Origin of the sequence: Bradyrhizobium sp. Ai1a-2, from assembly GCF_000426245.1 — a bacterium.
In the GTDB taxonomy this organism is placed as follows: Bacteria; Pseudomonadota; Alphaproteobacteria; order Rhizobiales; family Xanthobacteraceae; genus Bradyrhizobium.
Genome location: NZ_AUEZ01000005.1, coordinates 1 through 57,671, shown reverse-complemented (window position 1 = coordinate 57,671; position 57,671 = coordinate 1). Strand labels below are relative to the sequence as shown.

General features: G+C 64.0%; 47 protein-coding genes (1 of these 47 running past the window's edge). 26 read left to right on the top strand and 21 right to left on the bottom strand.

The genetic code is table 11. The features are described 5' to 3' along the window. Positions 1–1,662: the 3' portion of an alpha/beta fold hydrolase gene (locus tag K288_RS0105635; protein ID WP_244443063.1), read on the top strand. 156 nt of this gene lie to the left of the window's left edge; 1,662 of the gene's 1,818 nt are visible here — the last part of the coding sequence; its start codon lies off the left edge, out of view; the stop codon is at positions 1,660–1,662. A gap of 142 nt (positions 1,663–1,804) precedes the next feature. On the opposite strand, the gene K288_RS0105630 is transcribed toward K288_RS0105635, so the two are convergent. Both K288_RS0105630 and K288_RS0105625 read right to left on the bottom strand, forming a co-directional pair. Then, positions 1,805–3,346 carry a bifunctional aminoglycoside phosphotransferase/ATP-binding protein gene (locus tag K288_RS0105630; protein ID WP_027578648.1) on the bottom strand — a complete coding sequence of 514 codons (1,542 nt, stop codon included), beginning with the start codon at positions 3,344–3,346 and terminating at the stop codon, positions 1,805–1,807. Continuing rightward, a complete protein-coding gene (locus tag K288_RS0105625) occupies positions 3,343–4,326 on the bottom strand; it encodes a zinc-dependent alcohol dehydrogenase family protein (RefSeq protein ID WP_027578647.1) in 984 nt (327 codons plus the stop codon). Before K288_RS0105625 ends, K288_RS0105630 begins: the two co-directional genes overlap by 4 nt. Positions 4,327–4,488: 162 nt before the next feature. Between K288_RS0105625 and K288_RS0105620 the strand changes: the two genes are divergently transcribed. The 4 genes from K288_RS0105620 (at position 4,489) to K288_RS44760 (ending at position 10,564) form a co-directional block, all read left to right on the top strand. Continuing rightward, complete coding sequence (locus tag K288_RS0105620; protein ID WP_027578646.1) at positions 4,489–4,962, top strand: Hsp20/alpha crystallin family protein; 474 nt, start codon at positions 4,489–4,491, stop codon at positions 4,960–4,962. Between the two features lie 270 nt (positions 4,963–5,232). After that, on the top strand, positions 5,233–6,738 hold the full coding sequence (locus tag K288_RS0105615) for a CYTH and CHAD domain-containing protein (protein ID WP_027578645.1): 1,506 nt from the start codon (positions 5,233–5,235) through the stop codon (positions 6,736–6,738). Between the two features lie 284 nt (positions 6,739–7,022). Continuing rightward, entirely contained in the window at positions 7,023–8,366 is a 1,344-nt protein-coding gene (locus tag K288_RS0105605; protein WP_244443062.1) for a cytochrome-c peroxidase, read from the top strand. A 140-nt stretch (positions 8,367–8,506) separates the two neighbouring features. Then, the gene (locus K288_RS44760) at positions 8,507–10,564 is read left to right on the top strand and encodes an alkaline phosphatase family protein (RefSeq protein WP_152535405.1); all 2,058 of its coding nucleotides are present in this window, start codon (positions 8,507–8,509) and stop codon (positions 10,562–10,564) included. A 191-nt stretch (positions 10,565–10,755) separates the two neighbouring features. Here K288_RS44760 and K288_RS0105595 read toward each other — a convergent pair whose 3' ends face one another. The 3 genes from K288_RS0105595 to K288_RS0105585 all read right to left on the bottom strand — a co-directional run bounded on the left by K288_RS0105595 (position 10,756) and on the right by K288_RS0105585 (position 14,484). Next, positions 10,756–12,027, bottom strand: a complete 1,272-nt coding sequence (locus K288_RS0105595; protein ID WP_027578643.1) for a DUF763 domain-containing protein — start codon at positions 12,025–12,027, stop codon at positions 10,756–10,758. A gap of 161 nt (positions 12,028–12,188) precedes the next feature. Continuing rightward, the gene (locus tag K288_RS0105590; RefSeq protein ID WP_027578642.1) at positions 12,189–12,764 is read right to left on the bottom strand and encodes an alpha-ketoglutarate-dependent dioxygenase AlkB; all 576 of its coding nucleotides are present in this window, start codon (positions 12,762–12,764) and stop codon (positions 12,189–12,191) included. A gap of 97 nt (positions 12,765–12,861) precedes the next feature. Continuing rightward, entirely contained in the window at positions 12,862–14,484 is a 1,623-nt protein-coding gene (locus K288_RS0105585) for an ATP-dependent Clp protease adaptor ClpS (RefSeq protein WP_027578641.1), read from the bottom strand. 297 nt (positions 14,485–14,781) lie between these two features. On the opposite strand from K288_RS0105585, the gene K288_RS0105580 reads away from it, so the two are divergent. The 4 genes from K288_RS0105580 (at position 14,782) to K288_RS0105565 (ending at position 20,244) form a co-directional block, all read left to right on the top strand. Beyond that, positions 14,782–17,103: a Tex family protein gene (locus K288_RS0105580; protein ID WP_027578640.1), complete on the top strand. Its 2,322-nt coding sequence runs from the start codon at positions 14,782–14,784 to the stop codon at positions 17,101–17,103. 280 nt (positions 17,104–17,383) lie between these two features. Beyond that, positions 17,384–17,986: a hypothetical protein gene (locus tag K288_RS0105575; protein ID WP_027578639.1), complete on the top strand. Its 603-nt coding sequence runs from the start codon at positions 17,384–17,386 to the stop codon at positions 17,984–17,986. 202 nt (positions 17,987–18,188) lie between these two features. Continuing rightward, entirely contained in the window at positions 18,189–18,881 is a 693-nt protein-coding gene (locus K288_RS0105570) for a response regulator transcription factor (RefSeq protein WP_027578638.1), read from the top strand. Further along, on the top strand, positions 18,868–20,244 hold the full coding sequence (locus K288_RS0105565; protein ID WP_027578637.1) for an ATP-binding protein: 1,377 nt from the start codon (positions 18,868–18,870) through the stop codon (positions 20,242–20,244). The genes K288_RS0105570 and K288_RS0105565 overlap by 14 nt, the downstream gene beginning before the upstream one ends. Before the next feature lie 255 nt (positions 20,245–20,499). Here K288_RS0105565 and K288_RS0105560 read toward each other — a convergent pair whose 3' ends face one another. From K288_RS0105560 to K288_RS0105495, 13 genes are all read right to left on the bottom strand, one after another. Next, entirely contained in the window at positions 20,500–21,768 is a 1,269-nt protein-coding gene (locus K288_RS0105560; RefSeq protein ID WP_027578636.1) for a TetR/AcrR family transcriptional regulator, read from the bottom strand. A 2-nt stretch (positions 21,769–21,770) separates the two neighbouring features. Beyond that, positions 21,771–22,766, bottom strand: coding sequence for a dipeptide ABC transporter ATP-binding protein (locus tag K288_RS0105555; RefSeq protein ID WP_043159370.1), 996 nt, complete (start codon positions 22,764–22,766; stop codon positions 21,771–21,773). Then, positions 22,759–23,751, bottom strand: a complete 993-nt coding sequence (locus K288_RS0105550; RefSeq protein WP_051334386.1) for an ABC transporter ATP-binding protein — start codon at positions 23,749–23,751, stop codon at positions 22,759–22,761. Before K288_RS0105550 ends, K288_RS0105555 begins: the two co-directional genes overlap by 8 nt. 17 nt (positions 23,752–23,768) lie before the next feature. After that, the gene (locus tag K288_RS0105545; protein WP_027578633.1) at positions 23,769–25,475 is read right to left on the bottom strand and encodes an ABC transporter substrate-binding protein; all 1,707 of its coding nucleotides are present in this window, start codon (positions 25,473–25,475) and stop codon (positions 23,769–23,771) included. A gap of 38 nt (positions 25,476–25,513) precedes the next feature. Continuing rightward, positions 25,514–26,413 (bottom strand): ABC transporter permease, encoded by a 900-nt coding sequence (locus K288_RS0105540; RefSeq protein WP_084799479.1) that lies wholly within the window; start codon positions 26,411–26,413, stop codon positions 25,514–25,516. Then, positions 26,410–27,363 (bottom strand): ABC transporter permease, encoded by a 954-nt coding sequence (locus K288_RS0105535; protein ID WP_027578631.1) that lies wholly within the window; start codon positions 27,361–27,363, stop codon positions 26,410–26,412. Before K288_RS0105535 ends, K288_RS0105540 begins: the two co-directional genes overlap by 4 nt. A gap of 619 nt (positions 27,364–27,982) precedes the next feature. Continuing rightward, the gene (locus K288_RS44755) at positions 27,983–30,235 is read right to left on the bottom strand and encodes a mechanosensitive ion channel domain-containing protein (RefSeq protein ID WP_160168938.1); all 2,253 of its coding nucleotides are present in this window, start codon (positions 30,233–30,235) and stop codon (positions 27,983–27,985) included. 310 nt (positions 30,236–30,545) lie between these two features. Beyond that, positions 30,546–31,415, bottom strand: a complete 870-nt coding sequence (locus K288_RS0105520) for an aromatic ring-hydroxylating dioxygenase subunit alpha (RefSeq protein WP_027578630.1) — start codon at positions 31,413–31,415, stop codon at positions 30,546–30,548. Positions 31,416–31,444: 29 nt separating this feature from the next. Further along, on the bottom strand, positions 31,445–32,845 hold the full coding sequence (locus tag K288_RS0105515; protein ID WP_027578629.1) for an 8-oxoguanine deaminase: 1,401 nt from the start codon (positions 32,843–32,845) through the stop codon (positions 31,445–31,447). Positions 32,846–32,849: 4 nt separating this feature from the next. Continuing rightward, positions 32,850–33,785 carry an ABC transporter permease gene (locus K288_RS0105510; RefSeq protein WP_027578628.1) on the bottom strand — a complete coding sequence of 312 codons (936 nt, stop codon included), beginning with the start codon at positions 33,783–33,785 and terminating at the stop codon, positions 32,850–32,852. A gap of 2 nt (positions 33,786–33,787) precedes the next feature. Then, positions 33,788–34,840 (bottom strand): ABC transporter permease, encoded by a 1,053-nt coding sequence (locus K288_RS0105505; RefSeq protein WP_027578627.1) that lies wholly within the window; start codon positions 34,838–34,840, stop codon positions 33,788–33,790. Positions 34,841–34,842: 2 nt separating this feature from the next. After that, a complete protein-coding gene (locus K288_RS0105500) occupies positions 34,843–36,426 on the bottom strand; it encodes an ABC transporter ATP-binding protein (RefSeq protein ID WP_244443061.1) in 1,584 nt (527 codons plus the stop codon). A 27-nt stretch (positions 36,427–36,453) separates the two neighbouring features. Further along, positions 36,454–37,566 carry a BMP family ABC transporter substrate-binding protein gene (locus K288_RS0105495; protein WP_027578625.1) on the bottom strand — a complete coding sequence of 371 codons (1,113 nt, stop codon included), beginning with the start codon at positions 37,564–37,566 and terminating at the stop codon, positions 36,454–36,456. A 399-nt stretch (positions 37,567–37,965) separates the two neighbouring features. Here K288_RS0105495 and K288_RS0105490 point away from each other — a divergent pair, with 399 nt between their 5' ends. From K288_RS0105490 to K288_RS0105440, 11 genes are all read left to right on the top strand, one after another. Beyond that, entirely contained in the window at positions 37,966–38,208 is a 243-nt protein-coding gene (locus tag K288_RS0105490; RefSeq protein WP_027578624.1) for a hypothetical protein, read from the top strand. 42 nt (positions 38,209–38,250) lie between these two features. Continuing rightward, a complete protein-coding gene (locus tag K288_RS44750; RefSeq protein ID WP_051334371.1) occupies positions 38,251–38,976 on the top strand; it encodes a Rieske 2Fe-2S domain-containing protein in 726 nt (241 codons plus the stop codon). After that, the gene (locus K288_RS0105480) at positions 38,973–39,605 is read left to right on the top strand and encodes a glutathione S-transferase family protein (protein ID WP_027578623.1); all 633 of its coding nucleotides are present in this window, start codon (positions 38,973–38,975) and stop codon (positions 39,603–39,605) included. The genes K288_RS44750 and K288_RS0105480 overlap by 4 nt, the downstream gene beginning before the upstream one ends. A gap of 33 nt (positions 39,606–39,638) precedes the next feature. Then, positions 39,639–41,441, top strand: a complete 1,803-nt coding sequence (locus K288_RS0105475; protein WP_027578622.1) for an adenine deaminase C-terminal domain-containing protein — start codon at positions 39,639–39,641, stop codon at positions 41,439–41,441. A 4-nt stretch (positions 41,442–41,445) separates the two neighbouring features. Then, positions 41,446–42,369 (top strand): LysR family transcriptional regulator, encoded by a 924-nt coding sequence (locus K288_RS0105470; RefSeq protein ID WP_027578621.1) that lies wholly within the window; start codon positions 41,446–41,448, stop codon positions 42,367–42,369. A gap of 89 nt (positions 42,370–42,458) precedes the next feature. Next, positions 42,459–42,959 carry a thiamine pyrophosphate-binding protein gene (locus K288_RS0105465; protein ID WP_027578620.1) on the top strand — a complete coding sequence of 167 codons (501 nt, stop codon included), beginning with the start codon at positions 42,459–42,461 and terminating at the stop codon, positions 42,957–42,959. Continuing rightward, positions 42,956–43,564, top strand: a complete 609-nt coding sequence (locus tag K288_RS0105460; protein ID WP_027578619.1) for a thiamine pyrophosphate-dependent enzyme — start codon at positions 42,956–42,958, stop codon at positions 43,562–43,564. The genes K288_RS0105465 and K288_RS0105460 overlap by 4 nt, the downstream gene beginning before the upstream one ends. Positions 43,565–43,748: 184 nt before the next feature. Further along, positions 43,749–45,308, top strand: a complete 1,560-nt coding sequence (locus K288_RS0105455) for a GMC family oxidoreductase N-terminal domain-containing protein (RefSeq protein ID WP_027578618.1) — start codon at positions 43,749–43,751, stop codon at positions 45,306–45,308. Continuing rightward, positions 45,305–46,687: an amidohydrolase gene (locus K288_RS0105450; RefSeq protein ID WP_027578617.1), complete on the top strand. Its 1,383-nt coding sequence runs from the start codon at positions 45,305–45,307 to the stop codon at positions 46,685–46,687. Before K288_RS0105455 ends, K288_RS0105450 begins: the two co-directional genes overlap by 4 nt. Before the next feature lie 11 nt (positions 46,688–46,698). Further along, the gene (locus K288_RS0105445; RefSeq protein WP_027578616.1) at positions 46,699–47,565 is read left to right on the top strand and encodes an aromatic ring-hydroxylating dioxygenase subunit alpha; all 867 of its coding nucleotides are present in this window, start codon (positions 46,699–46,701) and stop codon (positions 47,563–47,565) included. Between the two features lie 261 nt (positions 47,566–47,826). Beyond that, on the top strand, positions 47,827–48,777 hold the full coding sequence (locus K288_RS0105440) for a fatty acid desaturase (RefSeq protein ID WP_027578615.1): 951 nt from the start codon (positions 47,827–47,829) through the stop codon (positions 48,775–48,777). A 17-nt stretch (positions 48,778–48,794) separates the two neighbouring features. Here the strand turns inward: K288_RS0105440 and K288_RS44745 are convergent, their stop codons facing one another. Beyond that, positions 48,795–49,448, bottom strand: a complete 654-nt coding sequence (locus K288_RS44745; RefSeq protein WP_051334370.1) for a TetR/AcrR family transcriptional regulator — start codon at positions 49,446–49,448, stop codon at positions 48,795–48,797. Between the two features lie 127 nt (positions 49,449–49,575). Here K288_RS44745 and minC point away from each other — a divergent pair, with 127 nt between their 5' ends. The 6 genes from minC (at position 49,576) to K288_RS0105405 (ending at position 54,710) form a co-directional block, all read left to right on the top strand. Beyond that, a complete protein-coding gene (minC, locus tag K288_RS0105430) occupies positions 49,576–50,277 on the top strand; it encodes a septum site-determining protein MinC (RefSeq protein ID WP_027578614.1) in 702 nt (233 codons plus the stop codon). A 21-nt stretch (positions 50,278–50,298) separates the two neighbouring features. After that, positions 50,299–51,114, top strand: a complete 816-nt coding sequence (gene minD, locus K288_RS0105425) for a septum site-determining protein MinD (RefSeq protein WP_027578613.1) — start codon at positions 50,299–50,301, stop codon at positions 51,112–51,114. Next, positions 51,114–51,398: a cell division topological specificity factor MinE gene (minE, locus tag K288_RS0105420; protein ID WP_027578612.1), complete on the top strand. Its 285-nt coding sequence runs from the start codon at positions 51,114–51,116 to the stop codon at positions 51,396–51,398. The genes minD and minE overlap by 1 nt, the downstream gene beginning before the upstream one ends. Next, a complete protein-coding gene (locus K288_RS0105415; protein ID WP_027578611.1) occupies positions 51,395–51,694 on the top strand; it encodes a hypothetical protein in 300 nt (99 codons plus the stop codon). The genes minE and K288_RS0105415 overlap by 4 nt, the downstream gene beginning before the upstream one ends. Positions 51,695–52,008: 314 nt before the next feature. Beyond that, entirely contained in the window at positions 52,009–52,473 is a 465-nt protein-coding gene (locus K288_RS0105410) for a (2Fe-2S)-binding protein (RefSeq protein WP_027578610.1), read from the top strand. Further along, entirely contained in the window at positions 52,470–54,710 is a 2,241-nt protein-coding gene (locus K288_RS0105405; RefSeq protein WP_027578609.1) for a molybdopterin cofactor-binding domain-containing protein, read from the top strand. The genes K288_RS0105410 and K288_RS0105405 overlap by 4 nt, the downstream gene beginning before the upstream one ends. 29 nt (positions 54,711–54,739) lie before the next feature. Here the strand turns inward: K288_RS0105405 and K288_RS0105400 are convergent, their stop codons facing one another. Both K288_RS0105400 and K288_RS0105395 read right to left on the bottom strand, forming a co-directional pair. Continuing rightward, a complete protein-coding gene (locus K288_RS0105400) occupies positions 54,740–57,250 on the bottom strand; it encodes an arylsulfatase (RefSeq protein WP_027578608.1) in 2,511 nt (836 codons plus the stop codon). Positions 57,251–57,382: 132 nt separating this feature from the next. Then, the coding region (locus K288_RS0105395; protein WP_027578607.1) for an IS5/IS1182 family transposase at positions 57,383–57,671 on the bottom strand (289 nt) is incomplete at its 5' end.

The following is a 57,671-nucleotide window of genomic DNA, read 5'->3' as shown; positions in this document are numbered from 1 at the left end:
TGGACCGGCGGCCTGTCTCCCGCCGCGCTTACGCTGGCGCTGCTCGACTGGCAGCTCCATTTGGCGATCTCGCCGGGCAAGCAGCTTACGCTGACACGGGACGCGATCCATGATGCGATGCAGTTTGTCGAGGAGCTCGCGACCCCGCATCCGGTCTACCGCACCTGGAGCCTGATTGCGCCGGCCCCGAACGACCGGCGATTTTCAGAGCCGGATTGGCAATTGCCGGCCTTCAACATGCTGGCGCAGGCATTTTTGCTGACCGAGCGGTGGTGGCGATCGGCCACCACCGGTGTCCACGGCGTGGCGCGGCAGGATGCGGCGATCGCGGATTTCGCGATCCGCCAATACCTGGACGTGCTGGCGCCGACGAATTTCGCACTGACCAATCCCGAAGTGCTGCGCAAGATCATGGAGACCGGCGGCGGCAACGTTGTCGGTGGCCTGCACAACTGGCTCGAGGACTGGAAGGCGCTGGTGACCGGTCACGGGCCGGAGCACGAGTTCGTCGTTGGCAAGAACGTCGCGGTCACCAAGGGCAAGGTGGTCTACCGCAACGAACTGATCGAGCTGATCCAGTATTCGCCGACCACGTCGCAAGTCCGTCCCGAGCCGATCCTGATCGTGCCGGCCTGGATCATGAAATACTACATCCTCGATTTGTCGCCGCATAATTCGCTGGTACGCTTCATGGTCGAGCGCGGCTTTACCGTGTTCATGATATCCTGGCGCAACCCGACGCCCGAGGACCGCGACGTCAGTCTCGAAGACTATCGCCGCCTCGGCGTCGATGCCGCGATCGAGGTCATCAACCGGATCGTTCCCGGAGAGCCGATTCACGCCACTGGCTATTGCCTCGGCGGCACGCTGCTGTCGATCGCGGCGGCGCGGCTGAGCAAGGAAAAGCCGGACTGCCTGCGCACCGTGACGCTGCTTGCCGCGCAGACCGACTTCACCGAGGCCGGAGAACTCACGCTCTTCATCAACGAAAGCCAGGTCTCGTTCCTCGAGGACATGATGTGGCAACGCGGCGTGCTCGAGACCACGCAGATGGCGGGCGCTTTTCAGATGCTGCGTTCCAATGACCTGATCTGGTCGCGGATGATCCGCGACTACCTGATCGGAGAGCGGCAGCCGCTCAGCGATCTGATGGCATGGAATGCGGATGCGACCCGCATGCCCTATCGGATGCATTCGGAATATCTCCGTCAGCTCTTCCTCGACAACGATCTTGCCGAAGGGCGTTATCGCGTCGACGGCGAGCCGATCTCGCTGTCCGATCTGCATGCGCCGATGTTCGTCGTCGGCACGCTTCGCGATCACGTGGCTCCCTGGAAGTCCACCTTCAAGATCCATTTCCTCGCGGATGCGGACACGACCTTTGTGCTCACGAACGGCGGACACAATGCCGGCATCGTCGCGGCTCCCAACGAGCCGTGGCATTCCTACCAGGTCCAGACCAAGCTGAAGGACGGCCCTTATATCGGTCCGGATGAATGGCTGGAGGTCGCGCCGAAGCGCGACGGCTCCTGGTGGCACGAATGGGTCGCGTTCCTGAATGCCCATTCGGGCGAACCGGTTTCCCCGCCGCCCATGGGCGGAGCAGGCAAGGACGCCGACGCGCTGGAGAATGCCCCGGGCCGATACGTGCTGCAGCGTTAGCCGGCTCGTTGCACCTTTCCCGCTTGCGGAGGGGGTCGGCGCGTAGCACTGGCCCGTAGCCCGGGTGGAGCGCCAGCTTAACCCGGGACTTCTGCGTCAGCGTTTGCGAGTGGCCCCGGGTTACGCTGGCGCTTCACCCGGGCTACAGGTCAGCGCGCGGGAGATGTGGAATGCTCCGCTCCAGCGTCTCCTCCGGGGTCCCTGACGCATCCACGATTGCCCAATCGATAGCGCCGGAGTCGATGCTGTCCTGAAACAGCGCTACGTCCTGGGTTGCGTCGGAAGCGTCGTTCCGGCGCCCGCCGATGCGGGCGAGGCGGACGGAGGTTTCGGCAACAAGGAATATGCCGAAGAAAGCGACGCCGCTGGAGGCCGCAAGCGGGCGAAGCTGGTTTCGCTCCTCTTCCTTCAAGAACGCTGCGTCGACCACGGCGGAAAGTCCCTGGGCCAGCACGGCACGCGCGCGAGCCAGCATCGCGTCATACGCGCGTTCAGACGTTCCGGGTCCATAAGCCGACTCGGGTAGCTTGATCAGCGGGCCGACGCCGAAGATCTCCTTGCGGATTACGTCCGAGCGCAACAGCACCGCGCCGGGTGCTGGCTGGACCAGTTCGGCGACGGCGCGCGCCAGCACGCTCTTGCCGGTGCCGGAGCGGCCGCCGATTGCGATCAGCGACGGTTTGCCCGGCGCAATCAGTTCGAGTGCGAGTTCGAAATACGACTGCGCATCCGACAGCGCAGCGGCACCGCCGCCCTGCGCATGCTTGGTCAGGAGCACATTGGCCCTGATCGCCGCGCGGATGGACAGGAACAGCGGCAGCAAGGCAAGCGCGCCGGCGTTCTGCTGCGGTGTGGCCTGCAGATAGGAGTTCAGCAGCCGGTTCGCGGCGGCACGGTTGCCGAAATGCAGCAGGTCCATCAGCGGAAAGGCGAGATCGTAGAGCATATCGGTGGTGGCGATGATTGGATCGAATTCGATCGCATCGAACAGGCGCGGCTTGCCATCGATCATCACGATGTTGCCGAGATGCGCATCGCCATGGCATCGCCGCACCATTCCGTCAGCGGCGCGTTGCTTCAGAAGCGGTTGGTTCTTGGCGAGCAGTTCGCAGCTCAGGACATGCAGGCGCTCGACCTCGGCGCTTGCGAGTGCAGGATGGTCGCGAAACGCGATCGTGTTGCGTTCGATGATGCCGGGGAGCGACGCGAGCCAGCTCTCGCCATCGGAAACCGGCGCGCCGTCATGGGATGCCGCGATCGCCTCGGCCAGCGGCTCGGCGAGCTCCGGCATGATCTCGCCTCGAGCCGCCAGACGGTCGAGCGTCCTGTTCTCGTCGAACCGCGCCATCTCGACCGCCCATTCGATGACGTTTCCATTGCCGTCGATTTCAGGGCCGGCTTCACCTTCCGTGATCGGCACGACGCCACGGTAAATCTCCGGCGCGAAGCGCCGGTTGACAGCGATCTCCTCCTCGCAGGCGTGCTTGCGCTTGTCGAGCGAGGAGTAATCGAGATAGGGCAGCCGCACCGCGCGCTTGATCTTGTAGACGCGGTCGGGCTTCAGGAACACGATCGAGCCGTGCGTGTCGACGCGCTGGGTATCGTGCCCCTTGGACGGCTTGCCGAGAAAATCCCGCACGCGGTCCTGGTTTGTCGTGCCTTGATGCGGGGACGGTGGCGTCATGGCTGCAACACCGCCGCGCCAACCAGATTGCCGCTGCGCAGACGCGCCAGCGCCTCATTGGCCTGATCCAGCGGAAAGGTGGTGGTCGTCGTCTCGATGCCCGCCTCGCGCGCCACTTTCAGAAAATCCCAGCCGTCCTGGCGCGTCAGGTTGGCGACCGAAACGATCTGCCGCTCCTCCCAGAGAATGTCGTAAGGAAAGGATGGAATGTCCGACATGTGGATGCCGGCGCAGACCACGCGGCCGCCTTTGCGTAAAGTTCGCAACGCCTGCGGCACCAACGGGCCGACGGGCGCATAGATGATGGCGGCGTCGAGTTCGGCCGGCGGCTTGTCACCGGAGGCGCCCGCCCAGTCGGCACCAAGCGACAAGGCGAGTTGTTGCGCATCAGTGTCGCCGTCGCGCGTGAAGGCGTAGATCTCGCGGCCCTGCCAGCGCGCAACCTGCGCGATGATATGGCCGGCAGCACCGAAGCCGTAGATGCCGAGGCGCTTGCCGTCGCCTGCCATCACCAGCGAACGCCAGCCGATCAGGCCGGCGCAGAGCAGCGGCGCCAGCGCGACATCGTCGCCGTCCTCGCCGAGCGGAAAGCAATAGCGCGCATCGGCGATCAGGTGGCTCGCAAAGCCGCCATCGCGCGTATAGCCGGTGAAGCGCGGATGGCCGCAGAGATTCTCCTTGCCCTCGCGGCAATAGGGGCAGGTGCCGCACGTGAAGCCGAGCCAGGGCACGCCGACGCGCGTGCCGGGCGCGAGGCCGTCGACAGCGTCGCCGAGCACATCGACGCGGCCGACGACCTCGTGGCCGGGAATGATGGGATAGCGGATGTCGGGCAATTCGCCGTCGACGACATGCAGGTCGGTGCGGCAGACGCCGCAGGCGGAGATCTTGACGCGCACCTCGCCCGGTCCGGGCGACGGATCGGGCCGCTGCTCGCGCACGAGCGGCGTGTTGGGTGCCTGAAGGACCATGGCGTACATCAGAAATCCCTCTCTGCGGCCACAAGGGAAACTTGCCGATCTTCTTTGCGTTGGTTCCAGTCTGCCGGGTATGCGCCGGGACTCGTTTGATTTCGCTCAACCTCCGTCCTTCGGCCGGGCCGTAAAGTTCCGGTGCCAGTTCAGCTTAGATAGGAGGCAAACATGATCAAGCCTATGGTCCCCGTCACTACTGATCGCAATGTCGCCCGTCGCGAGGCCAATCCATTTGCGTTCCTGCAGCAGGAAATCGATCGCGTGTTCGACGGCCTTTCCCGCAACTTCCCGGCCTTCACCGCGGCCGGCAGAACACTGCCGAGCATGGATGTGAGCGAGACCGACAAGACGATCGAGATCACGGCGGAACTGCCCGGTCTCGAGCAGAAGGATGTCGAGCTCAATCTCGCCGATAACCTTCTCACCATTCGCGGCGAAAAGAAGAACGAGCGCGAGGAGAAGGCCAAGGATTACCATCTGGTCGAGCGCAGCTTCGGCTCGTTCGCGCGCTCCGTCGAATTGCCGGCGGGCGTGAAAGCGGAAGATATCTCCGCCGAGATCTCCAAAGGCGTCCTCAAGGTGACCGTGCGCAAGCCCGAGCCGAAGCAAAGCAAGCAGATCGAGATCAAGACGGCATCGTGACGCGGAGGATGGGAGCGACGGAGTTGGGTCGCGCGTCGCCAAACCAGCTCCATCATTCCGGGGCGACGCGATAGCGTCGAGCCCGGAATCCATTTCGCCGCGTGCATTTGTTGCACGGATGGATTCCAGGCTCGCGCGTTCCGCGCCCGGAAATGACAGAGGAATTGCCGTAGGGCGGCTCTGGAACAATGATTGCCGGCACGCGGCACTCTTGGCTGCTGTCGCGCGTTATACGTTTGAGGGCGGACCAAAGAGCAGCACGGAGCAAGCATGGCTGTCGAGACGGAACTGAAATTCCGCGTCGCTACGCGCAACCTCAAATCTCTCGCCAACTGGCGCATTCCCGGTGGGAAAATGGGTGAGCTGTCGAACAGCGATCTGGTCTCGACCTATTTCGATACTGGGAAACACAAGCTGAAGCGCAGCGGCCTGACGCTTCGTGTGCGGCAAAACGGCAAGGCGAACGTCCAGACTATCAAGTCGGCGAACGGCGCGGAGTTTGGCCGAGGTGAATGGGAAGCCGAGACCAGGAGCGACGTGCCCGACCTTCGGGAGGCCGACGACACTCCGCTGGAGCCGCTCGCCTCGAGGAAGCTGCGACGCAAGCTGAAGCCCGTGTTCAAGACGTCGGTTCATCGCACCACGGTTCCAGTCCGGACTAGCAAAAGCGAGATCGAACTCGCCATTGATCGGGGAAGGATCGTCGCGGGGCACCGCGCGAGCCCTATCGAGGAACTCGAACTCGAGCTGAAAAGCGGCCGGCCGGCTGACCTGTTCCGTATTGCCAGAGCGATCGAGCGACGGTCGGGAGCCGAGCTCGACTTGCGGACAAAATCGGACCGCGGCTATGGCCTCGCGCGCGGCAGCGAGGAACAAGTGGTTTTCGCCGCGCCGATCGGGCTGGATGCCGACATGACGGCGAGCGAGGCGTTCCGGGTCATCGCCCGCGCGACGGTTCGTCATTTCTCGGCAAATGCGGATGCGGTCCGCAATCTTGAGCCGGAAGGCGTTCACCAGATGCGGGTGGGCTTGCGGCGGCTGCGCGCGGCTATCTCGCTGTTTTCCAAGGTGCTGCCTCACGCCGGGACGAGAGCCGTGAAGCGTGAACTGAAATGGCTTACGGGCGAGCTCGCGCCCGCGCGCGAAATCGATGTGTTCATCACGGAGCAGGTCGAGCCGATCACGCGCGATCGCGCGCTGAGCCGCGGCGGCAAGGCGATCAAGGACGAGTTCGATGACAAGCGCGCCCGTGCGTTAGCGCGGGCGAAGAGGGCGGTAAGCTCGGAACGGTTCCGCGCGCTGCTGGTCGACACGCTGGAGTGGATCGAGGCGAAGCCTGCGCCGGAAGCCGCGCACGCGGATGTTCCGATCGGAAAATATGCAGCCGACGTCTTGCGCCATCGTACCAGGAAGGCGCGCAAGCAAGGCCAGCATCTTGATCGCCTGTCGCCACGCGCGCGGCACAAGCTCCGGATCAGGATCAAGAAGATCAGGTATGCAGTGGACTTCTTCGAGGAGCTTTTTCCCGCCAAGCGCGAGCGAAGGAGGCTCAAGCGCCTGTCCAGCCATCTCAAGAAGATCCAGGATGCGCTCGGCGCGCTCAACGATTTTGTTGCGCACCGAAAGATGGCCGTGGCGTCTGCGCTGCACGCGCCGCGCAAGAACAGGCGGGCCCGTGCACTTGCGGCCGGCGTGGTGGTCGGCCGGGAGGACAAGGCGGTCAAGCCGCTGATGAAGATAGCTCTCAAGGAGGCGCGACGGCTGCAGGCGACGTAAAGCCGGTAGGGTAGCGAAGCGTAACTCGCCGACTGCGCGTGGCGACGGATGACGCCGTCCACCTTCGCGCGTGGAGCTACCGCGAACGTTGCCGGCAAAGCGTTCGTCGAGAAGGCCGAACTGGCGACACTCGCGAGACTGTGACTGCGAAAGCAGAGGACGCCCGAGTTTGTCACAAAACAGCAAGACCAACGCGGATAGAAGCACCGCTTCGGCTCATGTGTCGAGTTGGGGAGCGGCGAGTGATCGTTCGAGCGTGCTCGGTTGTGGCGTTGGCTATTATCATGGCCTTGGCCATCCAACGAGCCATTGCATTTCCGGTCGACGGCAAGCAAACGACGTTACCTGCCGGAAGCGAGTTGAACGAAGATGCGCTCGATCTTCCACGCGAGGTGTTTCATTCCGAGGCCGTCGGAGGTCGCAGGTCACACTTGGTGAACCTCGGGGACATGGCATTCAACGCGCCGGATATTTTGGGGGGAACGGCACGGCAGGCAGGGATCAGTTGCGCCACGTGCCACGTCAATGGCGCATCAAATCCCAAACTCTTTATCCCGGGGATGTCGACCCGGCCCGGTAATTTTGACACGTCCGGGCCCCTGTTCAATCCGAAAGCAGACAATCTTACCCTCGATGCGGTGCGAATCCCGAGCTTGCGTGGCGCACGCTATCTGGCGCCCTACGGAAGCGATGGGCGTACGGCATCACTGCGCGATTTCATCCGCAACGTTATCGTGGTCGAGTTCGCGGGCCCCGAACCATCTCCTGCAATACTTGATGGCTTGGTGGCCTACATCCAGGACATCGACTTTCTGCCCAACCCGAGCCTCGGCCCAGGCGGAAAGTTGACTGCCGAGGCGAACGATGCCGAGCGTCGCGGAGAGGTGCTTTTCCGCAAGCCTTTCCCGCATGATCCGGGTCTCAGCTGCGCAGGTTGCCATGATCCGTCGGATGCCTTTCTTGATCACAAGCAGCACGATGTCGGGACGGGCGGCCTGTACAAGACGCCCACCTTGTTGAATGCGGATTTCAATGCGCCTTACCTTCACGACGGGCGGTACGATACCTACGACCAGGTGGTGGGACACTTCGACGACAAATTCGAACTCCGCCTCTCGGCTCAGGACAAGGCAGATCTCGTTGCCTATTTGACCGCGGTCGGAGATGGCGTGGGGGCCTATGAACGCGACGGTGCGGCGGCCCGACTGCAAGAGATCACCAGCTTCGTCAGCGTTCTGACGAAGGCAATTGCAGACCATGACAACGACACCATTGACCTTGTGGTCGATACGGTGGGCGGCGAACTGCGAGAGCTCACCGAACGTGTGCCGGATCGGAGGGATAGCACTGTGTCGGGAGGCGTGAAGCAACGCAATCTCGCGCGCATGGCCCTCAAGGAGGTTGTGCTGATATTGCGACGTGTTGGTGTAGATGCCGCGTCCGGAAATTACGATGCAGCAGCTGCTGATTACGGAGCCTATGATCGACTGATGAACGCCGCAGTCCCGGCGATCGTTAATAGTGCGGAGCCGTGGTCGTTATTCAACCCGATCGTTCACGACGCCCACTATGTGGCGCTGCGACGGCTTCTGCAGTCAGATAAACAGTCTTTGCAGCGAGTGAACTGAACGTGTGTCGGGATGCGCAAAGATCATGCTCGAACAAAGAGATGAGATCATGGTCCGATTCCGTCCGATCGGATGATGATCGAGTACCTGCGGGTCGTTTGTTCTCGAACGACGATCCTGCCTGCCAGAAGGAAAGACGCATGCCTCCGCACACGATTCGCCTGAAGAACCGGCTGCTAATGATCGCCGGCGTTTCTGCAACCACGCTCATGGGTCTCGGCGGCGCGCTGCTGCCGCATGGTGGAGGTAGTGACGCACTTGCCGCGACCGAGGCAAGCCCGGCAAGAAAGCCGGAAAACATTCCCACCGAAACGCCGATCAAGCACATCATTTACATTGTCGGCGAAAATCGCAGCTTCGAAAACGTCTTCGGTACCTACCGGCCGAAGCATGGTGAGAAGATCTGGAATCTGCTCTCCCAGGGGATCGTCAATGTGGATGGGACGCCGGGGAAGAATTTCGCCAAGGGCCAGCAACACCAGGTGACGTCGAGCAACGGCCGATTTGTTCTCAGCCCGCTCAACAAAAGCCCTTACACGTTCTTGCCTGTGCCGACGATTGCATCCGCGCAGCCTGAGGGCGTCGGTCTCGAGTTCGGTATCGTCGATGCATCCGGTAAGCCGACCGCCGCATTTCCTGAAGGTGATCCTTCTTTGCCGCGCAGGGATCAGATCACACTCGCGACGGGCGGCACCGGTTCAATTCCGAAGAACGCTCCGGATACCCGTATTCCCGGCGTAAATCGTTTGCCCGCGGGACCTTTCCAGCAGACCAGTCCGACACTGCCCTATGATGCGTACGAGGGCGACACGATTCACCAGCTGTTTCAGATGTGGCAGCAGAACGACTGCGGCATGAAGAACGCAACGCGAGAGAATCCAACCGGCTGTCTGCACGATCTTTATCCGTTCGTCGCGACCACGAATGGTACCCTGCCGACTCAGACGCCGACCGACGGCGGCCAGGATATGGCTTTCTTCAATATGAATACCGGCGACGCACCGATTTTCAAGGCGCTGGCCGACAAGTACACGCTGTCGGACAACTTCCATCAGGCGATCATGGGTGGATCCGTGACCGGCGCGATTGGAATCGCCTACGGCGATAACGCTTTCTACAGCGATGGAAACGGCCATCCGCTGGTTCCCCCGGGCAGTATCATGAACCCGGATCCTGTGGCGGGTAGCGTCAACACTTACCAGTCAAACGGGACGTGGGTGAATTGCAGCGATCCGAACCAGCCTGGCGTTGCCGAACTTCACTACTATCTCTCGTCGCTTCACTACTACGCCGGCCCGAACTGCGCTCCACATGCCTACTACGCGACCCGCGACGCCGATCCACCTTACGATGCCAGCGGCGCGCTGGTGCCGGCAACGGCAACGACGATGCCGCCGCTGGTTCAGCGGCATATCGGCGATGTGCTGAACGAAGGGAATGTATCGTGGGCATGGTACTCCGGCGGCTATGACTCGGCGGTCGCGGTCGCCGGCGGCGCCACCGACATCTTCAACCAGGTATTCAGAGCTGGATATTGCGATCATTGCAATCCGTTCCAGTACTCGAAGTCGGTGATGGCAGATCCGAAGGCGCGCGCGGTGCATCTCAAGGATGTCTCCGATAATCTATTTGACGATATCGACAAAGGAAATCTGCCCGCGGTCGCCTTTGTTAAGCCGGACGGCGCGCTTCAGGGCCATCCCGGCAGCGGCAAGGTCAGCCTTCTGGAGGAATTCGTCCAGAATATCGTTCATCACGCGAAGGCTAATCCAAAGTTGTTCGCTGATACCGCAATCATCGTCTCGTTCGACGAGAGTGGTGGCATGTATGATAGCGGTTTCATTCAACCGCTCGATTTCTTCGGAGATGGTCCGCGCATGCCAATGCTGGTGATCTCCCCGTATTCTGCGGGAGGCCACGTGGTGCACTCCTACAACGACCAGGCTTCGGTCTTGAAGTTCATCGAACGGAACTGGCATCTCGGCAGGATTTCAAATCGCAGCCGCGATAACCTGCCAAATCCGGTCATGGATCGAGAGAACCTGTGGGTGCCAGTGAATATGCCGGCGATCGGCGACCTCTTCGACATGTTTGATTTCGACCATGGCGCGCACGATCATGATGGTCATCACCACGATGACGATCATCACGGTCACGGCCACGACGACCAAGGCGATGACAACGATGATCAGCGGTGAGAGCACTTCCAGGGACCTCCAGTCCCGCACTGCGCAGTGAAGCAAGAGTGACACCGGTCGAACCGTTCGGTTCGGCCGGCGTCTTCTTTGAGCAGTGTCTCGCGTTGCCGGCTCGATCGTTCTGATGCCTCGATTGTTCTGATGCAATGTGTCGCGTAGGCGGCCTTCGGAGGCTTTCGACATTTATCGCGTCAGGGCCGCCTTCCAGAGTGCGGCCGGCCAACGCGGCCTGCGCTCTTCTCGGCAACATCCGTTTCCCATCCGAACACGGAGCGGCCGCCGAGCGCCGGCGACCGGTCGCGCTCTTGTGCGACGAACGCATCGAAGGATGGGCCGGTTGCCGTTCGCTCCAGGAGGCGCGCCTGATTGTCGAGGCGCTTCAGCGCCTGCATCTCCTCGTCGCGGCCGAGGCTCGCCTGCTGCACGGCGGACTTCAGCACCCGGATGGTTTCGTCATAGACCTTGATCGGCACCGGATAGGGATGGCGGTCCTTGCCGCCATGGGCGAGCGAAAACCGCGCGGGATCCTTGAACCGGTACGGCGCGCCGTGGACGACTTCGGCGACCATCGCGAGCGACTGCACGGTCCGCGCGCCGACGCCGGGTGTCAGCAGCAATTCCGGAAAATCGCGCGGGCCGCATTCGGCCGCCGCCGCCAGCGTACCATGCAGGCGGCGCGTGAACACGTCGCTGGCGCGTACGTCGTGATGCGCGGGCATGATCAAATGCGGCAGCTCCGGCTGCGCCTCGGGCTGTTTCGACAGTGCGGCATATTCGCGCGCGATGCCGTCGGGCCCGAGCGCGCCGAGCAGATCGAGCTGTGCGAAGCGCGAGCGTTCGGCGCGGCGATCGGTCAGGTTGATGATCTCGCCTTGCGCGGGACCATCGATGGCGCTGTGCGGCTCGTCGACGAAACTCTTCAGGGTTTCGGAATGCCAGTGATAGCGGCGGGCCTGCCGCTTGTCGCCGTTCATGCCCTGTTGGACGACGGTCCACTTGCCGTCCCCGGTGACGAAGAAGCCGTGCAGATAGAGTTCGAAGCCGTCCTGGACGGCGGCGCTGTCGACCTTCGCCACCAGCCGGCTGGCGCGCGTCAGCGCCGCGCCATCGAAGCCGGTGCGTTCGCCGAGCGCGGTCAATTCGTCCGGCGTGCGGCGCGAGTGGCTGCCGCGGCCGCCGCAGACATAGATGCCGAGTTCGTCCTGCAGCGGCGCGAGTCCGCGCTTCAATGCGCCGATCACCGACGTGGTGATGCCGGAGGAATGCCAGTCCATCCCCATGACGGCGCCGAAGGATTGGAACCAGAACGGATGGGCGAGACGCTGCAGGAACTCCTCGCGACCGTAATGGTGGACGATCGTCTGCGTGATGATCGCGCCGAGCGTGGACATGCGCTGGCCCAGCCACGCGGGCACGCGCCCGTTATGGAGCGGAAGGTCGGCGCTGCCGGTTCGTCGTGCCATGGGGTCCCGATGCTGAATCAAGCGGAGTGTAGCAGGTCTTCCTTCACGATGGATTTCAGTTTCGTAGCCCGGGTGGAGCGCAGCGCAACCCGGGAGCCCAGCATTGAGAGCGGCCCCGGGTTACGCTGGCGCTCCACCCGGGCTACGGAACTGGCGCGCGCTCAATCGCGCATTGTGCGCAAGGTGATGGAGTAGCGGGGCGCTTCGACGGCGGGGATGCTGTGCTCCCAGATTTGTCTGGCTTCACCCGAGAGCAGGTAGATCGACCGGGGCTGTGCCTCCAGGGTGAAGCGCTCCCACTTGGCGCCGGCCGGGCGGCGGAAGCGGAACTTGCACGGCGATCCCAGCGACAGGCCGAAGACCCGGTCGAACTGCGGCTTGTCGCGGTGCCAGCCGATGCCGACGCCGGTGTCGTATTCGGTGCAGAGCACCTGGGCAATCTCGGTTCGTGACCCACCGAACGCTTCGACCCGCTCGATCACGGGGCCGAGCCAGTCCGGCATGGAGTCGGCTTCGCGCAGCCGGCGCTCGGTATAGTCATAGCGGAAGCCGAACGAGGCCACCCGCCGCTTGCCCTGATATTGGCCGAACTGGAACGGCTGCAGCGGAAGCTCCGCGATGCGCGCGATCAGCTTCCGCTCGATCTCGGGTGAAATGAAATCGGCGGCATAGCGCAACCCCTCTGGGGCTGACGACGCGGAGGAATTGTCATCAAAGAGGGCAAGCTGCTCGGTCAAGCCGGCGGTCCTTGTGGGCGTGCGAGGGGCAACCCTGATATAGGGTGGCGCAGCATCGAAAGAAGGGGCCACCGTCGTCCCCCAGCTCCAGGGCGCGCTACCCCGCGGCCATCTCCTGTGCGCCGCCGAGCAGTTTCACGTTGAGCCGGCCGCCGGCGAACAGCATGTCGTCGAGCGCCTCGTCGATGTCGGCTGAGATCACCGACTTGCCGCCGTCGCGCGCGATGCTGGCCTGCGCGAGGCGCCGCATCAGTTCCTTGATGAAGGCGGCGCTGACGCCATCGGTGCGCCGCACCGCTTCGTCGACGACGCCTTCGTCAAGCGACAGGTTCCTGCCATAGAGACCTACCAGCTTGCCGCGGCCGATCGCATCCGGCAGCGGCACCTCGATCGCCTGGTCGATGCGGCCGGGCCGGCCGGCCAGCGCGCTTTCGAGCTCTTCGGGACGGTTGGTGGTGAGCACGAACAGGATCTCGGCGTCCTCCTTCAACCCGTCCATCTCGTTCAACAGCTTGTTGAGCAGCGATTCTTCGCACGGGCCCATATACTCGCGGTCGACGGCGATGAGGTCGACGTCCTCGATCACCACCATCGCCGGCTGCAACAGCCGCGCCAGGCTCATATAGGCGCCAAGGGCTCCGACTTGTTCTGCCGTGATGATCAAGGTCGTGTGGTCCGGCAAGTTGGTCGCGAGATAGCGGATCGTGTGGGTCTTGCCGGTGCCCGGCGGGCCATAGAGCAGGACGCCCTTGCGCGTTGATTGCCCCAACCGGCGCAGTGCATCGCGGCTTCGGACAAAGGACACCACGTTGCGATCGAGCAGCTTCAGCGTCAGCTCCGGCAGGATCACGGCTTCGCGCTCGACCGGCGGCAACCGATGGACCATGATCCCGCGCGATCCCCCACGATAATTGGTGTCGTCGTCGAAGGAGAGGATTTTGCCGCGATAGGATCGCGCCGCGCGCACGGCCTTTTCCAGTTCGGCAAAGCAGCGCTGCACGAACGCGCCACCCGCGGCACCGGCGGGAACCGCGATCTCGACGCGGATGCCGTTCTCTCGGCCGTAGTCGCGATGCAGTCCAAGCAGGACGGCGTAGCGAAGCCCATCGGCCTCGCACAGCCACAATCCATTATACAGACACCTTACCGGCAAGGCCTCGCCGATATCGACGTCCTGGTACTGCGGCGGCGCGGTCTCCTGCGCGTTACGGCCCTCTTTCATCAGGCCGGCAAACGTCATCGTCTCGTAGCGGTGTTCTTCGTGGATACCGAAGAAGCGAATTGGCGAGGCGAACAGCCTGTCGATCGCGACCTGGATGTCGGACCGCATATGGCCCGGAAATTGGCGCGCGGACGTTACCAGCCGGCTGCGCGGAATCCGTTGAAAATGCCATTGCAGCGCAAGGAAGGCGTAGTCGAACTCTTCCTCCGGTGCTGCCTCGACGTCCGAGTTGGTCGCTTCGCTGGCGATGTAAAGGTGGTACCCGGCGGCGCGGACGCGTTCTTTCGTGGTGTCGAGCAATGCTGCAGCCATGGGCGCCGGATAGGGGCCGCAGCCAGCCTTGCCCTTCTGCTCGATCTCCGACATGAACGCGGCAATCTCGTGCTCCGACTTGCCGAACACACTGCGCAGAAGGTCCACGACGAACTCTTCGGGCGTGTCATGGTCATTGTGGAAGACGAGCCGAACCGACTCGGCATTGGCGAAAACGTCTCGCATGAAAGCCCCCGAACGCAACGATAAATAGCTTAAGAACAAAAGTGGAACATCACGAAACCAGGAGTGCGTCAAGCCGCTCGAATCAGAAAAAATCGCAGGCGCTTCGCTGGAGGACGATTCGACACATCTTCGGCAGATTGCCAGCGCACAGACCGCGCTACCGATTCGTGGTTTCGTGCGGAGCCGCACTTGTGAACTGTCGGTCGCCGCCGCTTGATCAGATCGGCGGGCATGGTCCATAAGCGGCGTCCTCGCGACCGGCGGTTCGGTCGCTTCGAAGTGGTTCAGGGGAATTGCGTGGCAAAGATTCATCAGCAGATTGCGCAAGAGCTTGGTGTGCGCGACCAGCAGGTCGAGGCGGCCGTCACGTTGCTCGACGGCGGCGCCACGGTGCCGTTCATTGCCCGCTATCGCAAGGAATTGACCGGCGCGCTCGATGACGCGCAATTGCGCACGCTGGAAGAACGACTGACCTATCTGCGCGAACTCGAGGAGCGCCGCACCGCAATCCTCAATTCTGTCCGCGAGCAGGGCAAGCTCGACGCTGCGCTCGAGGCGCAGATCATGGCCGCCGACAACAAGGCGCGTCTCGAAGACATCTATCTTCCCTACAAGCCGAAACGACGCACCAAGGCCGAGATCGCCAAGGAGGCCGGGCTCGAACCGTTGTCCGAGCTGTTGCTGACGCAGCCGCAGCATGATCCGAAAACCCAGGCGGCTGGCTTCGTCGATGCAGAGAAGGGCGTGGCCGATGTTGCCGCGGCGCTCGACGGCGCGCGCGCGATCCTGGTCGAGCGCTTCGACGAGGATGCCGATCTGATCGGCGCGCTGCGCGAGGAGGTGTGGGCGAATGCGCGCATGGTCTCGGCCGTGCGCAAGGGCAAGAAGACCGAAGGCGAGAAGTTCAAGGATTATTTCGACTTCAGCGAGCCGCTGCACAAGCTGCCGTCGCACCGCATCCTGGCGCTGTTCCGCGGCGAGAAGGAGGAGATTCTCGATCTGCAGATGCAGCCGGAGGCAGAGCCGCCGGTGGCCGGCGTGCCCAGCGCCTATGAACTGAAGATCATGAAACGCTTCGCCATTTCCGATCTCGGCCGTCCCGGCGACAAATGGCTGATCGAAACCGTGCGCTGGGCCTGGCGCACCAAGATCCAGGTGCATCTCAACATCGACCTGCGGATGCGGCTGTGGACCGCGGCGGAGACCGAAGGCGTGCGGGTGTTCGCCTCCAACCTGCGTGACCTGCTATTGGCAGCGCCGGCCGGTGCGCGCGTGACCATGGGGCTCGATCCCGGCTATCGCACCGGCGTCAAGGTCGCCGTCGTCGATGCGACCGGCAAGGCGCTGGCCACCACCGCAGTCTATCCGCACGAGCCGCAGCGGCAGTGGGACGAGGCGCTGGCGATCCTCGGCAAGCTCGCAATTCAACACCGCGTCGACCTGATCGCAATCGGCAACGGCACCGCCTCGCGCGAGACCGACAAGCTCGCGACCGAGCTGGTGAAGCGATTGCCGGATCTGAAGATGACGAAGATCGTCGTCTCCGAGGCCGGCGCCTCCGTCTATTCGGCTTCGGCCTATGCGTCGGAGGAACTGCCCGGGCTCGACGTCACTCTGCGCGGCGCCGTGTCGATCGCCCGCCGCCTGCAGGATCCGCTCGCCGAACTGGTGAAGATCGATCCCAAGGCGATCGGCGTCGGCCAGTATCAGCACGATCTCGGCGAGAGCAAGCTCGCGCGCTCGCTCGATGCCGTGGTGGAAGACTGCGTCAATGCCGTCGGCGTCGACGTCAACACTGCTTCCGTGCCGCTGCTGTCGCGAGTGTCGGGCATCGGGCCGGGCCTTGCGCAAAGCATCGTGCAGCATCGCGACTCAAACGGTCCGTTCAAGTCGCGCAAGGCGCTGAAGGAGGTGCCTCGGCTGGGGCCGAAGGCCTTCGAGCAATGCGCCGGCTTCCTGCGCATCAACGATGGCGAGGACCCGCTCGATGCTTCGGGCGTGCACCCCGAGGCCTATCCCGTGGTGCGCCGGATTCTCGCGGCAACCAAGAGCGACATCAAGGCGTTGATCGGCAACGGCGAGATCGTGCGTCAGTTGAGGCCGCAGTCATTCGTCGACGAGACCTTTGGCCTGCCGACGGTCACCGACATCTTGCGCGAACTGGAAAAGCCCGGCCGCGATCCACGCCCGGCGTTCAAGGCCGCGGTGTTCAAGGAAGGCGTCGAGGAGATCAAGGACCTGAGGGTCGGTATGATCCTCGAGGGCACCGTCACCAATGTTGCCGCCTTCGGCGCCTTCGTCGATATCGGTGTGCACCAGGACGGGCTGGTGCACATCTCGGCGATGTCCAGGACCTTCATCAAGGATCCGCGCGAGGTCGTCAAACCCGGTGACATCGTTAAGGTGAAGGTGCTGGACGTCGAAGTCGCGCGCAAGCGCATCGCGCTGACGCTGCGGCTCGACGACGAGACCGGCAAGAAGGACTCGAAGGGTTCATCGCGTGACAGTGCTCGCGGGCCGATGACGTCCTCCGCGCCGCGCAAGCAAGAGCAACCCGGCAACGCCTTCGCCGACGCCTTCCGCCGCGCTAACGAGAAGAACGGAAAACCGTTGCGCTGAGCGGAGGCAGCCTCCGCAGACTCATTTCTCAACGCGCTTGTGGACGCAGCCCCTCACTCCAACCCTCTCAGAGCGAGCTTCGCTCGTCCCGACCCCGCGAAGGGCGGCGAGAGGGTAAGTGTGCTTGCCTTTATCTTTACCGGGATCAGGCACGGAAGCTAACTTCCGTGTCAGAATCTGTCACCTTTGTCAGTTGAAGTCGAAGGAGCATTTGGCTCATCTGATCCTCCTCTTGTTGCGACGTGATGCGTCGCTGCAATTCAACCAGGGAGGAATCGGGATGAAGAGCAAGCTCGTCAATTCGCTTATCGCGGGTGCGCTAACGACAGCGCTTGCGCTGGCATCGCCGGCCTTCGCTCGCGGCGGATTCGGGGGCGGTGGTGGCGGCTTTCACGGCGGCGGCATGGGCGGCGGCTTCCACGGTGGCGGCTTCGGCGGTGGCTTCCATGGCGGCGGCATGGGTGGAGGCTTCCGCGGCGGTGGCTTCGGCGGTGGGATGCACGCCATAGGCGGAGGCGCACGTTTCGGCGGCATGGGCGGAGGAGCGCGTTTCGGCGGAATGGGCGGAGGACCGCGTTTCGCCGCCATCGGCGGAGGTCCGCGCTTTGTGGGTGGGCGGTTTGCCGGTGCGCGGTTCGCGAATGCTGCATTCGCGCCTCGCTTCGCGAGCCCTGCCTTTCGAGGCGCAGCTTTTCGAAGCGCAGCCTTCCGGCATGGCTTCCATGGCCGCTTCTTCCATCACCGCTTCAACCGCTTTGCGTTCGTCGGAGTGCCCTTCGGCTACGCCGCCTACGCCGGCTACTACGACGACTGCTGGACCCGAGTGTGGACGGGATATGGACCGCAGTGGGTCAACGTCTGCGGGTACAACGGTTACTACTGACTGCCGAACCACGGTGTGATGATCGCGACGTGGTGCCCTCCGGCGAAGCCACGCCGGGCGGGCCTTGGGCGACCGTCACATTCATGTGAGCCGCCCTGCGCAACCATCGGAGTACGATAACCGTCTCCGACAAAGCTAGCTGCGCGAGTTCCTGGTCTTCAGGAACGTCGCGCGTCTGTGGCCAGTCATTCGGAAGAAGACCATGACGGCAGGTCATCGCCGCATTCTGGTCGTCGAGGACGACCCGGAAACTGCAGGCCAACTCGCCGAGCAGCTCACAAGCAGCGGCTATGAGGTGGATCTGGCCGCGAGCGGCAACGAAGCGTTACGCCGCGGTGCGTCCTGCGATCATGCGGTGATCACGATCGACCGCATGCTTCCCGATATCGACGGCATCACGGTCATGCGTCAACTGCGCGACGGTGGCGTCGCCGCCCCCTTCCTGATCATCAGCGCGCTCGGCGAAGTCGATGACCGGGTGCGCGGCCTGCGCGCCGGTGGCGACGATTATCTGGTCAAGCCCTTCTCCTTCGTCGAGTTGCTGGCGCGGCTGGAAGCGCTTGGACGGCGTAGCGAGACCATAGCCAAGGACACCATCCTGAGGGTCGGCGATCTCGCGATCGACCTGATCGCGCGCACCGCCAACCGTCGCGGCAAGGACATTCCGCTGCTACCGCGGGAATTCCAGCTCCTGGAGTACCTGGTCCGCAACGAAGGCCGCGTCGTCTCCCGCGCGATGCTGCTGCAGCACGTGTGGGACCTCCACTTCGATCCCTCGACCAATATCATCGACGTCTATGTCGGACGCGTGCGTCGCAAGGTCGACGACCAGCAGGCCTATCCGCTGATCCATACGGTCCGCGGCATGGGATACTGTCTCCGTGCTCCTCGCTAGTACACTGAGGTCAACGACCTTCAAGCTGGCGCTGGCCGCGATCGTGACCTTTGGCGTAATCGCCTCCGCCATCTTCGCCTACGTCTATCTGTTTACCGCGTCTTTCGTGCGCAGCCGATCAGATCAGGCAATCATGGCCGAATATTCCGGTTTGCTCGGCGCTTACGAGCGATCAGGACGCAGGGAACTGATCGAACTGATCCGAAACCGGCTAGCTGGCGGCAGTCCTGCAGAACACGTGTATCTCCTGGTCGATCATGCGTCGGACGTTCTCGCCGGGAATCTCGACAAATGGCCTTCGGCGGCCACGGCTGCGCAGGGATGGACGGAATTTCGCGCTCCTGGCGCGCCGGATGCGGCAAGCCAGCCGCGGTTTCGTGCCATGTCGGCAACGCTGCCGGGCGGCGATCGTCTGCTGGTGGGAACTGATATCAGCGACCTCGACAGCTTTGCCGCCAAGATCAAAGCGGCGGTGATCGCGATCATTTTCCTGATGTTCGTGGTCGCGGTGGTGGCGAGCATCCTGGTCACGCAGCGCACGGTGGGACGAATAGAAGAGATCAACGCCACCAGCCGGGCCATCATGCAAAGCGGCCTCGACAAGCGCATCCCGCTGCGCGGCAGCCATGACGAATGGGATCGCGTGGCGGAGAACCTGAACTTGATGCTCGACCGCATCGAAACCTTGATGGGAGACGTCAAGCAGGTGAGCGACAATGTCGCGCATGATCTGCGGACGCCGCTCACCCGGATGCGCGGACGGCTGGAGAAGGCTTATCACGGCGGGCGCATCGGCGAGAATGATCAGGCGCTGATCGGCGACACGATCGCGGATCTCGATGCTGTCTTGGGAATGTTTTCGTCGATCACGCGGATCGCGCACATCGAGACCCAGGTGCGCAAGGGCGCGTTTCGTACCGTCAACCTGGTCGAGATCGCAAGCGAGGTCGTCGAGCTCTATGATGCCGCGGCGGAGCGTGATGGCACCGATCTTTCCATCACGGGCGATCACGAGGTGCGGGTGACCGGCGACCGCGATCTGCTGTTCGATGCCATCGCCAACCTCGTGGACAATGCCATCAAGCATGGCCGCGCCGGGGGCAAGATCGTCGTTGCCTGCGAGAACGTCGATGGCGGGGCCGTCATCGCGGTCACCGATGACGGACCCGGAATTCCGACTTGCGAACGCGACCATGTCTTCAAGCGGTTTTACCGGCTCGAGCAGAGCCGCTACACGCCTGGAAACGGCCTCGGACTGAGCCTCGTCGCCGCGGTAGCCCACCTTCACGGCGCCCGGATCGAGCTGCTCGATCATTCACCGGGGCTTCAGTTCAAGCTCTGGTTCTCGACACCGGCGAGTTAGAGCATGATCCGATCAGATTGAAGTGTAGCCGCGATGAAGCTGCGCTCCCTCTCCCGCTTGCGGGAGAGGGCTGGGGTGAGGGCTGCTTCCGCATTGGGACTCCCCAAGAGGAGAGAACCCTCACCCGGCGCTTCGCGCCGACCTCCCCCGCAAGCGGGGGAGGTGAAGCCAACTGGCAGCGGATTCAACGTGATGGGACCATGTTCTAGCGGCGGAGGCCAATGTGTTTCGCTTTTGCGTCGTCAGGCGCGCCGTTTACGACCGGATGGCCGAACCCTCAGTCGACAACAGGCCCGTGAAAAGCGGACGAACGTAGAGCCGGACCGCGTTCTCCGCGGTGATCCCTGGCGCCCATCGCTCCAACTCGGACGCAGCATTGACCATCGTCGACACGAGCTGCGCGGCAATGGAGGCGTCGAGCAGGCGAACCTCGCCTTGCTCCATTCCTTCCACGATGAACCTGCCGAAGCGTTCGGTGAGGCGGTTGAGCCCGGCCTGGGCATCCTTTCGCTGGCCGAGGGGGAGCGCACCCCAGGCGGTGATCCGCAGCAGGGGTCCCTGGTCGGACAGTTGAAAGCGGACGAGTTCCCGCACGCTCGTGCAAAGGCGGGCCCAGCCTGATGGGCTGCGTTCGATGGCGAGCGACTGCATCCGCCGCACCACGTCAAAGGTTCGCTCGAAGCAGGCGATGATCAATTCGTCCTTGCTCGTGTAGTGATGATAGAATGATCCCTTGGTCAGGTTGAGGCTGCTCGCGATCCTCTCCAGCGATGCGCCGCGATAGCCCTGTTCATTCACCATCATGGTGGCCGCGCGCAAGAACGCCTCCGGAACGACATCCCGCGCGGTCGCGGCCCGCGGCCAACCGAGCTCGGGCGCTCCGCCTTCCCGCCAGGATTTAGGGGAGCGGGCAAGACCATTGATCAGGATCGCAGACATCCGTTCAGCCGCCGGCCGGTAGTCGGACGGCTCATAGCGCGAGACCCACGCCCGCATCATGTTGACGAGCGACAGCAGGAGGTGGGTCCGGGCATTTCTCGACAAGCGATCCTCCGCCGACTCGCCGCAGGGAAGGAGCGAGCGCACGCTGCGGAACAGATCGTTGTAGGCGCCAAACACGCGACGCGCATGGGAGCCGGTCAGTGCGCGGATATCGTTGAAAAACACCAGCTCGTCCCGCGCGCCGGTGGCGATCTCCGCCAACAGATCGGCGTAGCCACATACGTAGCTGCGAATTCTGTCTTCCGGCCGGCTCTGCCGTGATGCGTCGACGACCACGTTCCTGGTTGATTCTATCGCCGCGAGCAGGCATGCCGCGGCGAGGTCTTCCTTGCGGCGATAGTAGTAGGTGATGCTGTGAGTCAGGAGTCCGACATCCCCTGCGATCTCGGCCAAAGTCGCGCCCTTCAGGCCGTCGCGGTTGAACAGGCGCGCCGAGGTTCCGATGATCTCCTCGCGCCGCTTCAGGTATTTTTGCGTGTACGCAGCCGGATCACCGCGCCGCGTGGACCTGTTGGACGGCATGATTATGCGGCCATGTCGTGGAGGTGGCAGGCGACGGCCCGACCGGCACCGAGGTCGCGCAACGCAGGATCCTCGTGTCGACAGCGATCCATCGCCAGTGGACAGCGCGTGTGGAAGCGGCAGCCGGACGGCGGATTCATGGCGCTCGGCACCTCGCCCGAGACCGCAACGCGTTTGCGGGTGGCCTCGACGACGGGATCGGCGACCGGCACGGCCGCCAGCAGCGCCTGGGTATAAGGATGGAGGGGCCTCCGATAGATCTCGTCCCGCGCCGCGATTTCGACGATCCGCCCCAGGTACATCACGGCGATGCGGTCACTGACGTGGCGGACCACGGCAAGGTCATGGGCGATGAAGAGATAGGCCATTCCGAGCCGTTGCTGCAGCTCGACAAAGACGTTCACGACCTGCGCCTGGATCGACACGTCAAGCGCGGAAACCGGCTCATCGCAGATGATGAGCGCGGGCTCGAGCGCCAGCGCACGCGCAATGCCGATCCGTTGTCGTTGGCCGCCGGAGAATTCGTGCGGGAAGCGGTCGGCCATGTCAGGCAGCAGGCCGACCGTCCGCATCAGTTGCGCGATCCGTTGATCAAAGACATTCCTGTCTTTCGCAAGACCATGAACCTCGAGTGGCTCGCCGATGATATCGCGGACCTTCATGCGCGGATTGAGCGATCCGAAGGGATCCTGATAGACCATCTGCATGCGCCGGCGCAGCGGACGCAGGCTGGACTTGTCGAAATGGGTGATGTCCTGGCCTTCGAACTCGATGCGCCCGCCTGATGGCTCCAGCATCCGCAGGATCGCAAGGCCCGTCGTCGATTTTCCGCAACCGCTCTCGCCGACGAGGCCAAGCGTTTCGCCGCGTTTCAACTGGAACGAGACGCCGTCGACGGCCTTTACGGTCGCCACCTGCTTGCGGAAGACCGCGCCCTTGTGCACGGGAAAGTGCACCTGCAGATCATCGACGCGGAGGAGGACATCGGCCTCAGACATGTGCAGGTGTCTCCAGCCAGCAGGCGGTTTGGTGTTGCGGTCCTATCTCGGCCAGGGCGGGCCGCTCGCGGTGGCAAAGGTCGGTGGCCTGCCTGCAGCGCGGCGCAAACGCGCATCCTGTCGGCAGCCGGGCCAGGTTGGGCGGCTGTCCGTCGATCGGCACCAGGCGCTTGCTGGTGTCGCCATCGAGCCGCGGCACTGACGCCATCAGGCCGCGCGTATAGGGATGCCGGGGATTGGCGTAGAGCTCGCGTGCAGGCGCCTGCTCCACCACGCGCCCTGCATACATCACGACGACGCGGTCGGCATATCGGGCGACCACTCCGAGGTCGTGCGTGATCAGGATCAGCGAGCACCGAGAACCCTGCGCGAGATCCTTCAGCAGATCGAGGATCTGCGCCTGAACGGTTACGTCGAGCGCCGTGGTCGGCTCGTCCGCGATGATCAGCCGTGGCTCGCAGGCCAGCGCCATCGCGATCATGGCGCGCTGGCGCATGCCGCCCGAGAACTGGTGCGGATAGGCACGGACCCGCGATTCCGTATCAGACATCCGCACGCGACCGAGCAGTTGTTTCGCCGCGCCAAGCGCCACATCCCAGGGCTTGCGCCGATGGACATTGATCGGTTCGGCAACCTGCAATCCCACGGTAAGCACCGGGTTGAGCGAGCTCATCGGCTCCTGGAAGATCATGGCGATGCGGTCGCCACGTATCTCCATGATCTCGCGCTCGGAAAGCTTGGTGAGATCCCTGCCTTCGAACAGGATCTCGCCGCTTTCGATCCGGCCGGGCGGCGAGGGAATCAGGCGCAGGATCGACAGCGCAGTCACGCTCTTGCCGGAGCCCGACTCGCCGACAACAGCCACCGTCTCGCCCACGCCGACATCGAAGGAGACATCATCGACCGCAGTCACCGCCCCCCGCCCGCGACCGAACCGGGTCACGAGGTTGCGTACGCTGAGGAGAGGTTTGGCTGCCGTCGTCATTGCAAGGCTCATCGGTCCTAATAACCAAGCTTCTTCTTCAGATCCTGATCGATCCAGATTCGAGCATGGATAGGACCGGGCCGTTCGGAGCCGACACGCAGTTCGCCGCCATAGTTCTTCACCCACGGCCACCATGCCGTATAGAAGTAGTCGACGGGCAGCCAGATATAGGGGGCCTTGTCCACGATCTCGCGCGTCAACGCCTTGATCATGTCCTGGCGCTTGGACTCGTCCCGCTCCAGGTAGACGTCGTTCATCTTCTTGTCGAATTCGGGATCGGAGTATTGCGACGGATTCCAGGTCTGCTTGGTGACGAAGCTCTTGCGGATCGACGTCGTGGGATTGGTGTGGCCGTTGCGCATGAAATAGCCGGCGGCGTTGGTCTTCGTGGTCATGGCGGAGAGGAAGGCGCCATATTCCATCGGCTGGATCTCCAACTTGACGCCCACTTTCTCCAGATACGCCGCGACCAGCGGCAGCAGATCCATGTGATCCGGCGAGCAGGAGCAGACCTGAACCTTGAAGGAGAAGCCGTTGGGGTATCCGGCTTCCTTCAGCAAGGCCTTCGCCTTCTCCGGATTGTACGTGAAGAGTTCCTTCACGCTGTCGGGCATGCTCTCCAGCGGCTCGTAATAGCCGATATAGTCCGGATGTATGGGATAGGCGAACAGTTCGGCATTGCCATTATAGTAGGAAGCCACGATCTCTTGCTTGTTGACCGCCATGTTCAGCGCGCGCCGCACACGGATGTCGTCGAACGGCTTGGTGTCGACGCGCATCGCGAGGAAGGTGCCGCCGGTGCCGAGTGAGCGTGCCCACTGCAATTGTGGTGCGCTCTTCTTCAATTCGTCGACGGCGCTCCACCTGATCGCTTCGAGAAGGTCGAGCTTGGCGGTGCGGAGCGCGGTGAGGAACGTGGCTTCGTCCTTGATGGTGCGATAGACGATCTTGTCGACGAACGGCAGCTTGTACTCCTGGCCACCGATCTTTTCCTTGTCCCAGTAGACCGGATTCTTCGAGAACGTGACGGCGTTGCCCTGGACATAGTCGGTCAGCATGAACGGGCCGGTGCCGTTGGCGTTCTTCCAGTTGCCGGCGCCGGCGTCGACCACCTCCTTCGGCACGATGCCGGAATAGTAGCCCCAGCCGAAACGGTAGTCCCACTCGGCGTGATAGTTGTTGAAGGTAAAGACGACCGTGTGCGGGTCCGTCGCCTCGACTTTCTGTACGTGGTCGAAATAGGTCGGGACCTTCTTCGGGCTCTTGTCGAGGCGGTAGTAGCTTTGCACGACGTCGTCGGCGACGAGCTCGCGCGAGGCCATCACGCCCGGCTTTTCGGGAAACATCACGCCCTTGCGGAGCTTGACCTCGACGCGGAGCGGATTTTCCTTCCATTCCCAGCTTTCCGCGAGTTCGCCCTTGATGGCGTCGCTCGGCAGCCAGGCATCCGGCACGAAGCTGTATTTGCCGCCGTTGCGCTTTGCCTTGGAAAGATCGCCAGCAAAGAGCTGTTCGTACATCAGCCCGGTGTCCTGCTGGAATTTCCAGGTCCAGTCGGCGGGATCCCACGACAGCGGCGACAGGGTCACGTAGACCATGCCGATGTTGAGCGTGCCGCCTGTTTGCGGCTTCTCATCTGCCAGGGCAGGCAGCTGCGACAGGCCAAGCGTAGCTGCGATGGCCAAGCCTCGCGCGAGACTGCCCAACGTCGTCTTCCGATCCATGTTTCCCTCCCTCATTGTTTGTTCTTATCGCTGCCGAGCTATCTCGACCCGCGCATGCGTGGGTCGAGCAGATCGCGCAAGGCATCGCCAAAGACGTTGGTGGCGTAGACCACGATGGTCAGGCAGAGCCCCGGCGCCAATGCCAGCCATGGACCCTGGAACATGTACGTTCGCCCGCTGCCCGACAGCAATCCGCCCCAGGTCGGCGCCGGTGGCGGAACGCCGAGGCCCAGGAACGACAGTCCGGATTCGACGAGGATCACGGCGCCGACGCGGGTCGTGAACAGCACGATGATCGGCGGCATGATGTTGGGCAGGATATGCCGCCAGAGGATGCGGCTGGTGGAGGCGCCGATCGACTGGCTGGCGTGCACATACATGTGCTCGCGCACGGAGACGACGGCGCCGCGTATGATGCGCGAACCGGCAATGCCGAAGGCAAGGCTCAGGACGCCGATGATCTGCGGCATGCCCGGACCCACCACGGAGACGACCGCGATCAGGATCACGAGTTCGGGAAACGACATGTAGGCATCGACGAACCGCTGCGTGATCAGGTCGAAGCGGCCGCCGATATAGCCCGTCAATGCGCCGATCAGCACCGAGATCACGGTGGCAAGGAACGCCGCCGAGAAGCCGATGATCACCGAAAGGCGGGCGCCATACAGGCAGCGCGAAAACAGATCCCGGCCGAGATTGTCGGTGCCGAAGAGGTGCGCCCACGACGGCGGCTTCAGCCGCTGTATGGGATTGATCTCGTTGAAGCCATAGGGCGCCAGCACATCGGCGAACAGGCCGGCAAAGACGAACAGCAGAAAGATGACCCCGGCCGCCGCACCAAACGGCTTTTCGCGGAACAGACGGCCCAGAAACTGCAGCACCGGGTTGCGTCTCGTCTCCTGGTCGAGGGAGGCATTGGCTTGTTCGATTGCCGTCATCTGGTCCTCACCCGGGGATCGAGCAGGCCGTAGCTGAGATCGACCATGAGGTTGATGAGCATCACCGCGAGTCCGACCGTCAGAAAGACGCCGGTGATGATCGGATAGTCCCGCTGGTTCACCGCCTCGAGCAGGAGTAGCCCCATGCCGGGGATGACGAAGATCTGCTCGATGACGATGGCGCCGCCGATCAGCAAGGGAGCCTGGAGACCCACCAGCGTAATCACCGGAATGAGGGCGTTTCGCAACGCGTGGCGCATGATGACGAGGCCTTGATTGAGACCCTTGGCGCGGGCAGTGCGGATGTAGTCCTGGCGCAGGACCTCCAGCATCATGGTGCGCGTCATGCGCATCGTGACAGCCGACAGGCTCGCGCCGAGAACCATGGCCGGCACGATCATCTGCTTGAGGTTCTGGATGGGGTCGTCGACGAACTTCACGTAGTTCACTTCGGGCGACCAGCCCCACCAGATCGATGGGAACACCATCACCATGGTGCCCATCCAGAAGCTCGGCACGGCCAGCAGGAGGATCGAAAACGAGCGCGCGACGAAGTCTCCCACGGTGTCCTGCCGGACGGCGGAATAGACGCCGATCGGCAGCGCGATCACGAGACCCACCGCGAGCGCAATGATGCCGAGCTCGAAGGTGACAGGCAGGCGCTGCAGGACGAGTTCGAGGACGGGGGTCGATTGCCAGAGCGACCGGCCGAAATCGCCTTTCAAAATGCCGACGATCCAGATCAGGTATTGTTCGGCCATGGGCTTGTCGAGGCCAAGCGCATGAACGAGCTGCTCGCGGCTCAGCTTGTCGGCCGCCAGATCGTTCTGGCTCAGCATCATGTCGATCACGTCGCCCGGAATCATCCGCACCGTGGCGAACACGATCAGACTTGCAAAGAGCAGCGTAGGGATCAGCGCCAGCAGCCGGCGCACAATGTACCCGTACAAGGGCCTACCCGCTGATGGTAGCAGCTAGCGAGCATGCCGGAAGTTCGAAAGCAGTGTTCGTTAGCTTCACCTTGCAGTTCTCCCTCTTGCAATCGGTCTTTTGCCGATTTTTCGTGAGGAGAAATTCGCCGCTCAACTTGCGTTGCAACGCGGCAATTTCGAGCATTTCCCCACTATTGTTTGGATCGTATCACCGCTTAGCACGCTTGCAACAGCTTCGTGGAAGCGACGACTGCCTCCGAGCGCGCTGGCAGCTACCATACTCGGTTTTTGAAAATGCTGATGCGGCTCGTGGCCGCAGTGGGGATACGAGCAGGACGTCGAAAGAAAGTTCCTGGAGCACGATGAGATGAAGTCGAATCATATCCGCCATGAACGCTGCGCTCCCTCTCCTGCTTGCGGGAGAGGGCTGGGGTGAGGGTGTCTCCGCATTGGGATTCCCCGAATGGAGCGAGCCCTCACTCGGCGCTACGCCATAGCCGAAGCTTCGCTTCGGCGTCCCTTAAGAACGGCCGCCGAAGGCGGCTTATGCCTCTCCCGCAAGCGGGAGAGGTGGGAGTGCGATGCGCAACCGATCCGATCGATTCGGATCATGCTGTCGCACGGAATATTGCCGCGGCTACTCCGCGGCCTCCGCGCCGCGTGGCTCGTCCTTCCGCTCGAGTGGCGACTGCAGCACGAGCATCGTCTGCGGCGGCCGGGCGATCTGGATGTTGAGCTCGTGGAAGCGCCTCTTCATGCGCCGGTAGAACTCGCGCTGCACCGGCCAGCGTCCGGAGTCGGTGCATTGGATCTGGCCGACAATGGTCGTCATGGTGGCATCGACCTTGTCGACGCCCCAGAGATCGAGATCGCCGCGGATCATGTGCTGGAATGCGGGATCCTTGCGCAGATCGGCGCCGATCTCCTTCAGCACGGCGCCGACGCGGTCGGGATCTTCCTTGTAGTCCACGTTGACGCTGACCGAGGCATTGCCGATGCCGCGGTTGGTGTTGGTGACTGATGTCACCGAGCTGAAGGGGATGATGTGCACGGAGCCATCGCCGGCGCGGAGCCGGATGGTGCGGATCGAGAGATTCTCGACGGAGCCAGACAGGCCCGACACGGTCACGAAGTCGCCGACCTGCATCGCGTTCTCGAGCAGGAGGAACAGCCCGGTGATGACGTCCTGCACCAGCTTCTGCGAGCCGAAGCCGATGGCGATGCCGATGATGCCGGCGCCGGCGAGCAGCGGGGCGATATTGACGCCGAGCTGGCTCAGCGCCGTCAGCGCGACGACGGTGAGGATGATCGACAGCAGCGTCGTGCGCAGCATCGGCAGGAACGTGCGCAGCCGCGCCGCGCGGGCGTAGCGTCCTTCGCGCGAGAGCTGCAGCAGATGCTGCTCGACGGCGGCATTGACCGCTTCCCAGATCGCGAGCGCGACCACGGCAGCAATGGCGACCGTGATCAGCGCCGACAGCAGGCGTCCGCCGATGTGATCGCTGGTGAACCATTCCGCTGCATCCAGGCCCCAGACCTCGAGCAGCGCGATCACGGTGATGATAGCGATCACGCCCGAGACGATGCTCCGCAAAGCGGGGAAATACCGGTTGGCGCGTGCTTCGAGGCCCGGAAACTGACGCGTGAATTCCGGGCTGATGCGGAACACGCGGTCCAGCGCCGCCATCATCGCAATCGACGCCAGCCGCGCGATCAGGAGCACGGCGACGCTGGCGACGAAATAGCGGAACAGCAGCGCATAGCCGTTCTGCACCCGCAGCGCCCACACGGTCCATAGCGCGAGGTCGAGGATGATGGCGAGAATGTGCCAGACGTCGGCGAAGCGGTTGCGCGCCACCACGAGCGGGCCGCGCGCGCCCGCCGGCGCCCGGATCCAGTCGGCGACGCTGCGGCGGCATTGCAGGATGATGATGACCACGAACAGGTGCACCACCAGCATCAACAGCCGGACCACGGCGTGATAGGCCGGCCGGTACAGGCCGAGCAGCAGCGCGATGTTGGCGAAGGCGACGCCGAACACGATGACGGCGACGATGCGCCGCCACCAGATGTCGAGATAGGCGGCGGCTTCATCGCGGATGATGAACAGGCTGGGCTGGCCGGAGGCCGGCGACATCACCGCCGCGGTGACGGCGAGGATGCTGCGGTAGATCACGTAAGCATTGACCATCGCCAGGATGACGACGCGTGGCGTCGGTGCGCGGCCGATGTCGGTTGCGAGCAGGAGATTGCCGATCGCCGCGAAGCAGACCACCGGCAACAGGTCCAGGAACAGTCGCGCCAGTGCAAAGGGAAACCGTATCGCGAGCTGCCATGCATAGGTGAGTGTCGCATGCCAGCGCCGGACCGGCTGCGTTTCGGTGGCTGCATTTGCATCCCGCACGGGATCGGAATGCCGCGCCCGCACCGGAATGTAGCGGTCGATGGCGGCGAGCGGACGCCGGATCGCGCGGCGGATGATCCATTCCGCCATGAAAGCGCAGGCGATGACGAGCACGAGCCGCCACGCCGTGTCGAGCAGCATCTGCTGCATGTACGGATTGGTGGTGAGATTGACGCCCCAGCCCCAGATCATCGGAAAGTCGGACACGGTGCGCGCCGCGGAGGCGAGCTGGTCCGATACGTCGCCGAACCAGTCCGAGACTTCGGCGAGAAGCTGCACGCCAAGGTTATCGCTGAAGGCCGGCGGCGACCCCGAACCTTGCGGCTGTGCCGTCGCGCCGGAGGAGGACGCTTTCGCGATGGTCTGCAGCGTCTGGATCAGCTGCGCCCGCTTCTGGTCGTCCTGCAGGATATCCAGCGTCGCTTGCGCCTGCGCCGCTGCCGTCGGCGGCGGAGGAGGCGGGGGCGACGTGTTCGGGAGAAGCATTTGCGATCGCGCCGGCGAAATCAGCAGCAGCAGACAGGTGAGCGCAATCGTGAAGAGTCGGAGACAGTTGCTCGGCATGAAAACGCAGCGATCATGAGGGGTGGCGGGAATCGCGTATATTTAACGCGGGTACGGCCATAGTTTGGCATGCCTGTGACAGGCGTCTCACTGCCTGCCAACGCATCAGAGCGTTTTCGAGCGAAGTGGATACCGGTTCGCGTGAAGAAGCCGCGTCAAAACGAGATTTCAAGCTTCGGTTCTGATCAAATCAGAGCCGAAAACGCTCTAGTCACAAGATGTTCCAATACCCCTACGAAAATGCCGCCGCTGCCCCGAGCGTGGTTCCATAAAGCACCCCTTTTTCCTTCAGCCAGCGCCGGTATACCACGGAGGAGGCGTCCGCCCGGGTCGGGATTTCCGCGCGCGGTTCCAGCGGCAGCAGGCGCGGGCGCTGATTCTCCAGGATGATGCGATCCTGCAGGAAGATCATCTGCTGGAACTGGACGAGATCGGCGAGTGCGGAGGTGTCGTCGATCAGGAACATCACCGGGTGGGCGCGGCAATGGTCGGGATCGAGCGGCTGCACGAACAGGCAGATCACATCCCAACGATCGGCGGCATTCGGGCAGGTCTTGTAGAGCAGCGTCGCGAAGGGGGCGGCGACCCGGTACATATATTGCGTGACGATGCCGTCCTTGGCCGATAGCGCCGCCTGCGGCTGGAAGAATTCACAGTCGGTGGCCCAGACCTCGTCGACGTCGCGGCGGATTTCGGTGGTGTAGTGGCGCACCTCCGTATGCGGCTCGGCGCCGAGGATATCGGTGTGGACGAAGGGGAAATGCGCCATGTCCAGGAAGTTCTCGACGATGCGCAGGCCCGAAGCGTGCACCGAGACGGCGCCGCAGACAACATGCCGCCGGTCCGCCTCATTGGCCTCGGGAATCGGCAGCACGTCGCGATCGGGTTTTCCGAGCGTGGTCCAGAGGTAGCCGTAACGCTCGCGCACCGGCAGCGGATCGTCGCTGTCTTCCGCCGAGACGATGATCGCGCCATCCGCGTCGCGGAACGTGGTCAATTCGACCCCGAGCAGGCGATTGCGCCGGAGCGAAGCCGGGATGTCGCTAAGCGCATCCAGCACGTACCACTGGTTCAGCGTGCCGGCGTCGATGGTCCTGCTCATGGTGCAAGCTCCGCTTCGTTGCGGTCGGCCTATTGCTGGTAGATTCGTTGCATGATCCGGGCGTGGTCCGCAAGCGATGCCTCGACATCGTGATGGACGAATTCGCCGCGGCGGATGATGTTGCGCCCGTTGATGAAGGAATAGTCCACCTTGAACGGGCCGCACATGATCATGGCCGCGAGCGGATCGCGCTGGGTGCCGGAGAGCCCGAGCTGGTTCAATCTGATCGCGATGAAGTCCGCGCTCATGCCGGGCGCGAGATAGCCGGTATCATCGCGCCCAAGCAGTCTGGCGCCGCCCCGCGTCGCCATGTCCAGCGCCTCGCGCGCCGACAGCGCCTTCGGGCTGCCTCCGAATCCGCCGCGGCCGCCGGGCGCCTCGGAGAGATAACGGTGCGGCGCGACCCGCTGCAGCATCTGCGCCAGCCGCGCTTCGAGGAACAGGTTCGAGGTGTCATTGGAGGCGGAGCCGTCGACGCCGAGCCCGCAGATGACGCCGGCGTCACGCATCTCGCGGATTTTCGCGATCCCCTGGCCGCACCGCATGTTGGCGGAGGGGCAATGCACCATGCCGGTCCCGGTTTCGGCAAACGTCTTGATCTCGCCGCCGTCGAGGAAGATGGCGTGGGCAAACCAGACATCGGGCCCGAGCCAGTCGACCGAGCCAGCGAATTCCACCGGCCGCATGCCGTAGATGTCGCGGCAATAGACCTCTTCGTCGAGGTCTTCCGCGAGATGCGCGTGCAGATGCACGGCCTTGTGGCTGCGCGCAAGCTGGGCGGCTTCCTTCATCAGGCCTGGTGTGACGGAGAAGGGCGAGCAGGGTGCGAGCACGATCCTGCTCATCGCGTGCCGGCTTGGGTCGTGAAAGGTGTGGATCAGCCGCTCAGCGTCCTTGAGGATGTCCGCTTCCTTGTCGACGCAATTGTCTGGCGGCAGCCCGCCCTGGCTTTTGCCGCGGGACATCGCGCCGCGCGCGGCGTGGAAGCGCAGGCCCAGCTCCTGTGCCGCCTGTATTGTAGAGTCGAGCCGAACATTGTTTGGCTGGATGTAGAGATGGTCGGAACTGGTGGTGCAGCCCGACGCGATCAATTCGGCCATCGCGACGCGGGCCGAGACATGGATCGCCTCGTCGTCGAGTTCGGCCCAGATCGGATAGAGCGTGGTCAGCCAGACGAACAATTCATCGTCCTGCACCATCACCCGCGTCAGGTTCTGGTACATGTGATGGTGGGTGTTGACCATGCCCGGCATCACCAGATGTCCGGAAAGGTCGAGCACCTCGTCGGCGGCGAGATGCGCAAGCTCGGCATTGCTGCCGACCGCCTCGATCACATTGTCGCGCACGAACAGCGCGCCGCCTTTGATCTCGCGATTGGCATCGTCGAAGGTCGCAAGGTGATCGATGTTCTTTACAAGCAGCGTGGACATAGGGTCACCGCAAGTCGCGATAGTAGGGAACGCCGAGTGCGGCAGGCGCGGCCATCACCTGGCGCATGCGGTGCCAGGCGACGACGGGAACGACGATGAAGGCGATGGTGCCGAGATAGGGCAGCATCGAGAGCACGGGGGCGGCGATCGGCCAGTTGCGCGCCTGCCCGACGAAGCCGAGCGAGGTGATGACGCCGAACAGCAGCGCCGCGAGCACCGCATTCAGCGGGCGGTAGCCGGCAAAGATCACCAGCGCTACCGCGATCCAGCCGCGGCCGGCGACGACGCCTTCCGACCATGACGGCACGAAAGCGAGCGTGAGATAGGCACCGGCGCCGGCTGCAAGTGCCGCCCCCGCGGTCACATACCAGAAGCGGATCCGTTGCACGGCGATCCCTGCGGCATCGGCCGCAGCCGGGTTCTCGCCAACGGCGCGCAAATTGAGCCCATGCCGGGTGCGGAACATCAGGACGTGCAGCATCACCGGCAGGATGATGTAGATCAGGTAGACCAGCACATTCTGCGTGAACAGCACCTGTCCGATCAGCGGGATCGAGCTGAGATAGGGAATCTCGACCCCGGTAAACGTCGCCGGCGCCGGAATTCCGGAATAGGTCTTGCCGACGGTTGCGGCAAAGCCGGTGCCCATCAAGGTCAATGCGAGGCCGCACAACACCTGGTTGGCGCGCAGATAGACCGTGATCGCGGCAAATACCATGCCGACCACAAACCCGACCGCGAGCGCCAGCGCGAAACCTGCGGTTGGACTCCTGGTCGTGACGACGGCGGCAATGCCGGTGATCGCGCCAAGCGCCATCAAGCCCTCGACGCCGAGATTGACCACGCCGACGCGCTCGGCCAGCACCTCGCCAAGCGCGGCCAGCGCCAGTACGCCGCCGGCGAGCAGTGAGGTGTGCAGGATGCCTGCGATCAGGTCCATCTTCAGGCCTCGGCCGGTTTGCTGCTGACGATGCGGAAATGCGCGAGCTCGTCGCCGACAGCGGTGAAGAACAGGATCAGCCCGGTGATGGCGAGCACGGTGGACGTATTGACGCCCTGGGTCTGCAGGATGATGCCGGAGTTGAGAATCACGGCCATCAGTGCCGCGCCGGCGATCACGCCGATGCAGGAGCCCCGCGCCAGCACCGCGACCATGATGCCGAGATAGCCGAAATTGTTGGAGATACCGCCCTGCAGCCGATGCACGGTGCCGGCGACCTCGAGCATGCCGGCGATCCCTGCGATCGCACCCGACAGCAGCATCACTACGATCAGGTGGCGGCGGAACGGCATGCCGGCATATTTCGCTGCCTGTGGGTTGGAGCCCGCGATCCGCACCTCATAGCCCCAGCGCGTGAAGCTGAAGGTGGCGGCCGTGATCACGGCCAGCAGGATCGCCATCGGAAAGCCCCAATGCACGATGCCGATGAATTCGGGCATGTCGTGCTTCAGCCGCGCGGTGGTCGCGAGCGCGTGCCCGCCGGGATCGAGCCAGGGGCCGGTCGCGACGTAATAGACCAGCAGCGTGGCGACGAAGTTGAGCAGCAGCGTCGTGATGAGCTCGCTGACATCGGCATAGGCGCGCGCAAGCGTCGGCACCAGGATCCAGATCAAGCCGCCGAGCGCGCCGGCGATGAACATCAGCGGCAGCATCACGATGCTGGGACCCGGAATGAACAGCGCCACGCCTGTGGCGGCAAAGGCGCCGGCATAGAATTGTCCCTCCGCGCCGATATTCCAGGCGCCGATACGGAGTGCGACGGCGACCGAAAGCCCGGTGAGGATCAGAGGCGTCACCAGCAGGCCGACATCCTCAAGGCCGAAGCCGGAGCCGAAGGTCGACTTCAACACCTGCTGCGCCAGCTTGAGCGGCTGCGCGCCGCTGGCCGCGAGCAGGAGGCCGGCGGTGACGAGCGCGAGCAGGATCGCAATCGCGCGCGCCGCAAGCGCGACGGCAGGCGAGGCCGATGGCAGGCGTTGCAGGCGGATCGCCATCGTCAATGCACCATCGCAGCCGCGCGCACTGGTGTGGCCGCGCGCTGGCCGCCCATCATCAGGCCGATCTGTTCGATATCGGCGCCCGCGCTATCGACAATGCCCATGATCTCGCCGTGGAACATCACCGCGATGCGGTCGGAGAGGTTGAGCAACTCCTCGAGCTCTTCGGAGATCACGACGATGCCGACGCCGGCATCGCGCAGCTCGACGAAATAGCGCATCATGGTGTTGATGGCGCCGACGTCGAGGCCACGGCTCGGATAGGCGGCGACCAGTAATTTGGTGGCGATCCGCATCTCGCGCCGCGCCACGAAGCGCTGCTGGTTGCCGCCGGAGAGGTTGCGGATCGGCATCGAATAGTTCGGCACCATCACGGCGGCGGCTTCCGCGATTCTGCGCGCCAGCGCCGCCGCCGCGCGCGGCCGGTACCACGGTCCGAGCGAGACCGGCGCGCGGTCATATTCGCGGATCACCGCGTTGTCGGTGACGCTGAGCGCGGGCGCAAGTCCGCTGCGCAGCCGGTCCTCCGGGATATGGCCGACGCCGAAATCCACGAAATCACCGGCGCTCGCGGCCGAGACATCGCGACCGCCGAGCATGATCTGTCCGGAGCTGGCCGCGCGCATGCCGGTCAGGAGTTCGCTCAACTCCTTCTGCCCATTGCCGGCCACCCCCGCGATGCCGAGAATTTCTCCGCCCGCGATTTCGAGCGAAACCTTGTTCAGGACTGTATGCCCTGTGCTGTCCCGTGCCGTCACCTCGCGCAAGCTGACGACCGGCTCGTTGGATTTGGCGATCGCGTTCGGTCCGCGTGCGCGGAGGTCGTCGAGCACGATCTCGTGCCCGACCATCAGTTTCGCCAGCATCTTTTCGTTGCAGGCGCTGGTCGGCTCGGTCGCCACCTTGCGGCCGCCGCGCAGCACGGTGATGCGGTCGGAAATCTCCAGCACCTCGTCCAGCTTGTGGCTGATGAAGATCACGGCGTTTCCGCGCGCGACGAATTCCTTCAGCGCCTTGAACAGTTCGCGCGCTTCCGAAGGCGTCAGCACAGCGGTCGGCTCGTCCAGGATCAAGACGCGCGCGTTGCGCGCCAGCACGCGCAAGATCTCGACGCGCTGCTGCTCGCCGGTCGAGAGTTCATCGACCCGTGCGTCCGGACGAACCGCGAGGTTGAGCGAGGCCGAAAGCTGCGCGGTGCGTGCTTCCAGTTCCTGCGCGCTGATCCTCCGCGGCGTTTCCGACCAGCCGAGATGGATGTTCTCGGCGACGGTGAAGGCGCGCACCAGCTTGAAATGCTGATGCACCATACCGATGCCGGCTGCGATGGCCTCCACCGGCGAGGCGAAGCTTTTCAGGTAACCGTCGATGATGATCTCCCCGGCATCGGGCTGGTAGATGCCGGTGAGGATGTTCATCAACGTGGATTTCCCGGCGCCATTCTCGCCCAGGAGTGCGTGGATCTCGCCGGGCCGTACTTCGAGGTCGACATCCTGGTTGGCAACGACGCCGGGAAAATATTTGGCGATGCCCCGGAGCTGCACGAGCGGCGGCGTGCCGGGGGCAGGCCGGGGTCGCTCGGTCACATCAGGCATCGCCATCACGACAGCGCTTCAGAGCCCCGAAATGCCGGCGATCGGCCAATCCCAGTTGTAGAGCTCGGCCTCGCTCATGCGCTTGCCACTGGCGAGCTTCACATTGCCCTTGGCGTCCTTGATCTCGCCGACAAAGGGCGACCAGCCACCGAGGATCTTTTCGCGCACGGCGTCCGCCTGCTTGCGCACGTCCTCAGGCACGCTCTCGCCCCAGGCGTCGCGGTCGACGCCGGCGCCCATCGGCAGGATGGTGCTGGAGGGCGTCCAGGTGCCTTCGAGCCGCTTCTTCACCTCACCGACATAGTATTGCTTGAAGTCGATGACGATCGAGCTGATGTAGGCCTTCGGCCCGTAGCGGCGGATGTCGGTGTTCCACATCACTGCCTTGGCGCCGCGCTTCTCGGCGACCTGCAGATATCCGGCCTCGTCCATGATGCCGAACAGGAGGTCGCAGCCATTGTCGAGCAGGGCGGTGCCGGCTTGGGTTGCGGCCTGCGGATCGAACCATGAATTGATCGTGATGACCTGCATGGTCGCGTTCGGATTGACCGATCGCGCGCCCATCAGGAACGCGTTGGTGCCGGAGAACACCGACGGCACCGGGAAGGATGCGACATAGCCGAGCTTGCCGCTCTTGCTCATCAGGCCGGCGGCGACACCCGTGACATAGGTCGGATACCAGTGCGCGACATAATAGGTGCTGAGATTGTCGAGCGGGTTGCGGCCGTCGCATTCGTAGAACGCGACCTTCGGCGAGCGTTTCGCCACGTCGTAGAGGAAGTCGCCATAGTTCGAGGTCGCGAACACCATGCAGGCATTCTCGGAGACGAACTGCCGGTAAGTGCGTGTCGCATCGGCGGAGTAGGGGATGCTCTCAACGAACACCGTTTTCACTTGCGGAAACGCCGCTTTCACCGCCTTCATGCCCTGGTCGTGACTCCAGGTCCAGCCTTCGTCGGTCACCGGGCCGGTATGGCCGAAGGCGATGAGGGCGTCCTTCTCGGCGACCGCCGGCAGCGGTGCCGCGGCGTGCGCGGAGCGGATCAAGCCCGGCGGCAGCAGGAGCGAGGAACCGGCGGCGGCGCCGAGGTTCAGGAGGCGCCGGCGGGACAGATGGCGGAGGTCTGACATGTTGAGCTAAGCCTCGTGTTGGAGCCCGTGTTCTTTTGCGGATGGTTGCCGTGGCCAAGACCAGCCGGAGCCTCCGGGCAAAGCCGACCGCCGACACAGCGTGTCGGCGCTCGGTTACCGAATGATTTCCGTAGCAAGGTCCATGCCGCAGCCCGCGCATCGGCGGCATCACCGGCCATCCCGCACGCTTGCGCACATTCAGCCTGTCTGTCGCTGCCTGTTTCGCATAGGCGCTTTTTTTCGATTGCGGTGATCGAGCCAGCGCAACATCGTTCGGCAGTGATGCCTTAAAAAACAAGCAGATCGCTGCTTCTCTGCTCAAACGATATGCATGGGCAATCTTTCCGCTTGCCCTGATCGCGGCGCGCTCGAATAAATCGAACCACAGGATGTAAGCGCATGCAGGGAGCAACCGTCATCGTGTTCAGCGGAAAGTTTCGCGTCGAGAGCTTCGTCGCGTTCGTCAACCACCGCGCGCAGCGGCTGCAGCTCGATGCAATGGTGGAGCTGGCGACGCCTGAGCGGATCGAGGTGGCGGTTTCAGGACAGCCGGCGCTGGTCGACGCGTTCGAGATGGCGTGCAGCCTTGGGCCGATCGACTGCCTGGTGCGGGATGTCGAGCGGAAAAATGCCTCGGTGTAAGTCTTGCACCGTGTTTGCGGCGTTCGTGACGGAGATGGGCTGATGGAGACAGGCTGGTATCCGGTCGCGCTGGCGGAGGGGCTGGAGCGCGGCACGTCCACCGGCACGCGGCTGTTCGGCCGCGAGCTCGTGGTCTGGCGCGACAGCGCTGATACCTCGCATGTCTGGGAAGACCGCTGCCCGCATCGCGGCATGCGCCTGAGTTTCGGCTTCGTGCGCGACAATCATATCGCCTGCCTCTATCACGGCTGGCAGTACGACACCTCGGCGCAATGCCGCTACATTCCGGCGCATCCCGATCTTGCCGTCCCTAACACGATCCGCGTCGCAACCTATCCTTCGATCGAGCGTCTCGGCATCGTCTGGGCCTACGACGACCTCGATAGCGATGCGCCGCAGGACATCGGGTTTGCCGAGCGCGCGCCGGTGACGCCCGTACGCAGCCTCTATATCGATGCTTCGGCAGCCAAGGTGTTCGACGCGCTCGTTCTCGCCGAATGCCCGTCGTTGAAGGATGCCGGCGGCGCGACGCAGCGGTCGCGAACCGATGCGCTGGCTTCGCTGAAGAGCGGCGGCGACGAAATTCTGGTCGCGGTGCAGCCGCTGTCCGATGTGGAATCCGCACTGCATATCGTCATCGCCGGATCACCCGACGTCCATTCCGGCGACAGCCAGAAACGTGTCTCCGCCTGGGGCGAAGCCTTGCGGCGTGAGATCGAAGGAGCGGCGGGGTACGCCGGCGAACTGCGTCACGGGGTGGCGCCGTGAGCGAGATCACCCTCTACGACTTCGAACTCGACGAAAATTGTTACAAGGTGCGGCTGCTCTTGTCGGTGCTCGGATTGTCCTACCGCAAGGTCGCGGTCAACATGGTGCCGGGCCGTGAACATCTCGCAGTTGCCCTGATGACGCTCAATCCGCGCGGCAGCCTGCCAATCCTCACGAATGGTGAATTCGTGCTGAGCGAAGCGGAAGCGATCATGACCTATCTCGCCCGTGCCTATGACGACGGTAACACATGGTTGCCCGCGGAGCCCAAAGGTCACGGCACGGTCGCAATGTGGCTGCAATTCGCGAGCCGCGATCTGCATGCCGCCTACCTTGCGCGGCGGCTGGCGATGTTCGATGAGCCAGGCGATGAGGTGGCCCTGGGCCTTGCCGCGCGGCGCGCCTTTCGCCTGATGGAGGATCACATGACGGCACGCGAATTTGATCGCGCCGCCTGGTTCGTTGGCGATAATCCGTCGCTCGCCGATCTCGCGTTGTTCCCGGCAATCGCGCTGAGCCGCGATTTCGGCATCGAACATGAGGCCTATCCGGCGCTGCGGCGCTGGATGCGCCTCCTGCGGGCGATACCGGGGTTCATGACCATGCCGGGGATTTCCGACTATTATTGACGCCGATCACGCAACGCCCCACAGGAGGCCGCCATGACCGGGCTCACCCGCTTCTCCGTCCAACCGCTCCACACCATGACACGCCGTCTCGCCGACGTCGCCTCGGGGCGGACAGCGCCCGATCTCGTCATCACGGGTGCGCGCGTGCTCTCGACCTATTCGGAGCGGATCATCGACAACAGGGAGATCTGGATCGCGGGCGGGCGGATCGCCGCGGTGAAGCCGGCCGGCGCGCACAAGGCTGCCGGCGGCGATGCCGCGATCCGGGACGTTGCCGGCGGCATCATCGCGCCGGGGCTGGTCGATCCGCACATCCATATCGAATCCTCGATGGTGACGGCCTGCGCCTATGCGGAAGCGGCCCTGCTCAACGGCACCACGACGATCTTCTGCGACAGCCACGCGATCGGCAATGTGATGGACGTCGCCGGCGTCGAGGCGATGCTGGAGGACGCGCGCGAGGCGCCGCTCTCGATCTTCCTGACCGTGCCGAGCACGGTGCCCGCCACCTCGCCGGAACTCGAGACGGCCGGCGGCGATCTCACGGCAGAGAAGATCGCGGGCCTGTTCGACCGCTGGCCGGAGGCGGTGGCGCTCGGCGAAAAAATGGATTTCGTCCCCGTGACGCTCGGCGACGAGCGCAGTCACGCGATCCTTGCCGCGGCGCTCAAACGCGGACGGCCGGTGTCAGGCCATGTCTATGGCCGCGAATTCGTCGCCGCCTATGCGGCGAGCGGTGTCACCGATACCCACGAGGCGATCGACCGCGATATCGCTGACGGTCTGCTTGAAGCCGGCGTCTGGATCTTCCTGCGTGGCGGTCCGCCGACCACGCCGTGGCACTCGCTGCCGCAGGCGATCCGCACGATCACCGAGCTCGGAGCGTCGCATAAGCGCGTCGCCGTCTGCACCGACGATCGCGATGCCGACGATCTCCTGCAATTCGGCCTCGACTGGGTGGTGCGCGAGGCGGTGAAGGCCGGCATGTCGCCGGAACAGGCGTGGTCGATGGGTTCGCTGCACGGCGCCACGCGCTTCGGTGCCGAGGGCGAGATCGGCGGCCTCGGCGGCGGCCGGCGCGCCGACCTGGTGCTGCTCGACGATTCGCTCAAGCCACGCGCCACCTGGTATGGCGGCGAATGCGTGGTCGAGAACCGCAAGATTACCCCATTGCTCGATGCCGCGCTGTCGAAGCGCTACCGCTATCCGCAAGCCGCCTATTCGACCGTGAAATTGCCTGACAAGGTGAAGCTGACGCCGGCGCTGCCGACCGAGGCCTGCACGGTCAACGCCATCAGGACCGCGCTGCCCGGCATCACCCTGATCCACGACCGCGTCGCGATCGAGCCGGCCAATGATTGGCAGCCGCTATTCGAGCGCCATGGCCTGTGCTTCGTCGCCGTGGTGGAGCGCCACGGCAAATCGGCCGGCAACGTCGCCCATGGTCTCCTCAAGGATTTCGGCCTCAAGCACGGCGCGGTGGCATCGAGCGTGGGGCATGACAGCCACAACATCGTCATTGCCGGCACCAATGAAGATGACATGCAGGTCGCGCTTGCCGCGATCAAGGACCATCAGGGCGGCGTTTGCGTCGTTGCCGATGGCAAGGTGAAGGCGATGGTGCCGCTGCCGATCGCAGGCCTGCTCTCCGACAAGCGCGTGACCGAGGTCGCCGAGGAGGTGCAGGAATTGAAGGTGGCATGGCAGGAAGCCGGCTGCACCATTCCCTACATGGGCTTCAACCTGATCCCGCTGTCGGTGATCCCCGAAATCCGCCTCACCGACAAGGGCTTGGTGCTGGTGCCGGAAATGCGGCTGGCGCCGCTGTTCGAATAGCAAGATGGATCCACACCGGCTCGGCCTGATCTCGACGCGCCTTTATTATTTCCAGCTCGTCGCCCAGCTCGGCTCGATCCGGCAGGCCGCGCGCGTGCTCAATGTGGCGCCGTCCTCGATCAGCCGGGTGATCGGCCAGCTCGAGGACGAACTGCAGACGCCATTGTTCGAGCGGATCCGCCAGCGGCTGAAGCTCACCAGCGCCGGCGAGATCCTGCTTTATCGCACGCGTGCCAGCCAGGGCGAGATGACGCGTGCCTACACCGAGATCAACGATCTCCAGGGCCTTCGTCGCGGCACCGTCACCGTGGCTGTCGTCGAGAGCATCGCGCGCGGGCTGTTGCTCGACGTGATGTCGACGTTCTGGGAGAGCTATCCGGCGATCACTGTCGACATCAAGGTGATGGGATCGGAGCATGCGTTCGATGCGGTGGCCGACGGCGCATGCGACATCGGCATCGCCTTCGATATCAAGACGCCGCGCAACGCGCAGCGGCTCGCCGGCACGGTGCTGAATCTGGGCGCGCTGATGCATCCCGGGCATCGGCTCGCCGGCCGCAGTGAACTGCGGCTGTTCGATCTCGCCGGCGAGCGCGTCGTGCTGTCGGATGCCAGCCTCTCGCTCGGCGCTTCGATCGAGGAGGCGCTGAACGGCTCATCGATCGATTTCGGCCGGCGGGCGCTGACCAACTCGATCACTGTCATGGCCGACCTTGCCATGCGCGGCAACAGCGTCGCGCTGCAGACGCGGATCGGCGTCCAGCGCGAGATCAGGAGCGGAGCCTTGGTGTTCGTGCCGTTGCGCGATCCAAAACTGCGGCCGCGCAAGCTGGTGCTGCTGTCGCGCGCCAAGTCCGGCATGTCGGAGGCGGCCTCGAGCCTCGCCACCATGCTGACGCGGGCAATCGAGGGCCTGTCCGGCGGCTGAGATGTTGCGCAGCGCGCATCAGGCTGGTGAGAAATCAGGGCCTATTCAGAACATCTCCCGCCTGAGAACTTGGTCGAAAAGGAGATCGCATGAAGCCATCTGCCGTCGACGCCGTGATCCGCGGCTTGAAGAAAGCAGGCGTCAGCATCGTCTGCTATCTGCCGGACTCTTTGTTCAAGGAGCTCTATCCGGCGCTCGATGCCGACCCTGACATTCGCACCATCCGCGTCACCAATGAAGGCGAGGGCGCGGCGATCTGCGGCGGCGTGTTCCTGTCCGGCAAGCGCGCGGCGCTGGTGATGGAGAATTCGGGCTTGCGCGCCTCGGTCGAACCACTGGCGCGGATGGGGCTCGGCGCCGGCATCCCCGTGGTGATGCTGATGAGCTATCGCGGCGAGCTCGGCGAGAACAATTGGTGGGCGATCCCGCACGGCATCACCATGGAGCCGGTGCTGAACGCGCTGCGCATTCCCTATCGCATCGTCACTGAAGAAGAGAAGATCGAGCGCGCCATCGCCGAAGCGTTCAGCTGGTCCTATTCGGCCTATTATCACTCGGCGGTCGCGCTGGGCGGGAGCGTGGTGCGATGAAGCGGTTCGACTGCATGAAGGCGCTGGCGTGCCGGCTCTCCGACGAACTCGTGATCCTGTCGCTCGGCGCCAGCGTCGACGAATGGTACAACGCCGCGCCGCACATGCGCGACGCCAGCCTGTTCCAGCAGCAGCTCGGCTGCGTCAGCGCGCAGGCCTTTGGGCTCGCCGCCGGCCTGCCGCACCGGCGCATCGTCTCGCTCGATACCGACGGCGGCATGATGTTCAACCTCGGCATTCTCGCCACCATCGGCAACGAGCAGCCGCACAATCTGTTCATCGTGGTCTGGGACAACGAGTGCTACCAGTCGATCGGCGGCCCGCCGACGCACACCGCAAGCGGCCGCGTCGATATCGCCGCGATCGCGCGCGGCGCGGGCGTCACGCGGGCCTACACCGCACGCACGGTCGAGGAGTTCGACGGCCATTGCGCGGAAGGATTGGCGGCGCAGGAGCCGCATCTGGTTGTGGCAAAAGTGTCCGGCACCGTGCAGCCCGACATCAAGCGCAAGCACAGCGATGGGCGCGAGGACAAATACATCTTCGTCCGCCACGTCGAGCGCACCGAGAACATCGTCATCATGGGCCCGAGCGAGCACAATTAGCGATGGTGAGGCGAGCGCCACGACGAAGCTGTGCTCCCTCTCCCGCTTGCGCGGGAGGGCTGGGGTGGGGGTCTCTCCACGATTCAGGCTCTCGCGAGCGGAGAGAGCTCCCACCCGCCGCGCTTCGCGCAGCGACCTCTCCCGCAAGCGGGAGAGGTGAAACCACGCGCATCGCTCCGACGCTATGATCGCGCTCCTCCACGCCTATGATTACATCGTGGTCGGCGGCGGATCCGGCGGCGCGGTGGTGGCGCGGCGGCTGGCCGAACGCAGCGACGCGAGCGTGCTGCTGCTCGAAGCTGGTCCGTCGGATATCGGCATTGCCGCGATCGAGGATGCCGCGAACTGGACCGCGCTGCTCGGTGGCCCCTACGATTGGGGCTATCGCTATGCACCGCAGCGCGAGCTGAACGGCCGCAGTATTGCGATTCCGCGCGGGCGCGTGCTCGGGGGATCGTCGAGCCTCAACGCGATGCTGTGGTACCGCGGCCATCCCTCCGACTACGACGCCTGGGAGGCAGCAGGCGCGACGGGATGGAATTTCGGTTCCGTGCTGCCGTATTTCAAGCGCTGCGAGGATTGGGAGGGCGGCGCTTCCGACCATCGCGGTGCCGGAGGTCCCTTGCGTATCGAGCGTCCGCGCGATCCGCATCCGGTTGCGCGCGCGATGCTCGCGGGCGCCGCCGAGCTCGGCATCCCCGTGATCGACGATCCGAACGGCGCGACCAATGAGGGCGCCGGCCTCGCCAATCTCAATGTCAGCGAAGGCAAACGCTGGAGCACGGCGCGCGGCTATCTGCGGCCGGTGATGGATCGGCCAAATCTCACCATCCGCACCGACGCGCTCGCGATCGGTCTCACCTTCGAGGGCCGCCGTGCCCGCGCGGTGCACGCGATCATCGACGGCGCCATCATCGAGACGCGCGCGAGCTCCGAGATCATCCTGGCGCTCGGCGCGATCGATACGCCGCGGCTGCTGCTGATGAGCGGCATCGGGCCCGCAGCGGAATTGGCACGGCTCGGCGTATCGGTCACGGCCGACCTCGAAGGCGTCGGCGAGAACCTTCAGGACCATCCGCTGCTGATGGGCATGAACTTCCGCGCCAGGGCGCCGCTCGGGCCGGTGTGCGACAATGGCGGCGGCAGCATGATGAACTGGAAGAGTGCTGCCACGCTCGCCGCGCCCGATCTCCACGCCTTCGTCGTGCAGGGTCGCCACGCCGGCGACGACGTTGCCTCACGCTATGATCTCTCCGGCGACATCTTCGCGATGTCGCCGGGATTGATGCGCTCGGCCAGCGTCGGGCGGATGCAGCTCGGGAGTGCCGAACCCGGTGCCGCCATCGATCTGCAGCCGAACTTCCTCGCCGAGCCCGCGGACCTCGAAGCGTTGATTGCCGGCATCGACACAATCATGGAACTGTCCGCCACGAAGGTCTTTGCCGACCTTATCGCGGCGCCGGCCGCACCCGACCGCCCGCTGTCGCGCAGCGAGAAGATCGAATTCATCCGCATGAGTTGCTCGACCTTCTTTCATGCCTGCGGCGCCTGCGCGATGGGCACAGGCGAACGCGCCGTGGTCGATCCGCAGTTGCGGGTGCGCGGCGTCGAGGGCCTGCGCATCGTGGATGCCTCGGTGATCCCGATCATCCCGTCCTGCAACACCCATGCGCCCGTGGTGATGATCGGCGAGCGCGCCGCGGATTTCATCACCGGCATGAAACCTGCAGAGCCGTCGCCATGAACGCAAAGGATCAGATCATCGCTGCCGATTTCGTCCTGACCATGGACGGAGCCAACCGCGTCATCGCCGACGGCGCGGTGCTGGTGCGCGACGGCCGCATTGCCGCGGTCGGCAAGAGCGCCGGGCTCTGCGCCGCCGAGCCCGCGGCCGAGGTTACCTATCTCCGGAATTGCCTGGTCATGCCGGGGCTGGTGAACTGCCACATGCATTCCGGCTTCCTGCGCGGCACCGCCGAGCACCTGCCGGTGTGGGACTGGCTGCGATTGCACATCAACCCGATGCATCGCGTGCTGCGGCCGCACGAGGCGGAAGCGGCATCCTATCTCTGTTATTCCGAGAGCGTGCTCTCCGGCACCACGACGACCGTCGACATGTGGCGCTTCATGGATGGCAGCGCGCGGGCGGCCAGCGCGATCGGCAATCGCCTCGTCGCGGTGCCCTATGTCGGCGAGCATCCCGATTACAATTATTTCGACACGCTCGATGATAACGAACGGATGATCGAGAGCTGGCACGGCAAGGCAGACGGCCGTATCTCCGTCTGGGTCGGGCTCGAGCATCTCTTCTATTCCGACGAGGCGGCGCAGCGCCGCGCGGTCGAAATGGCGAAGCGCCACCGCACCGGATTCCACACCCATTGCAGCGAGGCCTCGATCGAGGTCGCCGAGTTCGAGAAGCGCTACGGCAAGCGGCCGATGTTTGTGCTCGACGATCTCGGCTTGTTGGAGACGCCGCGGGCGATGATCGCGCATGCGGTCTGGCTCGACGATTCCGAGATCGCGCTGCTCGCCCGCCGCGGCGTCTCGGTGGCGCACAATCCGGTCAGCAACATGAAGCTCGCCAGCGGCATCGCGCCGGTCGAGGCGATGCTGCAGGCCGGCCTTGCCGTCGGCCTCGGCACCGACGGCGAGAAGGAGAACAACAATCTCGACATGTTCGAGGAGATGAAAGCGGCCTCGCTGCTCGGCAAGCTGAAATCGCTCAATGCCGCCGCGCTGGATTCCTGGACCGCGCTGAGGATGGGCACGATCATGGGCGCCCGCGCCATCGGTCTCGACCACGAGATCGGCTCGCTCGAGATCGGCAAGAAGGCCGACCTGATCGCGGTGCGGACCGACACGCCGCGGATGACGCCGCTGTTCGGCGACGGACCCTATTTCAACCTGCAGCACAATCTGGTGCATGCGGTGCGCGGCGGCGATGTCGCGCTGACCATGATAGGCGGCCGGATCGTCGTCGAGGACGGCGAGTTGAAGACGGCCGATCTGCGCGCGCTGATCGATCACGTTCACGAGGTGGCGCCGGGATTGTTCGCGCGCCGCGCCGCCTGGCTCGCCCAGCACGTTCATGGCTCGGTGCAGTGGACCGGCGCGGTTTGACGGGGCAGGTGATGGCCAAGACCAGTGATCCCGTCGCGCTGAACGAATGGTACGCGATCGAGACGCTGTCGGAGGTGACGGCAACGCCGCGCTCAACGCGCCTGCTCGGCCAGGATCTGGTCGTCGACCGCGACGCCGATGGCGCGCCGCGCGTGCGGGAGATCGTTGCGGGGACACTCGCCGCGGCGCTGCCGACCCGCGAGCGCTATGGCTGCCTCTGGACCACGCTTGGCCAGCCGCGGCGGGAGATCTTCGATATTGCTGAAGCCGCGGAAGAGGACCGCCGCTTTGTGATGTGCGGCTGGGTCAGGCTCCGCACCTCCGCGCCGCGGGTGATCGAGAACTTTCTCGACATGGCGCATTTTCCTTACGTCCATCACGACATCCTCGGTGCCGTGCCGCATACGGAAGTGCCGACCTATGAGAGCGAGATCCGCCGCGATGTCGACGAGGTCTGGGCGACCAATTGCCGCTTCTTCCAGCCGCGCATCGCGGTGACGGAATCCGCCGGCGATTTCGTGCAGCTCACCTATCGCGTGCCGTCGCCGTTCACGGTGATGCTCTACCGGGTGTGCCCGTCGGCTTCCTCGCGGCTCGATGCGATCGCGCTGTTCATCCAGCCGATCGAGGAGGAGCTGTGCCGCGCCCAGCCGGTGATGTTCCTGGTCGACGAGCAGTCGGCCTACAATGATATGCTGAAGTTCGAGCAGGTGATCTTTTCGCAGGACCGCATCATCGTCGAGAACCAGCGTCCCCTGCGGCTGCCGCTCGAACCGCGCGCCGAGATCCCGACCCGCGCCGACAGCTCCTCCGTCGCCTATCGCCGCTGGCTCAAGGAAAAGGGCCTGCGCTACGGCACCGTCGCCGGCTCGCGGTGACGATCTGCGTAGCCCGGGTGGAGCGAAGCGCAACCCGGGACAGTCGTATCGACGTTTACCAGCGGTCCCCGGGTTACGCTGGCGCTCCACCCGGGCTACAGCGCCATGCCGTTCGCGTCTGCACAGCGTGTGCTCACCGCTGCAATCTTTTTGCGCTTCGGGCCCCGTTGCGGCGACAGCCGATTTAATGTACTAATAGTACAGTTAATTGACGCCGAAGACCATGATCCTCGATGCTTGGAACGAGTGAGGCGAGGCACAATGAGCAGCACCGCGATCCCTGATACGACCGCACGGCCGAAACCGCCGACGCCTGCGATGCTCCGCGAACTATCCGCGCGCTCCGACTTGTTGGGTGCGGTGCGCGCCGCCACCCACTATGGTGCGATCGCGGTGGTCGGCGCGCTGATCTGGCTGGTTTATTCGCGCTACGGCCTGATCTGGGCGCTGCCGCTGATCGCGCTGCAGGGTTATTTCGTCGCCTTCCTGTTCATGATCGTGCATGAGACTGCCCACAAGACGGCCTTCAGGACCCGCGCGATCAACCTCGTGATGGGCCATCTGTCCGCCTTCGCAATCGTGCTGCCTTACGAATATTACTGCCTGTTTCACTGGGACCATCATCGTTACACGCAGGACCCCGAGCGGGATCCGGAGCTGATCGTCGGTCCCAAGCCCAAATCGGATACGCAGCTTGCGATCGCCTATTCCGGCCTGCTGCAGTTCGCTGTTCGCGTAAGGCTGATGCTCAAGCACGCGTTCACGGGCAAGGTCACGGCGCCTTGGGTGCCTGAGAACAAGCGGGCGATCGTGGTCCGCGAAGCGCGCCTCTATGTCGCTGCGTACGCGCTGCTGCTGATGCTCTCGATCGCGCTGTCGACGCCGATCCTGCTTTGGGTCTGGATCGTGCCGATGCTTGCCGGCCAACTCATCCTGCGTCCCTATCTCTACGCCGAGCATACCGGCTGCGAGCGGACGCGCAGCGCCTTCCATAACACTCGCACCACCTACACCGGCGCGATCATGAGGTGGTTCGCCTGGAACATGCCCTACCATGTCGAGCATCACGCCTATCCCTCCGTTCCCTTTCACGCGCTGCCCGAACTGAACCGGATCGTCGACGGCCAGATCGTGTTCCGGGGCAGGGGCTATCGCGCCGTGACGCGGGAGACATGGGCCTGGTTCCGGCGGCAGCGCCGTCAAGAGGCCTGAGGGTGGCTTGAGCGCGATCAACTCCGGCGCTTCGGAGCGCTCGAACGCTGGCTGCCGTCCGGCACATCTGGTTGCGGCGCCAGGATGGTGTCGACGAGGTTGCGGGCAAAGGCCGGCGACAGCGGCCTGATGCCGAAGACATAGCGGTAGAACAGGCTGCCGAAGATCGCATCGTAGAGATCCTCCGGCGCGCCGCTGGCGCGGCTGCTGCCGTCCTGCTGCGCGGCTGCGATCAGCGCGACCAGGGCATCCCTGCGGAAGTTGAGATAGCGCTCATAGAACAGCTCCGCCGAGCCGGTCTTCGAAATGCATTCCGAGATCACCGCGAGCTGGACCTTGCCGAACTCGCCGAGCAGCGCCTCGGTGTAAGCTGCGGCATGACGCCGGAGGCGGGCGGCGGGAGCCCCGGAGCCGGTCAGCGGCAGCAGCTGCGCGGCCTGGTTGAGGAAGGCGTCGATCAGCAGCGCCTCGCGCGACGGCCACCATTTGTAGATCGTCATCTTGGAGACGCTGGAACGGCGGGCGATTGCATCGATGCTGGTCGCGGCGAGCCCCGTCGTGGCCATCAGCGCATAGGCGCTCTCGAGGATGGCGCTGGTGGTCTTCTCCGATCGGGGCCGGCCCCGGCGGGTCACTGTTTCGCCGTCTGATTCGCCGTTGCCTGTCGTCATGGTGCTGCCTTCCGCTCCCCGTGCCGGGCCTTTTTTACCTTTTTCCAAGGAATAACAGGCTCGTTAACGGATGATTAACCATGGCTACCGATCATTAACCATTCGAAAAGGAGCTGAGTCGGCCGCGATGGACGCACCTGTGCAGTCAAACCGTCAACTGGTCCGCATGCGGGGCCGATCCTACGTTGCGTTCGTGTTTACCCCGGTGGTCCCGATCGTGGGCTGGCTCGGGGAAATCGACGCGACGCTTGCCCGTTCGCCCGGATTTTTCGTCGGCAAGCCGGTGGTGCTTGACCTCTCGGCGCTGGACCTCAGCCAGAGCGCGATCCAGCATCTCGTCGCGAACCTCGAGCAGCGCAATATCCGCGTGCTCGGCATCGAGGGCGTCAGCCCCGACCATCTCACCAAGAGCCTGCCGCCGCTGCTCACGGGCGGCCGGCCCTGCGGGCTCCCGCAATCTGAGCCGCAAAAGCCGCAGCCCAAGCCGGCGAAGCCGAAACAGACATCGCTGCTGCTCGACCAGCCGGTGCGTTCCGGCCAGTCGATCGTGTTCGCGGACGGCGACGTCACCGTGCTGGGCTCGGTCGGCTCGGGCGCCGAAATCGTCGCCGGCGGTTCCATCCACATCTATGGAACGCTGCGCGGCCGGGCGATGGCCGGCATCAACGGCAATTCATCGGCACGGATCTTCTGCCAGAGGATCGAAGCCGAACTACTGGCAATCGATGGCTACTACCAGACCGCAGAGGACATCGGCGAAAGCCTGCGCAGCCGGCCGGCCCAGGCGTGGCTCGAAGACGATGCCCTCAAAATCACAGCGCTGAATTGATCGACCAAAGGAGGAGAGAAAATGGCCAAGGTTTTGGTCGTGACGTCTGGGAAGGGAGGCGTCGGCAAGACGACGTCGACGGCTGCGCTCGGTGCGGCTCTTGCGCAAGCCGGACAAAGCGTTGTCGTGATCGACTTCGATGTCGGCTTGCGCAACCTTGACCTCGTGATGGGCGCGGAACGGCGAGTCGTGTTCGACCTCATCAACGTGGTGCAGGGCGTCGCCAAACTCTCACAGGCGCTCATCCGCGACAAGCGCCTGGAGAATCTGTGGCTGATTCCGGCATCGCAAACCCGCGACAAGGACGCGCTGACGGATGAAGGTGTGCGGCGGGTCATCAACGAACTCAGGAGCAAGTTCGACTGGATCCTGTGCGACAGCCCCGCCGGCATCGAACGCGGCGCGACGCTGGCGATGCGGTATGCGGACGAGGCGGTCATCGTCACCAATCCCGAAGTCTCCTCGGTGCGCGACTCCGATCGCATCATCGGCATGCTGGATTCGAAAACCGCCAAGGCGGAGCGGGGCGAGCGGGTCGAGAAGCACCTCCTGGTCACCCGATACGACGCCGCGCGCGCCTCGCGCGGCGAGATGCTCTCGATCGACGACATCCTGGAAATCCTTGCGACGCCCTTGCTCGGCATCATCCCCGAAAGCCAGGACGTGCTGCGCGCATCCAATGTCGGTTGCCCGGTCACGCTGAACAGTACGAACAGCGCGCCGTCCCGCGCCTATATGGATGCGGTGCGCCGCCTGATGGGCGAGACGGTGCCCATGACGGTGCCGGTTGAACGCAAGGGACTGATGAACAGGCTATTACGACGGAGGGCGGCATGATGAATCTCCTGCGGCTTATCGGCGGCCGCTCCGCATCCGCGCCGGTCGCGCGGGAACGGCTGCAGATCCTGCTTGCGCATGAGCGCGGAGTGGGCGGCAGCGCCGCGCCCGAACTGTTGGAACTGCTGCGCTCCGAAATCCTCGCAGTGGTCTCCAAGCATGTCGATCTCGATCCGGAGAAGGTCGTGGTCAAGATGGATCGCGGCAAGTTTGTCTCGATGCTCGAGGTCGATATCGAAGTGCCCAACGGAATGGAACGATCCAAGATGGTGGCTGCACGATGACGGCGGACAGCGATAGCCATATCGCCTGGCAACGGGCGCAGGTCAGGAAGAACCGCGCCGCGCTCAAGGAATTGGAGATCGTCCGGTTCGGCGGCGCCCCTATCCCGACCTTCAACCGCAAAACCGAGCAGGCGATCGGCGAATTGAAGCGCAAGATCACCGAAGCGGAGCGATGCATCGCCGATTACGAACGGCGAACCAAGCGGCCGCTGGCCACCGACGGGCGAAGCCTCGCCAGCGTCAGTTGGAGCAACTGGGACGCCAACGGCACCCCGCCGCAACGCCGCCGCGCCTGATATTTTTCGTAGCCCGGGTGGAGCGGAACGCGCAACCCGGGATATCTGCATCCGCACTTGCGAGCGTTCCCGGGTTACGCATTCGCTCCACCCGGGCTACTCCATTCCGCTTCCGCGAGCGGGATTGGAATCGTCGACCCCCGGCGCGCATGCGGCGTGATGCCGCGAAGCGCACACGCATGTGTGAACTGCCTCCCGAACCGCTATGATAGAGCCACGGCTTTGGCATAGGCTGCCGCCACTCTGACGTGAATGGCAGAGAAGAGGTGCATGTGCGATGAAGGATCGTCATCGCATAAGGTTCCGGAGGTCGCATGCGGCTCATCGTCAACGGCAAGACGCATGAGGTTGACGTCGAAGACGAGATGCCCCTGCTGTGGGTCTTGCGCGACATGCTGGGCGTCACGGGTCCCAAATATGGCTGCGGCATCGCGTCGTGCGGCGCCTGCACGGTGCATGTCGGCGGGGAGCCGGTGCGTTCGTGCTCGCTGCCGGTCGGCGATGTCAAAGCCGATGTCACCACGATCGAAGGATTGGGCACGCCGACCGCGCTCCACGTGGTGCAGCGGGCCTGGGTCGAGCACCAGGTCGCGCAATGCGGCTATTGCCAGTCCGGCCAGATCATGTCGGCTGCCGCGCTGCTCAGCGCTAACGGCAATCCGAGCGACGACGATATCGATGAGGCGATGTCCGGCAATCTTTGCCGCTGCGGCACCTATCCGCGCATCCGCGCCGCGATCAAGACTGCGGCGCGCGAGCTCAAGGGGCGCCCGACATGAGCCGGCTCGGCACCATTGCACGGCGCACTTTCCTGATCGGCGCTGCGGCGATCGCAGGGGGCGTCGCGTTCGGCGTCTATGCCTACAAGCGCGAGCCGATCAATCCGCTCCTGAAGGACCTTGGCGATGGGCAGGCGGCGCTGACGCCTTACGTGCGCATCGACCAGAGCGGCGTCACCATCATCACGCCACGCGCCGATCTCGGGCAGGGCGTCGCGTCGGTGCTTGCCGCGCTCGTCGCGGAAGAGCTCGATATCGCCTGGAACGACATCAGGATCGATTTCGGGCCGCCGAGCGGCGCTTACTATAACGGCATCGCCGCCGCCGAGGGCCTTCCCGTTCCGGCGACCGACACTAGTTTCAAGGCGCGCTCCACGCGCGTCGTGGGCGATGCCGTGAGCAAGTTCCTGGGGTTGCAGATCACCGGTGGATCGTCGTCCGTTGCCGATGCCTATGAGAAGATGCGCATTGCCGGAGCGGCCGCGCGCGAAGTCCTGTTGCAGGCGGCAGCGATTCGGACTGGAATTCCAAAGCACCAGTTGAAGACCAGGGATGGCAATGTGATCACGTCGCGTGGCGAGATGCTGAGCTACGCATCGCTGGCAGCGGAGGCCGCCAAGATCGAGCCGCCGCAAAAGGTCCGGCTCAAGCCGGAGTCGGAGTGGCGTTATCTCGGCAAGCCGATGCAGCGCATCGACATCGTCGCTAAGTCCACGGGCACGGCGACCTTCGGCATCGATATCAGGATGCCTGGCATGGTCTATGCGACGGTCCGCGCCAATCCCGGCATCGGCGGCGGCATCAAGGGATATGACGCGAGCGCCGCGGAGAAGGCGAGGGGTGTCATTGCGGTCGTGCCGATCACCGGCGGCGTTGGCGTGATCGCCGACAACACCTGGCGCGCCTTCAAGGCGGCGGAGCTGATCAAATGCGATTGGGGACCGGCGCCCTATCCTCCCTCCAGCGCGGCGATGTTCGAGACGGTCGCGGCCTCCTTCACCGGCGAGCGCCAGGATAGCCGGTTCAAGGATGAGGGCGATATCGAGACCGCGCTGCAGGGCGGAGGCGTGATCGAGGCCGAATACAAGGTGCCATATCTCGCGCATGCGCCGCTCGAGCCGATGAACGCCGTGGTCCAGCTCAAGGACGGACGGCTCGATATCTGGACGGCCACGCAGATGCCGCTGTTCCTGGTGGCGGCGGCGGCCGAAGTCAGCGGACTTGCGACTGAGAAGGTTCACCTGCATTCATTGATGTCGGGCGGTAGCTTTGGCCGACGCCTCGAGGACGACTATGTTCGCCAGGCGGTCGAGCTCGCAAAGGCGCATCCCGGGTCTCCGATCAAGATGACCTGGAGTCGCGAAGAGGACATGACCCACGACTTCCCGCGTCCGCTCGGCATGGCGCGTATGCGCGGCGCGGTCAGGGATGGCAAGGTCGAAGCCTATGACCTCAAGGTTGCCTGTCCGTCGGTGACAGCTTCTCAGATCGGCCGGCTGCACATGCCGACCTTCGGGCCTGATATCGCCATCGTGGCGGGCGCCTGGGACCAGCCATTCCGGATTCCGCATTATCGCGTCACCGGATATCGCGTGCCGGAGCTGGTGCCGGTGAGTTCGTGGCGCTCGGTCGGAGCGTCGGCAAACGGTTTCCTGCACAACGGCTTCCTCGATGAGTTGGTGCATGCAGCAGGCGCCGATCCGCTGCAGGAGCTGATCCGGCTGTGCTGGCACGAGCCGTCGCGCAGGGTGCTTGCGACCGTGGGCGAGATGTCGAAATGGGGCAGCGCTACAGGCAAGGACCGTGGCCGCGGCATCGCGTTCACGCTGTCATTCGGCGTGCCGGTGGCCGAGGTCGTGGAGGTCTCGAACACGCCGCGCGGCATCCGGATCGACAAGGTGTTCGTCGCCGCCGATGTCGGCAAGGTGCTCGACCCCGTGAATTTCGAGAACCAGGTTCAGGGCGCCGTGATCTGGGGATTGGGCCACGCCGTCAATTGCGAACTGACGTTCAAGGACGGCGCCGCCGAGCAGACGAACTTCGACGTCTACCAGGGCTTGCGCCTCAATCAGGCGCCGGCGATCGAAGTGCGCGCGGTCGACAATGGCAGCGCGATCCGCGGCATCGGCGAGCCCCCGGTTCCTCCGGCCGCTCCAGCGCTCGCCAACGCCATCTTTGCTGCCACCGGCAAGCGCATCCGCGAGTTGCCGCTGAACAAGCACATCGACTTCGTTTGAGCCTCTGCATTCGCTGATGCGTTCTCGCATTAATCAGCCTTGGCCTTCTCTCGCATCGCCGCCTGCAGGGTCTTGATGTCCGCGGGCGAGAGTTGCGGGCGGTCAACCTTGATCGTCAGCTTGTTGAGCTTGGCGGTCAGCGGGAACGGCGGCTTGTAGTCGGCGTCGTTCACGCCGGTGAGCGTGTCGGAGCCGATGTCGAAGCTCTCGTCCCACTGCAGGATCATCGGCAGCGTCTTCGCCATCCGCTTCGTGGCGACCTCCTTGCCGTCGACCTTCAGCGTGCCGGTGCCGGGCTGTGCGAGACCGCTGAAATTGTTGTACTCGAGCGTACCGACGCCAATGCCGTCGTACTTGAAATCGAATTCGACCATATGCCGGCCCGGCGATAGTGCATCGGGGCCTTCCCACTTGATGCGCTCGAGGTCGACCATGTTCCAGAGGAACACCGGCTTGCCCTGCAGCAGGTAGAAGCCGTAGCCGGCGAAGCGCCCTCCAGAGGTCAGGATCATGCCCTCCGCGCCGCCCTGCGGCACGTCGACGTCGGCGGCGATGGTGTAGGACGCATTGAGCAGCTGCGGCGAGTCTCCCTGCGGCAATCCCGTCATCGGGCGCGTATACACGAACTCCGTGCGGCCGGCCGTGATGTTCGGGCGCGGCGCGATAATGCGCGCAGCGACCGATGCGTCGAGCGGGAAGACCTGGTACTTCCTGGCCTCGGCGATGAACATCTCCTTCATCTCCTCGACCTTCTGCGGGTTCGTGGCCGCGACATCGTCGGACTGGCTGAAGTCCTTGCTCAGGTCATAGAGCTGCAGCACCTGGTTGTTCAGCGGATCGGGGTTGGCCGGGCCGAACGCCTGCCAGGGCGCGCGATTGACCTTGGTGCTCAGCATCCAGCCGTCGTGGTAGAGCGCCCACTGGCCCATCATCTCGAAGTACTGCGTCTGGTGGCGCGACGGCACCTTGGCGTTCGGTCCGTCGAACGTGTAGGCAAAGCTCGTGCCCTCGATCGGCGCCTGCTTGATGCCGTCAACATAATCCGGGGCCTGAATGCCGGCGGCCTCGAGGATCGTCGGCACGACGTCGATCACGTGGATGAACTGCTCGCGCAAGGAACCCTTGTCCTTGATGCCCGCCGGCCACGACACGACCATGTTCTGGTTGATGCCGCCGAGCCTGGATGCGTTCTGCTTGAACCAGTCGAAAGGCGTGTCGAACGCCCACGACCAGCCGGCCGACATATGGTTGTACGTCTGTTCGGTGCCCCAGACATCGTAGAACTTCATCTGCACATAGACAGGCAGCTCATTCAGGCCATTGAAGAACGCGACCTCGTTGGGCGTGCCGAGCGGCCCGCCCTCCGCGCTGGTGCCGTTGTCGCCATTGATGTAGATGACGAGCGTATTGTCGAGCCTTCCGAGGTCCTGGAAGTGCTGGATGACGCGGCCGATCTCGTGATCGTTGTATGCCGCATACGCGGCGAAGATCTCGACCTGCCTGATGAACAGCTTCTTCTCCTCCGCGCTGAGCTGGTCCCATGGCTTCAGGATATTGCCGGGCCACGGCGCGAGCTTGGTGTCGTTCGGGATCACGCCGAGCCGCTTCTGGTTCTCGAAGATGCGCTCGCGCAGTTTCTCGTAGCCATCGTCGAACAGGTGCATCGCACTGATCTTGTCCACCCATTCCTTGGTCGGGTGGTGCGGCGCATGCGTGGCGCCCGGCGCATATTTGATGAAGAGCGGCTTGGACGGATCGGTCTGGTGCATGCGCGTCATCCAGTCGATGGCGTCGTCGGCCATCGCGGTGACGAGATTCCAGGTGCCCGGCGGCTTGCCCGCGAACGGGTAGATCTGCGTCGTATTGCGGAAGAGATTTGGCTGCCACTGGTTCGCATCGCCGCCGACGAAGCCGTAGAAGTACTCGAAGCCCATGCCGGTTGGCCATTGATTGAACGGGCCGACCTGGCTCGCGGCGAACGCAGGCGTATTGTGATCCTTGCCGAACCACGAAGTGGCGTAGCCGTTGTCGAGCAGGATCCGGCCGATCGTCGCCTTGTCCTTGTTGATGATGCTGTTATAGCCCGGAAAGCCGGTCGACTGCTCGGAGATGACGCCGAAGCCGGCAGAATGGTGATTGCGCCCGGTGATCAGCGCCGCGCGGGTCGGCGAACACAGCGCGGTGGAGAAGATACGGTTGTAGCGCAGGCCCTCATTGGCGATGCGGTCCATCGTCGGTGTCGGGATGACACCGCCAAAGGTGCCCGGAACGCCAAAGCCGGCGTCATCAGTGATGATCAGCAGCACGTTCGGCGCGCCCTGCGGCGGGACGATGCGCGGCGCCCACCAGGGCCTCGATTGCAGCGCGTCGTTCTTGATCACACCGCCAAACGTCGGATCGGGCGGCGGAAGTTGCTTGCCGTCGATCGTGGTCGTGGCGCTGGGCGAGCCCGCAGCACCAGTCGCCTGCTGTGCCATCGAGGGCACGATCGTGAGCAGGGTCAACATAACAGTGCAGGACAACAGTGCGGACGTTTTCATGACCGATCCTCCCTAGAGCGTTTTCGAGCGAAGTGGATACCGGTTCGCGTGAAGAAAACGCGTCAAAACAAGAAGCTAGAGCTTCGGTTCTGATTCAATCAGAACCGAAGATGCTCTAGGTGGTGTGGACACTTATCTCAGCCATAAGACGATGGCTGCGAGGGTGACAACAGCGTGGTAATTTCGGGCGGTCTTTTCGAAGCGGGTTGCGACGCGACGGAACTGCTTGAGTTTTGAGAAGCAGCATTCCACGAGATGACGCTGGGCATAGAGATGCTTGTCGAGCGGATATTTGAGCGCACGTGACGGGTTGTTGGGGATGACGGCCAGCGCTCCCTTGGCGGCGATGGCTTGGCGCAAGTGATCGGCGTCATAGGCCGTATCGGCCATGATGACCTCGGCAGGCAGTCCCTCGATCAGG

Excerpts from the sequence above, each read along its gene's own strand:
- K288_RS0105405 (WP_027578609.1), top strand. The coding sequence starts at position 52,470 with ATGAGCCGGCTCGGCACCATTGCACGGCGCACTTTCCTGATCGGCGCT.
- K288_RS0105605 (WP_244443062.1), top strand. The coding sequence starts at position 7,023 with ATGGCCTTGGCCATCCAACGAGCCATTGCATTTCCGGTCGACGGCAAG.
- K288_RS0105460 (WP_027578619.1), top strand. The coding sequence starts at position 42,956 with ATGAAGCGGTTCGACTGCATGAAGGCGCTGGCGTGCCGGCTCTCCGAC.
- K288_RS44755 (WP_160168938.1), bottom strand. The coding sequence starts at position 30,235 with ATGCTTCTCCCGAACACGTCGCCCCCGCCTCCTCCGCCGCCGACGGCA.
- K288_RS0105510 (WP_027578628.1), bottom strand. The coding sequence starts at position 33,785 with ATGGACCTGATCGCAGGCATCCTGCACACCTCACTGCTCGCCGGCGGC.
- K288_RS0105490 (WP_027578624.1), top strand. The coding sequence starts at position 37,966 with ATGCAGGGAGCAACCGTCATCGTGTTCAGCGGAAAGTTTCGCGTCGAG.
- K288_RS0105570 (WP_027578638.1), top strand. The coding sequence starts at position 18,189 with ATGACGGCAGGTCATCGCCGCATTCTGGTCGTCGAGGACGACCCGGAA.
- K288_RS0105470 (WP_027578621.1), top strand. The coding sequence starts at position 41,446 with ATGGATCCACACCGGCTCGGCCTGATCTCGACGCGCCTTTATTATTTC.
- K288_RS0105625 (WP_027578647.1), bottom strand. The coding sequence starts at position 4,326 with ATGTACGCCATGGTCCTTCAGGCACCCAACACGCCGCTCGTGCGCGAG.
- minC (WP_027578614.1), top strand. The coding sequence starts at position 49,576 with ATGGACGCACCTGTGCAGTCAAACCGTCAACTGGTCCGCATGCGGGGC.
- minE (WP_027578612.1), top strand. The coding sequence starts at position 51,114 with ATGAATCTCCTGCGGCTTATCGGCGGCCGCTCCGCATCCGCGCCGGTC.
- K288_RS0105415 (WP_027578611.1), top strand. The coding sequence starts at position 51,395 with ATGACGGCGGACAGCGATAGCCATATCGCCTGGCAACGGGCGCAGGTC.
- K288_RS0105450 (WP_027578617.1), top strand. The coding sequence starts at position 45,305 with ATGAACGCAAAGGATCAGATCATCGCTGCCGATTTCGTCCTGACCATG.
- K288_RS0105560 (WP_027578636.1), bottom strand. The coding sequence starts at position 21,768 with ATGCCGTCCAACAGGTCCACGCGGCGCGGTGATCCGGCTGCGTACACG.
- K288_RS44750 (WP_051334371.1), top strand. The coding sequence starts at position 38,251 with ATGGAGACAGGCTGGTATCCGGTCGCGCTGGCGGAGGGGCTGGAGCGC.
- K288_RS0105540 (WP_084799479.1), bottom strand. The coding sequence starts at position 26,413 with ATGACGGCAATCGAACAAGCCAATGCCTCCCTCGACCAGGAGACGAGA.
- K288_RS44760 (WP_152535405.1), top strand. The coding sequence starts at position 8,507 with ATGCCTCCGCACACGATTCGCCTGAAGAACCGGCTGCTAATGATCGCC.
- K288_RS44745 (WP_051334370.1), bottom strand. The coding sequence starts at position 49,448 with ATGACGACAGGCAACGGCGAATCAGACGGCGAAACAGTGACCCGCCGG.
- K288_RS0105505 (WP_027578627.1), bottom strand. The coding sequence starts at position 34,840 with ATGGCGATCCGCCTGCAACGCCTGCCATCGGCCTCGCCTGCCGTCGCG.
- minD (WP_027578613.1), top strand. The coding sequence starts at position 50,299 with ATGGCCAAGGTTTTGGTCGTGACGTCTGGGAAGGGAGGCGTCGGCAAG.
- K288_RS0105455 (WP_027578618.1), top strand. The coding sequence starts at position 43,749 with ATGATCGCGCTCCTCCACGCCTATGATTACATCGTGGTCGGCGGCGGA.
- K288_RS0105440 (WP_027578615.1), top strand. The coding sequence starts at position 47,827 with ATGAGCAGCACCGCGATCCCTGATACGACCGCACGGCCGAAACCGCCG.
- K288_RS0105545 (WP_027578633.1), bottom strand. The coding sequence starts at position 25,475 with ATGGATCGGAAGACGACGTTGGGCAGTCTCGCGCGAGGCTTGGCCATC.
- K288_RS0105615 (WP_027578645.1), top strand. The coding sequence starts at position 5,233 with ATGGCTGTCGAGACGGAACTGAAATTCCGCGTCGCTACGCGCAACCTC.
- K288_RS0105575 (WP_027578639.1), top strand. The coding sequence starts at position 17,384 with ATGAAGAGCAAGCTCGTCAATTCGCTTATCGCGGGTGCGCTAACGACA.
- K288_RS0105620 (WP_027578646.1), top strand. The coding sequence starts at position 4,489 with ATGATCAAGCCTATGGTCCCCGTCACTACTGATCGCAATGTCGCCCGT.
- K288_RS0105465 (WP_027578620.1), top strand. The coding sequence starts at position 42,459 with ATGAAGCCATCTGCCGTCGACGCCGTGATCCGCGGCTTGAAGAAAGCA.
- K288_RS0105550 (WP_051334386.1), bottom strand. The coding sequence starts at position 23,751 with ATGACGACGGCAGCCAAACCTCTCCTCAGCGTACGCAACCTCGTGACC.
- K288_RS0105520 (WP_027578630.1), bottom strand. The coding sequence starts at position 31,415 with ATGAGCAGGACCATCGACGCCGGCACGCTGAACCAGTGGTACGTGCTG.
- K288_RS0105495 (WP_027578625.1), bottom strand. The coding sequence starts at position 37,566 with ATGTCAGACCTCCGCCATCTGTCCCGCCGGCGCCTCCTGAACCTCGGC.
- K288_RS0105515 (WP_027578629.1), bottom strand. The coding sequence starts at position 32,845 with ATGTCCACGCTGCTTGTAAAGAACATCGATCACCTTGCGACCTTCGAC.
- K288_RS0105585 (WP_027578641.1), bottom strand. The coding sequence starts at position 14,484 with ATGCGAGACGTTTTCGCCAATGCCGAGTCGGTTCGGCTCGTCTTCCAC.
- K288_RS0105595 (WP_027578643.1), bottom strand. The coding sequence starts at position 12,027 with ATGGCACGACGAACCGGCAGCGCCGACCTTCCGCTCCATAACGGGCGC.
- K288_RS0105410 (WP_027578610.1), top strand. The coding sequence starts at position 52,009 with ATGCGGCTCATCGTCAACGGCAAGACGCATGAGGTTGACGTCGAAGAC.
- K288_RS0105475 (WP_027578622.1), top strand. The coding sequence starts at position 39,639 with ATGACCGGGCTCACCCGCTTCTCCGTCCAACCGCTCCACACCATGACA.
- K288_RS0105400 (WP_027578608.1), bottom strand. The coding sequence starts at position 57,250 with ATGAAAACGTCCGCACTGTTGTCCTGCACTGTTATGTTGACCCTGCTC.
- K288_RS0105445 (WP_027578616.1), top strand. The coding sequence starts at position 46,699 with ATGGCCAAGACCAGTGATCCCGTCGCGCTGAACGAATGGTACGCGATC.
- K288_RS0105555 (WP_043159370.1), bottom strand. The coding sequence starts at position 22,766 with ATGTCTGAGGCCGATGTCCTCCTCCGCGTCGATGATCTGCAGGTGCAC.
- K288_RS0105630 (WP_027578648.1), bottom strand. The coding sequence starts at position 3,346 with ATGACGCCACCGTCCCCGCATCAAGGCACGACAAACCAGGACCGCGTG.